The organism is Tannerella forsythia 92A2 (assembly GCF_000238215.1).
Classification (GTDB): domain Bacteria; phylum Bacteroidota; class Bacteroidia; order Bacteroidales; family Tannerellaceae; genus Tannerella; species Tannerella forsythia.
Map to the genome: position 1 here is coordinate 346,029 of NC_016610.1, position 57,671 is coordinate 403,699.

At 40.7% G+C, this 57,671-nt stretch carries 53 protein-coding genes and 2 pseudogenes (2 of these 55 cut by a window edge); 46 read left to right on the forward strand and 9 right to left on the reverse strand.

The window, feature by feature from the left end; translation table 11 throughout:
• The 23 genes from BFO_RS01465 to BFO_RS01575 all read left to right on the forward strand — a co-directional run.
• A protein-coding gene (locus tag BFO_RS01465) for a DUF4270 domain-containing protein (protein ID WP_014223783.1) crosses the window boundary here: on the forward strand, positions 1-1,292 show its 3' portion. It extends 127 nt beyond the left edge of the window; only the last 1,292 of its 1,419 coding nucleotides appear in the window; the start codon falls outside the window, past its left edge; it ends in the stop codon at positions 1,290-1,292.
• 707 nt (positions 1,293-1,999) lie between these two features.
• Positions 2,000-2,605, forward strand: coding sequence for a uracil-DNA glycosylase family protein (locus BFO_RS01470; RefSeq protein ID WP_244262934.1), 606 nt, complete (start codon positions 2,000-2,002; stop codon positions 2,603-2,605).
• 23 nt (positions 2,606-2,628) lie between these two features.
• Positions 2,629-2,886 (forward strand): C2H2-type zinc finger protein, encoded by a 258-nt coding sequence (locus tag BFO_RS01475; RefSeq protein ID WP_014223787.1) that lies wholly within the window; start codon positions 2,629-2,631, stop codon positions 2,884-2,886.
• Between the two features lie 36 nt (positions 2,887-2,922).
• A complete protein-coding gene (locus BFO_RS01480; protein ID WP_014223788.1) occupies positions 2,923-4,905 on the forward strand; it encodes a tetratricopeptide repeat protein in 1,983 nt (660 codons plus the stop codon).
• Between the two features lie 13 nt (positions 4,906-4,918).
• Positions 4,919-5,710, forward strand: coding sequence for a hypothetical protein (locus BFO_RS01485; protein WP_014223789.1), 792 nt, complete (start codon positions 4,919-4,921; stop codon positions 5,708-5,710).
• A gap of 92 nt (positions 5,711-5,802) precedes the next feature.
• On the forward strand, positions 5,803-6,357 hold the full coding sequence (locus BFO_RS01490; RefSeq protein ID WP_014223790.1) for a type II toxin-antitoxin system death-on-curing family toxin: 555 nt from the start codon (positions 5,803-5,805) through the stop codon (positions 6,355-6,357).
• Positions 6,358-6,387: 30 nt separating this feature from the next.
• Entirely contained in the window at positions 6,388-7,308 is a 921-nt protein-coding gene (locus tag BFO_RS01495; protein WP_014223791.1) for a helix-turn-helix transcriptional regulator, read from the forward strand.
• A 208-nt stretch (positions 7,309-7,516) separates the two neighbouring features.
• Positions 7,517-8,722 carry a glycosyltransferase family 87 protein gene (locus BFO_RS01500; RefSeq protein ID WP_014223792.1) on the forward strand — a complete coding sequence of 402 codons (1,206 nt, stop codon included), beginning with the start codon at positions 7,517-7,519 and terminating at the stop codon, positions 8,720-8,722.
• A gap of 32 nt (positions 8,723-8,754) precedes the next feature.
• Positions 8,755-9,534 carry a polysaccharide deacetylase family protein gene (locus BFO_RS01505; protein ID WP_014223793.1) on the forward strand — a complete coding sequence of 260 codons (780 nt, stop codon included), beginning with the start codon at positions 8,755-8,757 and terminating at the stop codon, positions 9,532-9,534.
• Positions 9,535-9,656: 122 nt separating this feature from the next.
• The gene (locus BFO_RS01510; RefSeq protein WP_014223794.1) at positions 9,657-10,016 is read left to right on the forward strand and encodes a BlaI/MecI/CopY family transcriptional regulator; all 360 of its coding nucleotides are present in this window, start codon (positions 9,657-9,659) and stop codon (positions 10,014-10,016) included.
• A 6-nt stretch (positions 10,017-10,022) separates the two neighbouring features.
• A complete protein-coding gene (locus tag BFO_RS01515) occupies positions 10,023-11,888 on the forward strand; it encodes a M56 family metallopeptidase (RefSeq protein ID WP_014223795.1) in 1,866 nt (621 codons plus the stop codon).
• Between the two features lie 441 nt (positions 11,889-12,329).
• Positions 12,330-13,151 carry a serine O-acetyltransferase EpsC gene (epsC, locus tag BFO_RS01520; RefSeq protein ID WP_014223798.1) on the forward strand — a complete coding sequence of 274 codons (822 nt, stop codon included), beginning with the start codon at positions 12,330-12,332 and terminating at the stop codon, positions 13,149-13,151.
• Between the two features lie 66 nt (positions 13,152-13,217).
• The gene (cysK, locus tag BFO_RS01525) at positions 13,218-14,126 is read left to right on the forward strand and encodes a cysteine synthase A (protein ID WP_014223799.1); all 909 of its coding nucleotides are present in this window, start codon (positions 13,218-13,220) and stop codon (positions 14,124-14,126) included.
• Between the two features lie 288 nt (positions 14,127-14,414).
• Positions 14,415-15,551 (forward strand): DUF4221 family protein, encoded by a 1,137-nt coding sequence (locus BFO_RS01530; protein WP_014223801.1) that lies wholly within the window; start codon positions 14,415-14,417, stop codon positions 15,549-15,551.
• A gap of 174 nt (positions 15,552-15,725) precedes the next feature.
• Positions 15,726-16,775, forward strand: a complete 1,050-nt coding sequence (locus BFO_RS01535; RefSeq protein WP_014223802.1) for a 6-bladed beta-propeller — start codon at positions 15,726-15,728, stop codon at positions 16,773-16,775.
• A gap of 125 nt (positions 16,776-16,900) precedes the next feature.
• Positions 16,901-17,914, forward strand: coding sequence for a BF3164 family lipoprotein (locus tag BFO_RS01540; RefSeq protein WP_041590557.1), 1,014 nt, complete (start codon positions 16,901-16,903; stop codon positions 17,912-17,914).
• Between the two features lie 282 nt (positions 17,915-18,196).
• Positions 18,197-20,167, forward strand: coding sequence for a hypothetical protein (locus BFO_RS01545; protein WP_014223804.1), 1,971 nt, complete (start codon positions 18,197-18,199; stop codon positions 20,165-20,167).
• A gap of 240 nt (positions 20,168-20,407) precedes the next feature.
• On the forward strand, positions 20,408-20,731 hold the full coding sequence (locus tag BFO_RS01550) for an NVEALA domain-containing protein (protein ID WP_014223806.1): 324 nt from the start codon (positions 20,408-20,410) through the stop codon (positions 20,729-20,731).
• Between the two features lie 103 nt (positions 20,732-20,834).
• Positions 20,835-21,869 (forward strand): 6-bladed beta-propeller, encoded by a 1,035-nt coding sequence (locus BFO_RS01555; protein WP_141728729.1) that lies wholly within the window; start codon positions 20,835-20,837, stop codon positions 21,867-21,869.
• A 142-nt stretch (positions 21,870-22,011) separates the two neighbouring features.
• Positions 22,012-22,827 carry a DUF1573 domain-containing protein gene (locus tag BFO_RS01560; protein WP_014223808.1) on the forward strand — a complete coding sequence of 272 codons (816 nt, stop codon included), beginning with the start codon at positions 22,012-22,014 and terminating at the stop codon, positions 22,825-22,827.
• Positions 22,824-23,711, forward strand: coding sequence for a signal peptidase I (gene lepB / locus BFO_RS01565; RefSeq protein WP_014223809.1), 888 nt, complete (start codon positions 22,824-22,826; stop codon positions 23,709-23,711). The genes BFO_RS01560 and lepB (BFO_RS01565) overlap by 4 nt, the downstream gene beginning before the upstream one ends.
• A 232-nt stretch (positions 23,712-23,943) precedes the next feature.
• Entirely contained in the window at positions 23,944-24,258 is a 315-nt protein-coding gene (locus BFO_RS01570; RefSeq protein WP_080561836.1) for an NVEALA domain-containing protein, read from the forward strand.
• Between the two features lie 342 nt (positions 24,259-24,600).
• A complete protein-coding gene (locus BFO_RS01575) occupies positions 24,601-25,734 on the forward strand; it encodes a 6-bladed beta-propeller (RefSeq protein WP_014223811.1) in 1,134 nt (377 codons plus the stop codon).
• A 339-nt stretch (positions 25,735-26,073) separates the two neighbouring features.
• Here BFO_RS01575 and BFO_RS16745 read toward each other — a convergent pair.
• The 3 genes and pseudogenes from BFO_RS16745 to BFO_RS14730 all read right to left on the reverse strand — a co-directional run.
• Positions 26,074-26,629: pseudogene (locus BFO_RS16745) on the reverse strand (IS4 family transposase); the annotation flags it as partial.
• A gap of 14 nt (positions 26,630-26,643) precedes the next feature.
• Positions 26,644-27,036 (reverse strand): DUF4372 domain-containing protein, encoded by a 393-nt coding sequence (locus BFO_RS16750; protein ID WP_244262936.1) that lies wholly within the window; start codon positions 27,034-27,036, stop codon positions 26,644-26,646.
• 154 nt (positions 27,037-27,190) lie between these two features.
• Positions 27,191-27,873, reverse strand: a protein-coding gene (locus BFO_RS14730; protein WP_394329993.1) for an IS1 family transposase whose coding sequence is annotated in 2 segments (ribosomal slippage) — positions 27,191-27,513 and positions 27,513-27,873 — 684 coding nt in all. Because the reading frame shifts where the segments join, the coding sequence is not laid out codon by codon here.
• 58 nt (positions 27,874-27,931) lie between these two features.
• On the opposite strand from BFO_RS14730, the gene BFO_RS01595 reads away from it, so the two are divergent.
• From BFO_RS01595 to BFO_RS01645, 13 genes and pseudogenes are all read left to right on the forward strand, one after another.
• Positions 27,932-29,338, forward strand: a complete 1,407-nt coding sequence (locus BFO_RS01595) for a hypothetical protein (RefSeq protein WP_014223814.1) — start codon at positions 27,932-27,934, stop codon at positions 29,336-29,338.
• A gap of 267 nt (positions 29,339-29,605) precedes the next feature.
• Positions 29,606-30,541: an IS1595-like element ISTfo1 family transposase gene (locus tag BFO_RS01600; protein WP_041590537.1), complete on the forward strand. Its 936-nt coding sequence runs from the start codon at positions 29,606-29,608 to the stop codon at positions 30,539-30,541.
• The gene (locus BFO_RS01605; RefSeq protein ID WP_014223816.1) at positions 30,516-31,661 is read left to right on the forward strand and encodes a 6-bladed beta-propeller; all 1,146 of its coding nucleotides are present in this window, start codon (positions 30,516-30,518) and stop codon (positions 31,659-31,661) included. Before BFO_RS01600 ends, BFO_RS01605 begins: the two co-directional genes overlap by 26 nt.
• An 85-nt stretch (positions 31,662-31,746) precedes the next feature.
• Positions 31,747-33,342 (forward strand): O-antigen ligase family protein, encoded by a 1,596-nt coding sequence (locus tag BFO_RS01610; RefSeq protein ID WP_157755268.1) that lies wholly within the window; start codon positions 31,747-31,749, stop codon positions 33,340-33,342.
• On the forward strand, positions 33,326-33,451 hold the full coding sequence (locus BFO_RS16350) for a hypothetical protein (RefSeq protein WP_262508938.1): 126 nt from the start codon (positions 33,326-33,328) through the stop codon (positions 33,449-33,451). Before BFO_RS01610 ends, BFO_RS16350 begins: the two co-directional genes overlap by 17 nt.
• Positions 33,452-33,469: 18 nt before the next feature.
• Positions 33,470-34,219: a S26 family signal peptidase gene (locus BFO_RS13950; RefSeq protein WP_244262937.1), complete on the forward strand. Its 750-nt coding sequence runs from the start codon at positions 33,470-33,472 to the stop codon at positions 34,217-34,219.
• Between the two features lie 271 nt (positions 34,220-34,490).
• Entirely contained in the window at positions 34,491-34,736 is a 246-nt protein-coding gene (locus BFO_RS01620; protein WP_244262952.1) for an NVEALA domain-containing protein, read from the forward strand.
• Between the two features lie 307 nt (positions 34,737-35,043).
• Positions 35,044-36,156, forward strand: a complete 1,113-nt coding sequence (locus tag BFO_RS01625; RefSeq protein WP_014223822.1) for a 6-bladed beta-propeller — start codon at positions 35,044-35,046, stop codon at positions 36,154-36,156.
• A gap of 255 nt (positions 36,157-36,411) precedes the next feature.
• Positions 36,412-36,519 (forward strand): annotated as a pseudogene (locus tag BFO_RS16000) (signal peptidase I); the annotation flags it as partial.
• 332 nt (positions 36,520-36,851) lie between these two features.
• Positions 36,852-37,160: an NVEALA domain-containing protein gene (locus BFO_RS01630; protein ID WP_041590564.1), complete on the forward strand. Its 309-nt coding sequence runs from the start codon at positions 36,852-36,854 to the stop codon at positions 37,158-37,160.
• A 15-nt stretch (positions 37,161-37,175) separates the two neighbouring features.
• Positions 37,176-38,261 (forward strand): BF3164 family lipoprotein, encoded by a 1,086-nt coding sequence (locus BFO_RS01635; RefSeq protein WP_014223824.1) that lies wholly within the window; start codon positions 37,176-37,178, stop codon positions 38,259-38,261.
• Positions 38,262-38,533: 272 nt separating this feature from the next.
• Positions 38,534-38,782 carry an NVEALA domain-containing protein gene (locus BFO_RS01640; RefSeq protein ID WP_014223826.1) on the forward strand — a complete coding sequence of 83 codons (249 nt, stop codon included), beginning with the start codon at positions 38,534-38,536 and terminating at the stop codon, positions 38,780-38,782.
• Between the two features lie 116 nt (positions 38,783-38,898).
• On the forward strand, positions 38,899-39,639 hold the full coding sequence (locus BFO_RS01645) for a hypothetical protein (RefSeq protein WP_157755269.1): 741 nt from the start codon (positions 38,899-38,901) through the stop codon (positions 39,637-39,639).
• Here the strand turns inward: BFO_RS01645 and BFO_RS01650 are convergent, their stop codons facing one another.
• A complete protein-coding gene (locus tag BFO_RS01650) occupies positions 39,640-40,575 on the reverse strand; it encodes an IS1595 family transposase (protein ID WP_014223827.1) in 936 nt (311 codons plus the stop codon).
• 66 nt (positions 40,576-40,641) lie between these two features.
• On the opposite strand from BFO_RS01650, the gene BFO_RS16525 reads away from it, so the two are divergent.
• From BFO_RS16525 to BFO_RS01680, 7 genes are all read left to right on the forward strand, one after another.
• Positions 40,642-40,914, forward strand: a complete 273-nt coding sequence (locus BFO_RS16525) for a BF3164 family lipoprotein (RefSeq protein WP_394329998.1) — start codon at positions 40,642-40,644, stop codon at positions 40,912-40,914.
• 169 nt (positions 40,915-41,083) lie between these two features.
• On the forward strand, positions 41,084-41,317 hold the full coding sequence (locus tag BFO_RS01655) for an NVEALA domain-containing protein (protein ID WP_041590566.1): 234 nt from the start codon (positions 41,084-41,086) through the stop codon (positions 41,315-41,317).
• Between the two features lie 123 nt (positions 41,318-41,440).
• Positions 41,441-42,466 (forward strand): 6-bladed beta-propeller, encoded by a 1,026-nt coding sequence (locus BFO_RS01660; protein WP_014223829.1) that lies wholly within the window; start codon positions 41,441-41,443, stop codon positions 42,464-42,466.
• Between the two features lie 112 nt (positions 42,467-42,578).
• Entirely contained in the window at positions 42,579-43,382 is an 804-nt protein-coding gene (locus tag BFO_RS01665) for a DUF1573 domain-containing protein (RefSeq protein WP_014223830.1), read from the forward strand.
• Positions 43,383-43,388: 6 nt separating this feature from the next.
• Positions 43,389-45,011 (forward strand): O-antigen ligase family protein, encoded by a 1,623-nt coding sequence (locus BFO_RS01670; protein WP_014223831.1) that lies wholly within the window; start codon positions 43,389-43,391, stop codon positions 45,009-45,011.
• Positions 45,012-45,014: 3 nt separating this feature from the next.
• A complete protein-coding gene (gene lepB, locus BFO_RS01675; protein WP_014223832.1) occupies positions 45,015-45,908 on the forward strand; it encodes a signal peptidase I in 894 nt (297 codons plus the stop codon).
• A 78-nt stretch (positions 45,909-45,986) separates the two neighbouring features.
• Positions 45,987-47,072 (forward strand): BF3164 family lipoprotein, encoded by a 1,086-nt coding sequence (locus BFO_RS01680; protein WP_014223833.1) that lies wholly within the window; start codon positions 45,987-45,989, stop codon positions 47,070-47,072.
• Between the two features lie 138 nt (positions 47,073-47,210).
• Here the strand turns inward: BFO_RS01680 and BFO_RS01685 are convergent, their stop codons facing one another.
• From BFO_RS01685 to ruvB, 5 genes are read right to left on the reverse strand one after another with little or no spacing between them, the layout of a single operon-like run.
• Complete coding sequence (locus tag BFO_RS01685; protein WP_014223834.1) at positions 47,211-48,203, reverse strand: glycosyltransferase; 993 nt, start codon at positions 48,201-48,203, stop codon at positions 47,211-47,213.
• 16 nt (positions 48,204-48,219) lie between these two features.
• Positions 48,220-50,370 carry a S46 family peptidase gene (locus BFO_RS01690; protein WP_014223835.1) on the reverse strand — a complete coding sequence of 717 codons (2,151 nt, stop codon included), beginning with the start codon at positions 50,368-50,370 and terminating at the stop codon, positions 48,220-48,222.
• Entirely contained in the window at positions 50,367-51,731 is a 1,365-nt protein-coding gene (locus BFO_RS01695; protein WP_041590567.1) for a TIGR00341 family protein, read from the reverse strand. Before BFO_RS01695 ends, BFO_RS01690 begins: the two co-directional genes overlap by 4 nt.
• Positions 51,728-53,242 carry an oligosaccharide flippase family protein gene (locus BFO_RS01700; protein WP_014223837.1) on the reverse strand — a complete coding sequence of 505 codons (1,515 nt, stop codon included), beginning with the start codon at positions 53,240-53,242 and terminating at the stop codon, positions 51,728-51,730. The genes BFO_RS01695 and BFO_RS01700 overlap by 4 nt, the downstream gene beginning before the upstream one ends.
• 5 nt (positions 53,243-53,247) lie before the next feature.
• The gene (gene ruvB / locus BFO_RS01705; RefSeq protein WP_014223838.1) at positions 53,248-54,279 is read right to left on the reverse strand and encodes a Holliday junction branch migration DNA helicase RuvB; all 1,032 of its coding nucleotides are present in this window, start codon (positions 54,277-54,279) and stop codon (positions 53,248-53,250) included.
• Between the two features lie 400 nt (positions 54,280-54,679).
• On the opposite strand from ruvB, the gene BFO_RS01710 reads away from it, so the two are divergent.
• The 3 genes in view from BFO_RS01710 to BFO_RS15440 are tightly spaced (at most 45 nt apart) and all read left to right on the forward strand, a layout consistent with a single transcriptional unit that may run on beyond the window.
• Entirely contained in the window at positions 54,680-55,777 is a 1,098-nt protein-coding gene (locus tag BFO_RS01710) for an efflux RND transporter periplasmic adaptor subunit (RefSeq protein ID WP_046472613.1), read from the forward strand.
• A gap of 45 nt (positions 55,778-55,822) precedes the next feature.
• Positions 55,823-56,989, forward strand: a complete 1,167-nt coding sequence (locus tag BFO_RS01715; protein ID WP_014223841.1) for a 6-bladed beta-propeller — start codon at positions 55,823-55,825, stop codon at positions 56,987-56,989.
• A gap of 44 nt (positions 56,990-57,033) precedes the next feature.
• Positions 57,034-57,671: the start of a hypothetical protein gene (locus BFO_RS15440; RefSeq protein WP_157755270.1), read on the forward strand. 820 nt of this gene lie beyond the right edge of the window; 638 of the gene's 1,458 nt are visible here — the first part of the coding sequence; the start codon lies at positions 57,034-57,036; its stop codon lies beyond the right edge, outside the window.

Here is a 57,671-nt window from a genome sequence, read left to right on the forward strand (position 1 = left end):
CCGATACGTTTCGGATGACGGCCTCCACCGTGAAGCGGGACTCGCTCTATGCCAAAACCACAAGAGGCTTGCTGGGGGAAATCTATGACCCGTTATACGGACATTTGAAGTCAGACTATCTGTGTCAGTTTTATTGCGCTGAAAATTACCGGTTCCCTCATAAACCTCACCAGGGAGAGGTGGATTCGGTGAAGTTGAATATCCGCTTCTATTTCTGGAATGGAGACGGGCAGGCTCTGATGCGAGCCAGAGCGTATGCGGTCAACAAACCTATCGAAAAGAACTATTATACCAACCTTAATCCCGCAGATTACTGCGATATGCAAAATGTGTTTGGAACACAAGTATATACAACATCCGGTTGCTTTAGCGATTCTGTTTCAACGGGACGGAAAGACCAGAAAACGAACAGGGAGATTAAACAGGCAAGGTACGCACTAAAGATCGCGTTGCCGCGAGAATGGGGCACCCGATTTTATAACGAAACGGTCAACAACCCGTCATCGTTTGCTACCCAAGAAGCTTTCAACCGTTTTTTCCCGGGATTATATATCACGACCGATTACGGAAGTGGAAATATTTTGAATGTAAGCGATACGCAATTGTATTTTTATTATCGGCGCCCGAAGAGCAGTAAGAACGACACGCTGGTACGTGACTCCGTCATGTTTCAGGTTACGAAGGAAGTGATACAGCACAGCCGATTCCTGCATACCGACGAGGAGAAATTGCTGACGCCGAACGATCAATATGCGTATGTTAAAACACCTGCCGGCATTTATCCCCGCTTAGTGATTCCGAGCCGGGAAATTGCCAAGACCATAAAAGGTCGTTTCACAAACAATTTGATGCTCAGCTTGAAATATGATCCCCAAGAGAACTGGAAGTACGCGATGTCTCCGCCTCCCTATCTGATGCTTATGCCCGAAGATTCGCTACGGACATTCTTTGAGAACCGGAGCATCGAAAATAATGCAACCACCTTCCTCTCAAGGGACAATACACGCGTAAGCACGCAGTATGGCTATGACCCGGCAACCCGGACGTATTATTTTTCGAACATCATCAACTTACTGAATATACACATTAAAGAAAAACCGGATGAAGACCTTCGCCTTCTGATCGTGCCTGTAGAAAGAGACTTTGCAACTACAACGGATCGATTCGGAAATGTAACGGGCTACTACACAAGAGCAATCCATAATTACCTGATGCTTTCGGGGGTAAAATTCCCGATTGATCAGGAACATATGAAGATCGTTGTCGTTTCCAACAAATATACAGGCAAGTGATTGATCCCCCCCGCCCCTCACGGGATGGGGGACGGTTCTTGTCCAAGCCTCACGACGGGCTTGGAAGAATAACATAGGCTCTCTCAGCTTATTTTCATTTCAGATTGTCCAAATTCTAAAAGACTTAAACACGGACAGACCTCCGAATCCGGATAGGACATTTTACCCTGTGATTTTTTTGCGTGGCTACGCAAAAAATCTCTTTTTTTATCAACCTCTGCGGTATTCCTGCGCACCTCACGCCTACCTTTGCATCGTTTTAATAAAAAGAATAACGAATTTATTATGTAAACAAAGATGAATGAACTGTGACTGAAAACCCGGAGAAAAGTCGGGAAGACGGAGCTAAGATAAAGAAAAACAGTCCATGCAAAAAAAAACAGCCGATTTATTTGTTGCGTCAGAATAAAATCATTTACTTTGCACGAGTGTAAAAAAATGATAAAGATGCGACCATAAGACGCTGAAAATATTTTGCAAAACTTGCAGACCGATTATTAGACCCGGTTAAATCTGGAAAATTCAACAAGGGAGTCTGAGAATAATTTGTCGAAGCATGTGATGCACCCTGCATAAGGGGCATGGACTGTGCTTTTACTTATTCAGACTCCAAGGTTTTCCAGAACCGAACCGGGTGAATAGCAGAAGTTGGGACGTGTCCCTCTCTTTTTTGCCTTTCGGTCACAGTTCAAAACAAAACAAACAATATGATGAAGAACGTACGATTCGCCCCGTGGGTAGGCAGCGCATACACGATGGGCATAGAAGGAAAAAGAATGATGGCGCTGGGCGAAAGTCATTACTGCGCCAATCCGTGTGATGCCGACTCCGGCATGACCAACCGTATCATCCGCCTGTTGTTCGAGCCTGACCGCGAGCACGAAGGGTTTATGAATACGTATACGAAGTTCGAGCGGGCACTGGCCGGAAAGCCGCTCTCGCTGGCCGAAAAAGAACAATGGTGGAACCGGATCCTCTTTTATAACTACGTGCAAAGTCCGATCTCCGGGCCGCGTAAAGAACCGACACGACAGGAATTTGCCGATTCCGAAGCGGCTTTTTTCGAAGTACTCGAGACTTATCGACCCGATGGCGTATTGGTATGGGGTAAACGGCTGTATGATAACCTTCCTAAACGCGGCAGACAGCTCGACGACTTGATCTTGCCCGACGGGAACAGCATCGAGACATGGGCGTACGATCTCCGCAACGGTCATACCGTGCGACTGTTACCCATCACCCATCCTTCGGCCGCATTTACAACCGGATATTGGCATATAGCCATCTCCACGTTTATCCGCGACATGAAATAACAAACGATTAATCTATATAATGTATGGGAACACAGAATTTTTATTGCGAATACTGCGGAAAGCGGTATCCAAGCGTACAACAACTGACGAACGGACTCTGTCCGCGTCATCCGGACGGGTCTAACCGGGGGAAGCACAAACTTTACGAAGGAGGTGAAAAGAAAAAATACACCTGCAAGCATTGCGGAAAGGAGTATCCCACCATCACTGCGATGGTAATCGGTCCCTGCCCCCGCCATCCTAAAGGGAGCAATCACGGCAAACACGCCCCGGCGTTGTGAGAAAGAGAAGAAAAAAATAGATTTAATTTTAATGTGATGGACATAAAAAAACAAATCAGACAGACATTTGTCAGTAAAGCAAAAGGTTTAAAAAACGCATATCATAATGGCTCTGATATATTTTATATCGATATCCCTGAAGAAACAAAAGGAGCTATCCGGAAGAACTTTCAATTATCTTTTGACGAAGATATTCTTTTCTTTAGAGACACTTCTTTTTGGTCTTCATCTGATCAAGGAATGGTGATCACAACATCGGGTATACACTTGCTTCCTGAAAATAATTCGCCGGAAGAAATTTATGCTATCGGTTGGAGTGATATACTAAAGGTCGAATATAAAGACTTGAATATTTATATCTCTTATTATGATGGTGATCTTTTACCCTTGGAGATAAACTTTTTTTTCAAGAAAAACAATGTAGATCCCGAATATGCACAATATTTTGCAGATGTTCTGACTGAAATTGCATGTTTGTGTGAACCACAAGATCCAAGTGATGATATGCTCTCCAATATTTTTATGCTTATAGAAGAAGAAAAATTTTCGGAAGCATACGCTGCTATAAATGAATATCAAGCATTGTATGGATATCAGCCTTACTTCGGATGGGAAAAGGTGCAAATGGCTATGAAACAAAAAGATTTTTCCAAAGCGCAATATGAGTCAGAACGCTTGTTACAAGCGATTGAAGAAGAGGTTGATAATCCAGAAGCGTTTAATGAAGAAAAAAGTGGCGCCTTAAATGCCATCGGCTATATCTATCTACAGCAGGAAAATTATGCTGAAGCAAGGAGATACTATTTTAACTCCATTCAGTTTTCTCCTTATGAAGAAAGTAAAAATTTTAGGCATCAGAAATTTCAGGATATAGACAAAAAGTATAGTGAACATTTTGCAGAATTAGATTTTAATCAGAGAAAACTCTTACTACCGGTTAATAAAATCAACAGCTTGGATTCTAAACAAATTGCTGTTATGAGGATGGATTTTTCAGGAGCGTTACAGTTTCCTATAGGACATCCCATTGCGGATCAATTGTATGTTGCGCATCCGTATATTTCAGGTCGCTATATCCCTTTTGAAGATTATGATCTGACTTTTCTCGAAGACCGATTAAGGGAGTTTTGTTGGCTTGCCCAATGTTTAGGAGCAACAGAGGTTACTATTGAAAGCGAAAAAGATAAATCTTTTGATAATAAAACAAACACCAGCTCGTCTTATTCTGGAAAAGCTAGCCCCAGCCATATTAAAGTATCTGTAGAAGGCTCTTATGAAAAGAACAGAGAAGATTCAAGATTTGAACAGCTTAGAAATAAGCTTTCTCTTAACCAGAAATTTAGTCCGAGCCAAAAACCGTTTGTGCCGGACGGATTAGTTTGGTACGAACATGAAGCGTCATGGAAACGATTAGCTACGCAGCGTTTACAGGGCGGCCTGCTCGAACATGTGGAAAGGATGGCCTCGAACAATCACGAAAGTGCGATGGTAAAAGCTTCCGATCTGGTCAGTCTGAAAGCGGAATTTATGGAATTGATACAAATAGAAGGTCAATATAAGAAAGAAAAAGAAGTAGAAAGCTCTTTCAAGAAAAAAGAAAATATTTCTCTTCGAATCCATGTGACATTTGCTCCGATTAATCAATTGAACGGTATGAACCATAGCGAACCCGCACAACTGCCGGATCATCTAACGGAGAAAGAGAAAGAATATATAGAGGAGTATAAAGAGTGCTATACAAGCAATAACGGAGATTTTTCCGCAAAGGAAGTGAGACTTTTGGAAAGAATCCGAAAGAGTTTCGGGATATCTGATGATCGAGCAGCGGAATTAGAGAAAAAGGTTTGTTCAGATACTACGCTTACAGAAGATGAACTTGAATATTTAGAAGAATATAAGCAGTGTATGGCTGAGGGAGAGATTACAGACAGCGAGCGGAGGCTGTTAAACAAGATAAGAAATACATTGGGTATTTCTGAACAAAGAGCATTGGAAATAGAATCAAGAATTAGAAACTGAAATAAAAAATTTAATGATGGAAAATGTTGATGTGTACCTCCAAAAAGAGGAAGAGCTTTTTCAGAGATGGAAAAAGAACATGAAAATAAAAGAAGAGAACTTTTGTTGTGATGGACTACTGTATAAAGGGGAAATCAAGCGTGATGAGAGTAATAAATGGTATCGAGAGCCGGGAAATGAAAGTGAATTATGGGATAACTCTCCCTTAAAAATATTGCTCTTTTCTAAGTATCCTAATGATAATTATGATATTAGATCGGCAACAGGTTATAATCATAAGTCAAATAATAAAACTGTCACGAATCAGTTTTTTAAGAATTTGGTGATTTGGGTGTATGGTATATACAAAAGAATCATAGAAGAATCGAATATCTCTTTCGGTGATTTGGATGAAGATGAATATATAAATTATTGGGAAAATAAAATTTCAATTGTCCGTGTAAACTGTAGTAAAATATTGCAAGATAATGATATAATTCGATTTTTTGATAATAATAAATATAAAAAATATATCAAAGAACAATTAGATCTCTATAATGCTAATTTTATCTATTGTTGTGGAAGAGATAAGAGTCTGAGATATATTATTAAGAAGCTTTTTCTGTCTGATTTTGAATCTGTTGTGGGAGATTGGACATATTATTCATCCTCAAAAAAAGCACTTCTCATAAATGGATATAGTCCATCAGCTAGATTTAGTTTCGAGAGAATGTATGAAGAATTAATGGAGAAACTGAATTTATCTTTAGAAAAAAGGCCAATTTATCAGAGCCAATTCAAGCATCAGGAGGATATAAAAGATTAAGTAATAAAAAATATCTTCAAACCATCCTGCGTAGCTTATACGTAATTTTGCAGTGTCGATAAGGACAAAATATAATAGATAAAAGAATATAGATGACTGAAAAAGAACAAATAGTTACTGCGGAGAGCCGTATGCTGCATGAGGTAGTGGCGGATTACAGTTATGCGTTGGATTTGCTGGATCAGTACGACTACCGTACAATCGAGGTGGAGGCCGTGAGCGGTCCTCCTCGGTTTCGCGCCACGTATGAGGGGGCGATGGAAGCCATCCGTAGCCTGAAGGAGCGGTTTGGGGGTAGCCCGCTGTTCGGTAACGAGAAAGATGGGTCGTTCCGAAGCTCTATCGGGCAGATTTATCAGACGTTCGACGGCCGGGAGCTTTACCCCTCAGCCGAAGAGAAGGCGGCCATGCTGCTCTATTTAGTGGTGAAGAACCATTCGTTCAGCGATGGCAACAAGCGTATTGCCGCGATGCTGTTTCTGTGGTTTATGCATCACAACGGCCTGCTCTACCGAACTGATGGCAGCAAGCGCATCGCGGACAATACATTAGTGGCGCTTACGCTGATGATTGCATGCAGTCCCGCCGAGGAGAAAGACCTGATGGTGCGGCTGGCGGTCTGCCTGATCAACACAAACAATCAATAACAAGCAATTTATCGATATAACGATCGTTCTATGGCAAAGCATCAATTCCGGAAATACATCTGGATCATCGACCGGCTCTACCGCACGGGAGGTATCACGTACAAAGAGCTGGCGGAAGCGTGGGAAAACTCTTCGCTGAACGACGACGGCCGGCCGTTGCCCAAGCGCACGTTCGACGATTACAAGCGGGCTATCGAAGAGACGTTCGACCTCAATATCATCTGCAACGCGAGCAGCGGCTATACCTATCGTATCGAAAATACGGACGACATCAGCAAAGATCATATCAAGAGCTGGCTGTTGAGTTCGTTTGCGGTCAACAACATCATTCAGGAGAGTCGCAAGCTCAAAGCGCGCATCCTGTTCGAGCGCATCCCTTCGGGTAACGAATTGCTGATGACCATCATCGAGGCAATGCAGACGGACAGGCGTCTGCAAATGACGTATCAAAGTTTTCATTGTGAGCGTCCCCGAACCTTTCTGGCCGATCCGTACTGTGTAAAAGTGAGCCGGCAACGCTGGTATGTGGTGGTCTTCGAGCCGGAGTGCCGGAAGATACGGACATACGCCTTAGACCGGATGAAACGGATAGAACCGACGGACGAATCGTTCGTCTTCCCCGATACGTTTGATGCGGAAACGTATTTTGCCGATGCTTTCGGGGTGATTGTCGTCCCCGAAGAGTTGGATGTGGAAACGATCCGTCTGAAAGTCTCCGAGGCGGGGAATAAACGCAAGTATTTCCGTTCGTTGCCGTTGCACCCTTCGCAGAATGAGGTGGAACGCTATACAGACTATTCCGTCTTCGAATACCGGCTCTATCCGACGTACGACTTCTTTCAGGAAGTCCTCTCGCACGGTGCCGAAGTCGAACTTCTCTCGCCCGAATGGGTACGAGGCGAGCTTCGTTACATGGTCGAAGAAATGCACGCATTGTACCGGGAAGGATAGAGTCCTATGCCGAATTCTGCATAGGACCTGATGAAAATCAAGACGGAGGCGTTCATGCCCCCCTTCCTCTTTACCGACAAAACAAACAAAATATAATTTATGTAAAAACAACGGACATCCATACAAAAACAGCTATATTTGCCGCATCAGTCAACGGATACTCAAAAAGAACTATTTTCTGTCAAAATTAAGAAGAGGGCAAGTACTCATGAATTGGAGAGAAAACATCAAGAACGTCTTTCGCCATCCTGTTTTCAACCGCTACACGACTGTTGGCGTTGTATGGGGCATGGCTACGCTGGCAGCATGGCTGCTCAAACATCCCAACAATAATTTTATCATCTTCCGAAACGTATTTTGGCATGTCTTACACCAAATGCCACTCTATGCCGAATATCCGGAAATTTATCACGACATCAACCATTACGGTCCGTCGTTCAGTTTCATTGTTGCACCGTTTGCCCTCTTTCCGGTAAAGTTCGGATACCTGCTGTGGCTTGCAGCCATGAGCGCTTTGCTGTTCATAGCCATACGCACACTCCCTTTCGAGCGCAAAAAGCTTCTGTTCATCATGTGGTTTTGCGCCAACGAACTGTACACGGCACTCTGTTTGGCACAGTTCAATATTGTTATTGGCGCGATGCTCATACTTATCTTCGTCTGTATCGAAAAAGAGAAGGAGGTATGGGCGGCTTTATTGATTGTCATCGGCCTGTTTGTTAAGATTTACGGCATTGTGGGACTGGCCTTTTTCTTTTTCTCGCACCGCAAAACAAAATTGATCCTCTCCCTGATCGGATGGAGCCTCGTGTTTTTCGCGCTGCCCATGCTGTATTCTTCTCCCGAATACATCCTCCGTCAATACGGCGAATGGTTACCGGACTTAATCGCCAAGAATGCTGCCAACCATTTTTCTCTTTTCCAAAATATCTCGTTGTTGGGCATCGTACGGAAAATATCAGGCAACCCTGACTATTCCGACATGTGGCTGATCATCCCCGGACTGATTCTTTTCGCCCTGCCCTATCTGCGCACCGGGCAATATGCCTCTCCGACGTTCCGACGGATGTTTTTAGTCTCCGTCATGCTGTTCGTTGTCCTGTTCAGTACCGGTAGCGAGTCGAGCAGTTACATTATCGCCCTGACAGGTGTAGCTGTTTGGTTCCGGGGCGTTCCGTGGAAGCGTTCGAAGGGAGACATCGCGTTGCTTATCTTTGCCTTTGTCCTGACCAGCATGTCACCGTCCGACCTCTTTCCTGCATTCCTCTACCGGCCTTACGTTCAACCTTATGCGCTGAAAGCTTTGCCGTGTGTGCTGATCTGGTTCAAGCTGATCTATGAGATGATGACCCGCGATTATGCCGCGGCAGACAACCGGACGCCCGAGCTCAGCCCTTCCTCCCACAAAGAATAACCAAAGAGAGAGAACATGCCATCTAATTGCCTATGATACTGCTTAGTTTTGACATCGAAGAATTTGACTTGCCGTTTGAATACGGCCTGTCACTGTCATGGGAAGAACAGATCCGCATCTCGTCCGAAGGTTGCCGAAAGATTTTGAGCGGCCTTTCCCGCCATGAGGTAAAAGCGACGTTTTTCTGCACCGCCCGCTTTGCGGAGAACGCTCCCGAGCTGATCCGTGAGATCAGTGAGAGCGGGCACGAAGTCGCCTCGCATGGCTATGAGCACAGCGTCTTTGAAGAAGCGGACCTGAAACGTTCGAAAGACATTTTGGAAGTGCTCACCGGCCAACGTATCGAAGGCTTCCGCATGCCCCGCATGGCCAACGTCTCGGACGCTGCGCTTGTCGAGGCCGGATACACCTACAACTCTTCCCTCAACCCCACCTTCCTGCCCGGACGATACAATCATTGGCACGAACCGCGCACCTGGTTCCGGCAGAACGGACTGCTTCAACTGCCCGCCTCAACAACTCCGAACATACGTTTCCCGCTCTTCTGGCTGTCTTTTCATCACCTGCCCGGAGCCCTCTACCGACGACTGGCACTCCGAACATACAAGCACGACGGCTACCTGCTCACCTACTTTCATCCGTGGGAGTTCATGCCCATACAGCAAATCAAAGGACTACCATATACGGTCACGCACAATGCCGGAAATAATGCCGAAGTACGTTTGGATAAGTTGATCGGTTTCTTCCGAAAACGAAACATACCGTTCGGAACATTCCGCGAATTTATCGAAACATTACCCCCCATATCATAACTTCTTCACGGGCGATACGAAAAAAACATCAACCAACAACATTTTTTAACATCATTTTCGTGCCAATACTACGAAATATTCGTATATTTGCGTTCGATTAGTAACATAAAACAATTGTAATCATGGAAAAATTAACACAGCAGGAAGAAGAAGCCATGTTGATTGTATGGCAACAGGGAGAGGGAACGATTCGTAGCTATCACGAACAAAGCGGGAAGCCGCTCATGCCTTACACGACCTTTGCGTCCATCATTAAAAATCTGGATCGCAAGAAATATTTGAAGATGCGGCGTGTAGGAACGACGAACTTGTGTAAACCGCTGATTTCGGAGAAAGAATACAAACGTAAATTCATGTCGGGATTTATTCGCGATTATTTTCAGAACTCATACAAAGAAATGGTCTCGTTCTTCGCCCGCGAAGAGAAGATTTCGGCCGATGATTTGAAAGAGATTATCCGTATTATCGAAAAACAAAAATAGAAAACGATGGAAACATGGACTTATTTACTGAAGGTGAACGCGGCTATCGCTGTGTTTTATATGGTATACAGATGGTGTTATCGGAATGACACGTTTTTTACCTTGCGACGGTATTTGCTTCAAGGCATCTTATTCTTGTCGGTCGTATATCCGTTTACCGACTTTTCGAAATGGTTTGTGCGTAGCCACACACTGACCGAAGCGGCGTTTACATATACGCAATATATGCCGGAACTGACGGTGACGCCGTCGGTCGAAGCTCCCGCGACCTACTCATTGGGAGATTACGCGCTATGGCTGTATCTTGCGGTGACAGGATTTCTGTTGTTGCGGTTGATGGGTCGTCTGACGCAACTCGTATGGTTACGGTGGCGCAGTCCACAAGTAGAGATAGAGGGCGCACGCGTCAGCCGATTGCAGCGGCCGGCTACTCCTTTCTCGTTTTTCAACTGGATTTTTATACATCCCGAGATGCACCGGAAAGAAGAGCTGAAAGAGATTCTGGCACACGAACAGATACATGTCCGTCAGCATCATTCGTTCGACATCTTGCTGGCCGAGCTGTCCTGTGCCGTCTGCTGGTTTAATCCGATGGCATGGATGCTCAAGAAAGAAATTCACAGCAACCTCGAATTTCTCGTCGACCATCGCGTGGTGAAGGACGGCGCCGACGCCCGCAGCTACCAATATCATTTATTGCGCATGGCGCATCAGCCCGTGCAGACTGCGCTCGCCAATCAATTCAACACCTCTCCGCTGAAAAAGCGCATCCGGATGCTTAACGCCAAGCAATCGCCCAAAGTGAAACTGGTGGCCTACACCTTAATGCTACCCTTGGCGTTGTTGCTGCTCGTAGCCAATAACGCGGGCGCGATGACCGAGCAGATGTCCGGGTTGCTCGACGCTTCTCTGCCCATGTTGCAGGGACATACGGGAAACCTGTCCGACACGAAGAAAGGCGACTCCCTCGTCGTATCGGGTACCGTAGTAGACGGGCAGGGAGCGCTGCAAGGCGTAAGCATCATTATTCGTGGAACATACAGCGGAACGATCAGCGACGAGAACGGACGATTTCAGATTCGCATGCAGGCCGGAGACACGTTGAACTTCTCATATATCGGAATGGCGCCGGTACATCTTGTACCGAAGGCTTCGGGCGATGTCGGGAAAATCGAGATGAAACGTAAGAAAGAAAACCTCGATGAGATCGTCGTTGTAGGATATACCTCCTCCGAGAAAACCACGCGAAACGACCGCAAGCCATCGACCGGATCCGAAGGTGAACCGATCTTTACCGTTGTGGAAGAGATGCCTCAGTTTCCCGGCGAACAAGCCGCTTTGATGCAATATATCGCCCGGAATATCAAATATCCGGTGATCGCGCAGGAAAATGGCATTCAAGGGCGTGTAGTTTGTCAGTTCATCATCGATGAACGCGGAAACACGGCCGACGTACAGGTGGTTCAGGGCGTCGATCCGTTGTTAGACAAAGAAGCAGTTCGCCTCATCGAGGAGATGCCCCGATGGAAGCCCGGAAAACAGCGCGGCAAACCCGTATCGGTCGAATATACTGTACCGGTTAACTTCCGCTTAACCAAAGGAGCCGTATGCTCCATACAGAAAGACACGGCGCGGCAGACACAAAGCAGGCAGGCTCCTATCAAGTACTATCTGAACGGCAAAGAAATCTCTTCCGAACGGATGAAAAGCATCCCTCCCGCAGAGATTGAAAACATACACGTACTGAACACGGAGAACCGGCAGATGGAACATAAGGATAAAACCGCTTCGAAAATTATTATCATCACTACCTTGGACGCGACAGCCGACGAACGCGCCCGAAACGAAGAAATTAAGAAGAAGTTTAATTAGTTCTCAGATTACTAAGCGATCGATTTCAGAAGGGTGTGCCGAAAAAACGTTTCGGGCACACCCTTTCGATATGTAGAAGAAATATAGAAAAACAACGCGCTAAAGATAAAAGCGAGAGAGCACAAAAAAACAGTCCTTCCGTATAGCGGCGTCGAGCAAGGAGTCGGATATACATACGGATGGATGCAACATCCCGACGTCACCGACAATTTTCCTTATAGAATCGAATGTATATACGATAAAGTACGATGTTTTTTCTTTTTTATTAAGAGATTTGCCTTATCTTTGCAACCCATAAACGTTCAAAATGAATAAAGCACGTATTTATTGTTGTTGTTGCTGTTGTTGATTCAATCTTTTTCTCAAAATTGATAACGGTGCTCTTATGCACTTTTCACACAAGCAATAACAAGTTTCTATTCATTCTTCAATATCTTTTTTATGACATCCGATACTTTTAAACTTATCGATAAGTTTGAACCTTTGCCTATCCGCATTCCGGCAGATAAATGCCAACTCGAAGAGGCAATCCGCACACTTGTTTCTCTACTGTTTCCCGTTTGCGAAACAGTCGATATAACAGTTTTTCGTAGCCGGCTGAAGACATGTGCTATAACACTCGACAATAATATTGGTAAACTGACGAATCCGTCGTTCGCTGATGATGTAGTATACCGTTTCTTTGAACGATTACCCGAAATACGGATTCGTCTCTATAAAGACGCCCATTGCTATCTTCGTAATGACCCTGCTGCCAAAAGCATAGAAGAAGTTATATTAACCTATCCCGGATTTTTCGCGCTTTGCGTACACCGCATCGCTCATGAGCTCCATAGATTAGGTGTGCCTGTTATTCCTCGTTTGTTTGCCGAATATGCCCATGCGCAAGTCGGCATCGACATACATCCCTCCGCACAAATCGGTAAGAATCTGTTCCTTGATCACGGTACAGGGATCGTGATCGGAGAAACATGTCAAATCGGAGATAACGTAAAAATATATCAGGGAGTTACGTTGGGTGCGCTCTATGTGGAGAAACAACTCTCGGAAACGAAGCGACATCCCACCGTACAAAATGATGTGGTTATTTACGCCAATGCCACCATATTGGGAGGAGAAACCGTTATCGGACACGATTCCGTCATCGGTGGTGGAACATGGCTTACCCGGAGCGTTGCGCCCTATTCACTCGTTTACAATTCGGTAGACATAAAAATACGAACGGTAAAAACGTTTCCGCAACCCTCCGATTATGTGATATAAAACTTTTCTTTCTGTACGAAAAATGCATTCTTACGATGATATAAGTCTTATCAAAAAAACAATATAATGAAGTATAACAACATTTTAGAAACAATCGGGAGAACCCCGCATGTACGACTGAGTAAACTCTTCCCTAAACAGGAAGTATGGATTAAGCTTGAGAAACAAAATCCCGGTGGCAGCATTAAAGACCGTGTCGCGCTAAATATGATCGAGAAAGCCGAAAAAGAAGGACTCTTGGAACCGGGTTCTACCATTATTGAGCCCACTTCAGGCAATACCGGAGTAGGCCTCTCACTGGTAGCAGCCTATAAAGGCTATCGAACCATTATCGTGATGCCCGAATCGATGTCGGTAGAACGCCGCCGGTTAACGGCCGCCTACGGTGCCCGGTTGGTACTCACTTCGCGCGAAAAAGGGATGAAAGGAGCCATCGAAAAGGCGCAGGAGATTCAAGCCGAAACACCCCGTTCATGGATACCACAACAATTCAGCAATGAAGCTAATCCCGACATTCATGCCCGTACCACGGCACAAGAACTTATCGACGACTTCCCCGAAGGGATCGACTATCTCATTAGCGGCATCGGCTCAGGAGGGCATATCTCAGGTGTGGGCCGAGAATTAAAGAAAGTGTTTCCGTCCATTTTGGTCATAGGGGTGGAACCCGAAGACTCGCCGGTTATTTCCGGAGGCCATTCAGGTGCGCATGCCATTCAGGGTATCGGCGCCGGATTTATCCCCGAGACGCTCGATCTTACGGTACTCGACAGCATTTTCCGCATTACCCGAGAAGATGCGTTCAATTACGCTCGCAGGCTGGTTAAAGAAGAAGGCATTCTGGGAGGCATTTCCACCGGAGCATCCTTGGCCGCCGTAGCCCAAAAAACCGCCGAACTGAGGCGCACCAAACGCATCGTGACTTTCAATTACGATACAGGAGAACGCTATCTCTCGGTGGAAGGATTGTACTGAGTAGCGCCGCATAACCATTCAAAGTATGACAACGGGACTTGGTTCGACTATTCTATGAGGAAGGGCGACAATAATCCGATTGAATGATGAGGTCTAAAAAAAACATGGATTGCCCAAGATGCGGAAGCATAAATCTTCGTGAAGATGGCATTGTTGGAGGTCGTCAGTTCCGTTATTATAAATATAGCGATACGCAAAACGTTTTTGATACGTATCTTTGACGCGCCGAAAGTAAGCGGTACAGGGCACAACCCCTACAACAAAACATATACGCGTAAATAAAACGAAATGAAACAGTTCTGTTTAATCCTTGCCGGCGTGTTGATGGTACTCGCGTGTTCGCACGAGAAAAAAGTGATCGAGAAAAAGAAAAGCCCGGAAACCATCATCGGAATGGAAAAAGATACATTGTCTATCGACCTCGACGATACGTCATTGCCCCACTATCCTACCCTAGCGGCATTCAGTTTGAATACGAACGATTATTTAATCGGTTATAACGATCAAACGCATGCTTTAGACGTTTTTGATTTTACAAACGGGGTTGTCCGCGATATAAAGCTCTACCGCGAAGGAAGACAAGCGGTTGCCGGCGAAATAAACGAATTATACGCTACTTCGTTGGATTCGATCTGGATTTTGGCGGACAAAACCGTTTACTTGTTCGACACGGCCGGCATCATACACGAAAAACACGAATTGACTGTCGACGAAGAAGAATACATCATCAATACATCGAATTATTCGAATGCTTCGATCAGATTATATTTCAACGCACACAGCCAATCGATGTATTATGTCACCCTTAAAATGGGAGACGAACCTATATTTTACATCAACGAAGCCAATTTACGGCAGGGGAAACACAAAAAAATAGTCCTTCCGTATACCGGCGCCGAGCAAGGCGTCGGACATCTGTACGGATGGATGCAACATCCCAACGTCACCTACCATTTTCCGCTGGTGATCTACAATTTTCCTTTTAACTCGAATGTGTACACCATCGACCTGCACAGCGGAATCGTGAAAACTTACGGAGCAGACAGCCGCTATACGCGTAATACGGCGTCGGAAACGCATTCGGCAACGATGGAAGACTGGTATCGGCATTTGATCGAAAACGTGCACTTCTACGAAGTCAATTACGACCTGTACAGGAAGCGTTATTACAGGCTTCATGTAAACGGAATCGATTTCACCACCGGAATGCCGATAGACAAGCAGTTTTTTAAGAAGCAACTATTTCTGACAGTCTTCGATCAGGACTTTAACGTAATAGATGAATTTCCGCTATCGAACGATACCTATAATCTGAATGGAGGATGGGGCATTTTTGAAAAAGGCTTTTTTATTATCAAAGACCATCCCAACGCGGAATCTCCCGATGATGACAAGATGAGATATGACGTTTTCCGTTTCGGATAAAAAAGAAAAAGCTGGAGAAAGAAGCGAATATATACCCTTATCGTCCAAGCGATGTTTGCGATAAATGAAGTCATTTCAAGGTATTAAAAAAACAAAAATCTGCCGTCGGCTATTTGGTGCTTTTCGTTATAACTTGTACGTTTGTAGAAAAATCAGATAAAAAAACAAAATACTATGAAAATGAAAGTTATATCCGACACATTGGTTGTTATTGTAAGTATAATAATATCCTTTACATTTTCTTGCTGTACACAGAGTGAAACAACTGAAAAACATTACAACGCAGGCGATCATGTTGTCAATGTACATGAACGGATCAAAGAAATTCATATCCCTGAAGAAGATGTTTTGATAAATACTCATTCATGGCCTTATATTATCGATAATTATTTGACTATTTGTGATTATCAATCGTACGAAAAACAACTTCTTTTTTTCGATAAGAACACGTATCGTTACATAACCGGTACGGCAGACAGGGGAATCGGACCCGGTGAAATTACACGAATCGGACATATCGTGTTTAATAAGGATAAGCGTTTGCTGTATGTTTCCGATCATGGGAAGAAGAAAATTTTCAGTTATCATCTCGACAGTATTATTCAAAACAAAAAATATAAACCTGAAACATGGCTAAGTATAAATGACTCCATTACTCCTGGCAATTATGTTTATATTAATGATACACTTTCTATAACAGATATAATGACAGCTATTGGTAATTTTGACTTTAAGCCTTCGGTAGCTCGATGGAACATGAAAACAAATGAAATCAAATTTATGCCCTATGAACATCCTGACATCAAGAAGAAACGATTTGATTTTGATGCATCTGAAGAACATAATCTTTATGTGGAAAGTTATACCAATCATGATTTAATGATCATTGCCGATCTCGACGGTAATTTGATTTGTAATACATACGGACCGGAATGGGGCAAAGACTATCCGAGGCCCAGAGGCTACCACACGAATGTATGGTTCTGTAGAGATAAAATTATAACCCTTTATACAGGAGATGATCGATTCGTCATAAACAAAAGAGAGATCAATCTTCCAACTAAATTTTTGATTTTCGATCTGAATGGGAACCACCTCAAAACATTGGAAACAGATTATCATATTGTCAGGTTTTGTTACGATAAAGACCATAACCGGATCATTATGTCGTTAGACGATGAGATTCAATTCGCATACCTCGATTTAGATGGACTGTTGGATTAAATAACATAATATTCACTTAAATCCTGAAACAGATGAGACAAAACGTATTTTTATGGTTCGTAATCATGGGTTTTTCCATGTTATCAAGTTGTCAAATTTCGCATGAGACCCCTCCCACTTCTTTTATGGGATTCAAAGATCAGATCGTTTATGTAAAAGAATTTCCTCAGACTTTTACCCTTTCGGACGAGACGGTTCCCGATATCGACATCATCGGTATACAGGATATTCAGATTTGCGATACGATGATTATTTTTTCCGGAAAAGGACAAAAGAATCTTTGGGCTTGTTATTCCTTACCCCGATACAATTATTTGGGTAGCCTGCTAACGAAAGGAAACGGTCCGAACGAATTTATTCAGGCTCCTTGGGTAAGTTCGGCTACTTTTTTCAACGAGCAGGAAGAATTGCATGCCGGCATCTACGACTTTCAAAGAGGGAGAGTGTTCAATGCCAATATAACACAAACGCTTAAGACCGGAAAACTCGACATGCGTCTTATGCGGGATTCATTGCCGCCTTTTCTGTTTAACTTCTTTATCATCGACTCCGCGCGCTATTTTTGCAAAGAAGCCAACCATCAGCAGACTCAGCAGACCAGATATCTTATCGAAGGAGATAAACAACTGCATCCGGCTGTTTTTGATTCATTGAATTGCATTAAACTTGAAGAAATGCAAGATATCAACATCTTGTCGACCATCACCAAATTCAATCCGGATCGCAACATCGTCATAGAAATGCCTGTCATACTAAATTATATCAACATGTATTCGCTCGACGGAACGTTTACCCGAACCCTCTGTATCGGCGATAAAGTGGATGATATTGAAGATATTCAGAACAAAAAGCTATGGGAACGAATCTATACGTTTAACGACATAGCCACTTTCCCTGATTTTTGGGGAGTTGTGTACATCAATGAAGATGCAAAGACCTATCAAACCGGCAGAAAAAAATTGCCCTGCATTTATTTGTTCGATTGGGAGGGTAAGCCTTTAGCCGAGCTAAAATTACAACATTTTATCACGACATTCGATATTGATCTCCGCAACCGTACGCTTTACACGTTCGATCTTGAGGATGAAGTCCTTCACAAATACGATATCAACGAGATACTGACAAAAATCGGGCAGTAAGCAGTTTGTAGACATATAGAGAAACAAAAAAATCATTTCATCTACGGAGTTGCCTGTAATCCCGAAGGAATATGGGTAGAGTATAAACTATAATTGTTTCTCTATATCTCTTTTTCGGAAATCGAATAAGAACATTTTATTCAACCCATTCAGCAATACGGCAAAAATGAGCGAGATATTTTTGTTTATATTAGGAAGGAAATGTAAGTTTGCAGTACTAAATATAAATAGGGTTTATTGAATAATACATTTCTCTGACCCAACCTTTGATTATTAAAATTTATGGCTAAATACATTAAAATAATTGCATTTTCATTTTTAATTGCCTTAATAGGCTCATATTGGATCGTATGTGATGTATCTAATAACACTGTCAATATTCCTTCAGATATTAAACTTATTATTGACAAATCCAAGAATAAAAATGAATTCTATAAAGTTATTCAGCACTATAAAAATGATTCTCTAAAATTGGCTGCTACATATTTTTTAATCAGAAATATGGATGATAAATACAGCATACTTCCATCGAATAAAGCAACCATATACAAAACTGCATTAGAAAATATTCCCCTTTTAAAAGAAGAAAACAATTGGGATCCAACGAAAAAATCAACCTTGGGAATATTAATGGATTCATTATCAAATATAGAGCCAGTCGGCTATAAAAAAGTCTATGATATGAATGTTATTACAGCTGAATTTCTTATTGAGAATATCGACCTCTCTTTTGAAGTTTGGGAAAATCCACCGATTTCTAAGTATTATGACTTTAATATTTTTTGTGAGTATGTGCTACCTTATAGATTTGCAAATGAACCCTTAAGTAATTGGAGAAAAAATGCTTATATAAAATTTAAACCAATACTATTAGACACATCACATATAACTAAAGATATAGCAATACAAGTGATAAAAAAATCTCATATTAATTATAATATAGGTATGGCTAAATATCCTTATCCTTTGACATTCGAAGAGATTGATCTGATAAAATGGGGGACATGTGAACATTTATCACAATATCAAACTTTAGCTTTCAGAAGTATTGGAATTCCTTCTACAACAGATTTTATTCCGGTATGGGCGAATAGAAGTCTTGGACATGAATGGTGCGTTTTCCTCAATAACGATCATTGCTTTGAAGACATTGGTATTGCTCATTCCGGAAAGAATGATCTGCTTTATAAATTCTCCAAAATATATAGAAAAGCTTTTTTCCACCATTGTACTCCCTCAGATTCAATTTTTTCTGATAATTATAAGAAAATAAACTATCTTCTTTATCAAGATGTCACAGATAAATACGGAAGGACAAGTGACCTTACATTTAATAATTTAGACACTAACAGTACTTACGCATTGTGCACTTTTAACAATCGCCAATGGATTCCTGTGTCTTATGGAAAAAAGAAGAACGGTAATATTTGTTTTCATAACATGGGACAAGGAAAATCTTATAAAGACTATCAGCTTTCATATACAAATGAAGGGAAGGGGGTTATATATATAATTGCCAAACTAAACAACAATGGGATGGAATTTATAGAAGTCCCTTTTATCCTCTATGAAGAAGGAAGGATGAAAAAATTAAAACCGGATTGTAACCAAAGACAAGCAGTGATATTAAATCGAAAATATCCTGAATACGAACACTTTTATGAGTACAAAAAGAACATGCTTGGAGCAACCATTGAAATCGCGAACGACTCTTTGTTTAAAGACAAGAAGACGATTTACAGATTTACAGGAAGAGTCCCTTCAGGGTCTCGTATAATAATCGATTTACCAGCTTTTTCGTCGCAATACATTAGATATAAAAATGCAGAAAACATATCGATTAACCTTAGTGGTATTCATTTATTCTATAATAAGAAAAAGCTAAAAAGTAAATTATACTCCCCTTCAGTAAGCATAGAATATTTAAATAATTTATCCGATGATGATATTTTAACTTATTGCACAATAAACAGCCCCCAAAATTACATTGACATAGATATGGGCGAGAAAACTTTTATCAATCAAATAGAGATTACATGTAGAACAGACGATAATGAAATTAATCACAATCAAATATATGAACTATATTATTTTGATCAGGCATGGATTTCATTAGGCGTCCAAAAAGCAAAACATTGCTTTCTCTTATATGAGCAAGTTCCATCAAATGCCTTATTCTTATTGAAAAATAAGACAAAAGGAGTTGAACAACGGATTTTTACAATTGAAAACGGTGAACAAATATGGTGGTAATAAAAAATCATTTAAACACAAAACCGACACAATAAATAAAAAATAAAACAACAATCAAGCCTTATTAGATTAAAGTATATATGCCTTCTATCCATATAAGCTATAGCTTTTTACTTCTACAAAAGACAAGAAAAAAGGAATTGCAAATGATAAAGCAAAAATATGATATTTCTTTTACATTCAACAAATAGCTTAAACAAAGGAGTGTGTTAAAAAAAGAAAAAAAAACAAACAAAAGACTTGGATGTATCAAAAATAGGCTATATGTTTGCAGAACAGATTATAAAAAAAATAATATTTATGAAGAAAAAAATTTTAGGAGGCCTATTTGCCTTCGCAGTGATGGTAGCTACAAGCTACGGAGTGAACCGGAGTATGGAGAATGATGCCGATCTTTCAGATATGGCATTGAGTAATGTAGAGGCTCTGGCACTAGGAGAACAAGGAGAAAATGACCCATTTCCTCCTATAAATCCTATGTGTCCTAATGGATGCTTAGCAAATGGAAGTGGATGCTTGTGCCATATTTGGCATAAAGACTTAAAAGAAGCAGGAAAAAATTGATTGATGACCAACCGCTGCCTTGATCAGGCAACGGTTGGCTTTTTTGGGGAAGGGGGGGAATTATTTTATTTATTACAAAAGTAATACAAATTAAAATGACATGATGAAAAGAAAGAGAAAAAAAATTGATCGTTTAATTTTTACTGTTATCATTTTTGTTTTCTTTATTAGATGTACTTATAACAGTACAACTGAAAAACACTACAACTACCGTGATCATATCGTAAATGTACATGATCGGGTCAAAGAAATTTACATCCCTGAAGAAGATATACTCATCGGTTCTGTGACTCGATTGTATTCCTCTGACAAATACCTGATCATAGTAGATCATAAGTCTGACATGGAACAGGTTTTACTGTTCGACAAGCAAACATACAAATACTTGACGAGTACGGCCTTTCGTGGACAGGGACCGGGAGAAATTGCAAACATCGGACATATCGGTATCAATGAAAAGAATCGGAAGATTTATGTTTCCGATCACGGCAAACAAAAAATCTTCGGATACGATCTCGACAGCATCTTCCAAAATCCGGACTATATGCCGTTTGTTAAATTAAATATGAATAAAACACAATTCCCAGACAGCTATCAATATATCAATGATACGCTTTGCTATGCAAGGATTATCGTCCCTACGGGAGATTACAGCTTCAATGAGTTTGCTGCAAAATGGAACATGCTGACAGGAGAAATGAAACCGATGAACTATTCCCATCCCAAAGTGGAGAAAAGACGCATTACATTAGACGTATCGATTGAGGATAATCTCTATGCAGAAGCTTTTCATAATCGCGACTTGATAACGGTCTTAGATTTGGACGGCAATTTGAAGTTCAATATCTATGGGAATAATTGGAGAAGCCGGGAGGAAAACGAACTTCAACATTATGGAAATGTCATTTTATGCAAAAATAGAATTATCGCCTCATATTCAGGTGGAGACAGACTTACCGACGAATATTTCCCAACAAAACTTATCGTATTCGACAGGGAGGGCAACCACCTCAAAACATTGGAAACAAATTATCGCATATCCGACATGTGTTACGATAAAGACCATAACCGGATCATCATGTCGTTAGACGATGAGATTCAGTTTGCATACCTCGATTTAGATGGATTATTAGATTAAGCAATTCAACAAAAAGATAATTAATTTGAATACCATGATCCGAATAAGAACCTACATCTTTCAAATAACTCAACTTTTTATCTTTTCCTTCTTTATTTTGAATCTCCCCTCCTGCCAAGAAAACACTCAGAAAAAAGAGATTATGGAGATGGTTAAATCATGGCAAGAAAAAGAAATTATTTTTCCAGAAGAACTTATTTTTACGAAATATGGAAAAGACACAGTCAAGTATAACATACCGGTTTCGGATTATAAAATTATCATGTATGTCGATTCTGTTGGTTGTACGGAATGTAAACTTCAATTACATAAATGGAAAGAATTTATTACTGAAGTTGATTCTTTAACAAATGGTGCAGTTCCAGTATTATTCTTTTTTTATCCTAAAGATCTGCGTGAAATCTCATTCTTGTTGAGACGAGATAGCATCCATATCCCGGTCTGCATCGATAAGCAGAATAGAATGAACCGGATCAATCACTTCCCTTCTCATCAGATGTATCAATGCTTTCTGGTAGACAAAGAAAATAAAGTAATCTGTATCGGCAACCCGGTCCATAACCGGAAGATCAGAGATATCTATCTGTCTACCATTTCAAACGGTAAGTATAATCCCTCTGTTCAACCGTCGGGAATAACCCGAATAGAAGCCGACAAAACGGAGTTCGATCTGGGTTCTTTAAAAGAAGGTGACAGCCGTAAAATCTGCGTTACGATACGTAATATCGGGAAATTACCGCTTATTATACATGACGCAAGAACATCATGCGGATGCGTACATATTGACTATATTAAGCGACCTGTTGTTTCCGGTAACACCACCGAAATTAATCTTACCTATCATGCCAATAAGAAGGGGCCTATTCATAAAACAGTCTCTATCTACGGCAATATGGACACTTCGCCATTAACAATAAACTTAAAAGGGGAGGTTGTTATTGCAGAAAAGAATAAATGAGAAATAAACGACAACAGTTTCGTAAAGCAGCAAATATAGTTCTAAATGTATTTAATAGTATATCAGTCATTATCATTGGCTTTCTGCTCATGCGTGTGTTTGTCTTCGGGTCGTATCACATACCGACCGACTCGATGACCCCCTCCATTATCCCCGGAGACTATGTCATAGTCAATAAACCGGCTTACGGAGCGCGCCTCTTCGATCTTTTCGATGCCCTCGAAGGGAAAAAAGTAAAAATCAGACGCACTCCCGGATACACTCATGTCAAACATAACGATGTAGTTGTTTTTCATATCCCCCACCCTCACGGATGGGACAAAATCGAGATGGATATGTTTAAATGTTACATCAAACGCTGCATCGGATTGCCGGGCGATACGTTGCGTATCGTGAACGGTTTCTACCGCATGAACTCCGATACGGTCCGACATTACGGTAATCTCGCCGCAGAACAAAAACTAAGTCGGACGACACGGCAGGAAATACCCAAAGGCATTTATGATACTTTTCCGGGAGATTCCGTATTGGGATGGAATATCAAAAATTTCGGTCCTCTATACATTCCCCGCAAAGGCGACCGTATCCGATTAGGCAGAACAGAAGCGCTTGTCTATCGGAAAATCATCGAATGGGAGACCGATCGCACGCTACGTATCGAAAAGGATACATTGCGCGACGGAAACACCCCGATTACATCCTACACATTTACACACAATTATTATTTTATGGGTGGTGACAAGGTTGAAAACTCACAAGATTCACGTTACTGGGGACTGCTCCCCGACGAGCTGATCATCGGCAAAGCATCGTTTATCTGGAAATCCGTCGATCCTTATTCTCATCAAATCAGATGGAAACGTTTTATGAAAATCATAAATTGATGTCGCCCATTTTGAAATAATCTACCATGTGACGATCCCATAAATTTATCTTCGTGATTTTTTCATTCAAGTACGATGCCCTTAACGGTAAATTTAAGAGAAGGATACGGTCTTTGAATAATGATACAACAGTGTTAAAACTGTTAATAATACAAAAAAAAAACAACCCGTTGTTTGGATATATCAAAAAGACACTGTATGTTTGTAAAACACATTTTAAAATCAAAATATGATGAAAACAAAAATTCTAAGAGGGGTCTTTGCCCTCGCAGTGACGGTAGCTGCAGGCTACGGAGTGAACCAGAGCATGCAGAAAGACACCGATCTTTCGGAGATGGCGCTAAGTAATGTGGAGGCCTTGGGGCAATATCTGGAAGACGGGTGTGATGGATGTCACATACCCAACTATGGACGAGTCCCCCGAACAGAATCCTGCAAGTTGGAATTAGGTGGAGGATATTTTACTGCAAGTGTTCGTAGAGTATGTGATATAACACCTAATAGTGCTTCTACATGTACCCCTGTTGAATGTGGAGGATATTTTTAAATGAATATCCACATGTACATAGGGCTAATAGCATCTTATTACTTTGTCACAACAATTTACATCTGATTGTCGATTGATTATCAATGGATATAGGGGCTAATCCCCCCCCGGGGAGAAACAAAGAAAGGATAATGTAAACCGATTAGGGGAATGTATGAATATGGATTTCATTTAACTTTTTTATGAATGTCCGTATATATGCCTAAAATTAATTATATATTGCTAATCTACAGAAATTTATTTCTTACTCCAATCCATGCATCCAAATTATTGTTATTAAATAGTTTAATGGAGTTTTTAGGTACAAACACGGATATTCATTAACTTTTTTATTATAGTACCATGCGCACAGTCCGCCATTTATTGATATTCTCAATAATTTTTCTTTCATATAGTTGCAGTCAAAATAATCAAACAAAACAGAAGGAAGGTATTTCATCAATAAAAGAAATTGAAATTAATGAAGTTACAAAGGAAGAAATACCGGATATCATGATATTGAATTCATTTATCCCGCTATCAAACAAAATCCCTTTAGCTCCGATTAAAAGAGTTCTTATCTATAAAGAACGAATCTATATTTTGGATGATCAACCTAAGATTGTTTGTTTTAATATGAAAGGAGATATCTTATTTAAAATTGACTGTAAAGGTGCAGGTCCAACCGAATATCTAAGTATAAAAGATTTTGCAATAGATGATAAATCAGAGAGAATTGTTACATTGGATCATGAAAAAAGAAAGCTTTTTTTTTATGATTTAAATACAGGGAAACATCTATCAAATATCTCTACCATGCATATGGCCCCAACCGAAATGGGAGTCATTCATGGTTGCTTCTTTTTCAAAAATATAGATAGACGGTTCGACATACAAAAAAAGCAGATGTTTTACTTGCTATATTCTAAAAATGGTAAGCAAATTGATAAAATGTTCTTACCTCATGACGCTGTTGCAGACTTTAATTTCGATCTCAATTCTTTTTTTTATAACGATAATAGCTTGTTGTTTATAAAACCTTTTGATAACATTGTATACCTTTTGGCTAAGGAGCGAATTACTCCTATATTTAAAATATCCCTTCCCAATCCCTTACCTATAGAAAAAATTGAAGAGAAAATAAAACATACAGAAATGCCAACTTCCGGCTATGCCTATGGAATAGACAACATTTATACCACGGAAAGCATGCTTCATTTTACGTTTACGAAAGACGGTTATATTGTCAGTGTCTTTTTCGATCTAATAACAGAAAGGCTTTTATACAGCGGTATTCGGGTCTTGGGAAACAGCAGGAAACAACTTCCTTTTTATTCTTTGATAGATGGTGTTTACAAAGGAAAATTTTATGCTCTTGTATCTGCATCTTCCATTGTTGAGAGAAAAACAGTGCAGGCAGAACCATTTATTAATAATGAGTTATTGAAAACCAAAGAAGATGATAATCCCATATTGGCATTTTTTACTTTTAAGTAAATCAAATTGCAACTTGTATTAATTGATAATTCGGGTTTGCCGAATAATACATTTTACCAACCAAACTGTTGATTATTAAAATTTATGACCAAACACCACTAGTGTCCACTAAAAATTATCGGACAGGTTAAAAATTAAAATTATCAAACAAACTAAGTCCATCAAGACCACTTTGATCTTTGACATTATTGAATTTAGATTGACTGAAGAGATCAACCCAATGAGACTTGTCGGTAAGTGAAATGCTAAGGATCTGAAGTACCTCATATATGCTTCTTTCAAGTTGCATGTCGTGCTGAAGGACAGCAACAAGACAGTACGATATGATGGCGCAATAGACCTGGATTCGTACTGCATTTTCTGACGTTCCCCAAAACTTTTTTATCTTCAGATGTTGCTTGAGCCATTTGAAAAATAACTCGACCTGCCATCTGTTTTTATAAAGTAGGGCAACTTGAAGAGCGGTCAAATCAAAAGCATTTGTAAGGAAAACGAATTGGCGATTCTGTTCTTCATCCCAATACTCAACCTTACGGATTTTGATTGGATAGTCCTTTGAGGATTTATAAACAGTCAATATCCCTTCTGAGTCGGAAAGGACATTCTTAGGCATTCGCCTTTTCCATTTGATAGACTTGAATTGAAGACTTTTCTTCGCTCTCACAACAAAGGAAGCATCAGCCATATCAATCTTATACAAATCCTTGAAGCTGTTATAGCCTCTATCGAAAATGTAATAAGAACCTGATTCATAAGGAATCTCACACATCGCCCTGCTGTCATGTACCGAGGCATTGGTGATATGGAAAAATGTCGGCACCTGAGTTTCTATATCGTATAGGGGGTGTATCTTGATACCACCTTTATGCTTACGGAATTTAGCCCACCAGAACACATCTAGACATAAATCTATCGTTGTAGAATCAAACGCATAGACGTGTTGCCACCAAGATTGAATATATTCGTCTTTCGTTTTGTTCTAGCTTGCTCGACCATGTAGTATGCGAAGTCTTCAAAGATATGGTAATCTCTGTTTTCATTAGCTTTCGAAAGATTGCTACGAGTAACGGATTTACCCAATCCAAGATGGTACCACTTCTCTTGATGTGCTTGCAATGCAACTATGAGGTCTCGAAGACCTTCACGATTACAAAGCTGGCCAAACATCATAGCGAGGAGTTGATTCCAACAGGTGAAGGACTTGACGTATTTGTCGACTTGATACTTGGCAACAATACGATTAAACTTACTTCTATCCAAGAAGGATGTAAGTTGAGTGAATACATACTTATCTTTAAACATATCATAAGATATGAAAAAAGATTGTGCTCCTTGCCAATTCAAGTCCGTTCTCTCGGATTTTCTCTACAATTATCTAAATATCAATAATCTAAAAGAACGCTTAGCGATTTTTAGTGGACAATAATGACTTTACCTGTTTAAATAAAGGGTATTGTTAAACACATATAGCCGGCTCGTTGTTTAGTTTTAGAAAAAGTAATTTTAGGGATTTTTCTATCATATGTTTTGCCTTACTATAACACTTCTCTTTTCGTTTGAACCTTGCTAAATAATGCCTTATTCTGCTATTATAACCTTCGACCGTATAAGTTTCTGCCTTCGTTTGAATGTGTTTTACATTAGGAAGAAATTCCTTATAGCTCTTCCAATAGTCAGAATAATACACAGATGCAGGAATGTTTTTTATCTTCTTCCAAAGCTTCATCCCTGTATCTGTGCTTCTGTCCCCACAGACAAAAGAGATAAATCGTTTTCCAAATCGATCAACAGCAATCCATACCCAACAGTAGTTTTTTTTGAACCTATATATGTGTGCATCTCATCTAATTCAACAACTGAAACAGGTCCCTCTTTTTGTGGTAAAGCCACCCTTTCACCCCATTCTTTTACCCAATAGTAAACAATTGTATGACTTATTTTCAATATGCGTCCGATTGCTCTAAAACCTAAGCCCTCCAAGTACATCTCCAAAGCTAATCTACGAGTAGCAGCTGATTTTGTATTAGATTTCTGTTGAACAGTATAACGATAATGACAATCTTTACAATAATGGCGCTGACGACCACCGACAATGCCATCTTTACGATGATTTATGCTTCCACATCTTGGACAATCCATAATTTTTTTTCAGCAAAGATAATAGTACTATATAAATTTAACAATACCAAATAAAGATATGTTCGAAGAAGTGGATTCATTGCTTTATGAATATCGTCATCTTACGCATTCTCAGTTTTGGGGCACTAAAATTCCTATTTTAACAGCATCAACACTGGAGTATCTTCGTCATAGCTTGTGCGAACATCGATGCTGGTACAATTCATTGTTGTTCTCTTCCTTAGGCATGGCTGTTACGATCGATTTTGTTCCAGCTTGGGGAAATCGAAATAATAATCATTCATGGAATGTGCTTATCAAAGACGGAAAATCGTACGCATTTGAAGCATTCTGGGATCAGGATAGATGGAAATACAAGCGTATTTATAATAATCAAACATTCGATCATCTATGGGGAGAATTCAGATTACCCAAAGTTTACCGTCATACCTTTAAGAATAACATAGAAGGCCCCATAGCTGATAAACGAATTAATCCGGATAACATCCCCCCATTGTTTAAAAATATCAAAATAAAAGATGTCTCATCAGAATATTTTGAAACATCTGATGTAACACTATCCTTAAAATCGACACCTTCTAAAACATACTATGCATATCTCTGCGTATTCGGATACCAACAATGGCATCCCGTACAGTGGGGTAAGATAAAAAACAACAAAGTTTCTTTTAAAGGAATGGGGAAAGATATTATTTATCTTCCTGCATATTATGAAAATGGAAAGCTGATACCCGCAGGAGAACCTTTTCTTTTAGATTCAAAAGGAGTAGTGACTTGTTTGAAAGGAAACAAACAACAAATTTCAATCTTTATTAATCATGTGGAAGGTGCTCCGGTTTATAATTGGGATTTAAAGAATATTCAATTGTTGGCAGGATTAAAAATTCACGGTTATTCTTCTAAAACTCATCGAATCGATAACCTTCTTACTCTATCAGACATAATACCATTAAAATCTGTTATATATCCTATATATTCCAATATATTGTATGACCGGATAACGGCAACATTTCGTTCAGATACAATAGCCGTTTCGGAAATAACATTCTACGATAACCAAAATAGGATTGTGATTCCAGATTCTATCGAATCGAATATAATCCTATTCAATCAAGAAGACAGTCTTCTCTTCGTTTCAGACAGAATAATAGCATCTGGCATAAAAGGAATAAATAAAGATAGATATATTAAGTTTTATTTTAATCAACCTATAGATATTTCATCAATAAAAATTGCTCCCTATATTCAGAGTAGAGTAAAGAATAACGGTTATTTTAAACTATATTATTGGGATAATGGATGGAAAGAAATAGGAAATCAAGATACAAAATACAATTTCCTAACATTCAAACACGTTCCAGATAACCATTTATATATGTTAAGAAATCAGCGATGGGCTAAACAAAAAATCAATACTGCTGAAAGAATATTCTTATACAAAGACGGAGAAATAATTTGGTACTAAAAGAAAGCATCCTAATCCATACATTTATAATGTAAGTTCGTTTTTTTAAGCACCACAAATGTTTTAAGCTGCCTTTCAGACGAAAATAAATCAAACAAATAGACAATACGATTTCCGTTTACAGCAACAGCAGCATTGTTCCACCAAGAGCAAACCCAAAAGAAGTGCAAAAGTATCAACAAACAAAAATACAAGAAACAAATTATTAATAATGAATATCCGTATATTTGCCCAGAAATAATTATCTTTGCAAAAAAAAATAAGGCAATGACACTGATCGATTTTTTATCTCACTTTCCAGACGAAGAAAGCTGCAAGCAAAAGTTTAAGGCATATCGCGACCAAGTAGGAGTTGTTTGTTCCAAATGCGGAGGCACGGATCATTATTGGAAAAAAGACAAGGAGCAATATGAATGCAAACACTGCAAAACGCGCACCACGCTAAAAAGTGGAACGGTAATGCATAAATCGAAACTTCCTTTTCGTTATTGGTTTATAGCCATGCATCTGCTCACGTCAACGAAAAAGACATTTTCGGCCAAAGAAATCCAACGTCAATTGGGACATAATCGTTATCATCCTATTTGGCATATGGTTCACAAACTTCGCGAGGCCATGGGTAAAAGAGATGATGAATATGTCCTTGCAGGTTGTATAGAATTGGATGAGGGTTATTTTTCCACAGAGATGAGTCAAGAGGAAAAAGATAAACCCTTGAAGCGTGGACGTGGCAGTCAAAAGAAAAGCAAAGTTTTAGTAATGGCAGAAAGTGAAATGGTTGAATTTCCGAAAACCGGTCAAAAACCACGAAGAGTCGGCTATTTGAAAATGAAAGTAATCGATGACTTGAAAAAAGAGACCATTAATGCAGCGGTTCAGCAGTTAGCTTCCGGAGCTAATCAAATCGACACGGATCATTCTACCTCTTATGTGGAATTGAAAGACTTTGTACCTAGACACAACTCTCAGGTGATTCCCAAAGAGAAGGTGGGGGAAGCCTTGCCTTGGGTTCATATCGCCATCAGCAATGCCAAGAGACAGTTGATAAATACGTTCCATGACATCAAGCCCGAATTCTTACAAAATTATCTCGATGAATTCTGTTATAAGTTTAATCGAAGATACTGGGGAGAAGCCCTCTTTGGAAGATTGCTCGTAGCTTGCGTAACCTATAAAAATGAGTTTAGGTATAAATACGGATAATCATATTTTATTTTCATGTAGGAGATATTCAGTCAGTACCACAAACGAAATAGGCAGCATTGCCATATCAGAGACAGATGATATATCGTTAATTGACTTTAATTCTCTTTTTAGCCTTTCTCATATCATTACATTAGAGACAAAAGAAAACTCTCTGATTAAAGATTTAACAAAAATCGGTCTGTATAAGGAATATATTTATATTTTAGACAAAGATCAAAAAAAAATATTTGTCTTTGACAACAAAGGTCATTTTATCAGAGAATACTTTCATTTCGGACAATCGAAAGGAGAATATATAAGTATTGATGATTTTGAAATAAAAGATGAGAATCTGTTTATTTATGATGGTTTAAAAGGTTATATTTATATTTATGATTTAATATCTGACATTTTTATTCGAAAGATTGAGGTTTTAAAAGGATCAGGTATTAAAATATGGGATAACAATAGGTTTGCAATCAATTCAGGCTTTGGCTCTGCCAATCCAAAAGAAAATAAACAAAACTTCAGCTATACATTCTACGACTCTGAAAGACCTGTTCTTTTTGATATTCCTTATAATGAAAACCTAATGGGTTATTCTCAAAGATTCGATTATGGAGCAAATTATTTCTATTGTTACCAAGATACCACATTTGCTCTTTTTCTATTAAATGATACAATTTATTATCTGAATGATAATGGCTCATTATCGCCCTATCTTCATCTTAATTTTGGAGTTGACAGACCTTCGGTAAAAGATAGCAGAGAGACTATAAATACTTATTTCAAAGAAAAATCACCTTCGTCTGTCTTCTCATTTTATAAATTTTATAATCAAATATTATTTTCATATTTTTTTGATCATAAAAGAAAATATATCATCATAGATTTGTCTTCTAACAATAAAGTCCTTTTTAATGGAATCTTAAGAGACAAAGAAAATAAACTTCCTCTTAGAATTACTCCATATTCTCAATTTAATTATAATTTGGAAGCTGAAAATCAACTACTCAGTATTATCTGGCCTTTCGAATTCAAGAAAAGCAAAGAAAATGAACATTTATTCAAGGAAGAGATAAACAAAGAAGGAAATCCATATCTTATATATTATAATTATCTGAGAAAAACAAAGTGAGTCTATTATAATTTTGGATTTAAAAAAAACAACAGTAAATAATATATTTTCCATAGTAGATACGTTAGCTTTTATCTTTATACTGATGATAATGCTGACATACGACTATCGTTCGTCTCTTGCCCCCGAATCGCTTTTGACGATGATTCAGATGGGAATCTTATGGGGCTTATGCAGGCTTTGCTTTTTCTTTTTCCCTGCTTTATCAAAAGGGGCTATCTATGGTATTTTAATCGTCGGTTTTGTCGAGGCAATCATCGGGTTAGGTCAGCTATACGGATTCTTCCCTTCCGGGCATCAGTTGTTTAAGACTACCGGAACATTTCTCAATCCCGGCCCGTATGGTGGATTTATTGCATTGATGTTTCCTTTGACTTTCCACTACTGGCTTTATTTCAGGAAAAGAAAGAAGATTCTCCGATATGTGTTTCTCTTCGTCGGCATGGTTTGTCTGTTGGTTTTTCCGGCTACCTTAAGTCGTACCGCATGGGGTGCGGCCGCTATCGGCTGTATGCTCGTTGTGATATATGAGACCGGAATAACAGACAAGTTGAAAGACTTATATCAAAAATACCGGAGAAGAGCCGTCTTATGCATCGCATTGTTTTGCTTGTTATCCGGCGGAGTCATCTATGGCATCTATCAATTTAAAAAAGATTCTGCCAACGGACGATTATTTATATGGAAAATAACGGCCTTAGCTATCCAAAATACCTCATTGAAAGGTGTTGGTCTCGGTGGATTTCCTGCAGCGTATGCCCAATCGCAGATGAATTATTTTAAAGAAAGAGAAGCTTCCGCAATAGAAAAACATGTTGCCGGAAGCCCTGAATATGCGTTTAATGAATACCTGCGTATTTTTCTTGAGCAAGGAATAGCAGGCGGTATTTTGTTTCTTTTCCTCACAGGGCTGATTATTTATCATGGAATAAAAAACAAACATACAGGAGCTGCCGGAAGTTTTCTAAGCCTGTCTGTTTTTGCAATCGCATCATATCCCTATTATTTGTGGGAGTTTTTGGTGGTATGGGTACTGCTTGCAACAATTTGTATCTCTCAAACAGAGTTTTCTTTATCGAAGTTTTCTAAAAACCGCCAAATTTTTATTTTTACTTCCTTTGCTGTATTTATTCTGGTCGCCGGCTTATCGATTTGTATAATACAATGGCTTTCTTATCATCGGGCAAGTAAGGAATGGGAAAAGATACGTCCCTTTTATACGATGAAGGCATACAAGAACATAATAGACCAATATGCCCGTCTGTATCCGCAGTTGAATCATGATCCGAAATTCGTTTTCGAGTATGCAATGATGCTTAATGCTGAAAAACGGTATGAACAGGCCGACAGTATTTTGTTACGCGGGCTCCGGATAAACTGTGACCCGATGTTTTACAATGTCAAAGGACGTAATTATCACGAAATGGGAGCCTATCGCAAGGCGGAAGCATGCTATATGAATGCGATCTGTCTACTGCCCGAAAGGATTTATCCGTACTATTTGCTCACAAAGTTGTATGCCGATTCTGCTGCCGGTTATCCGGCTGAAAAAATGCAATGGGCTGCATCGATTGTTTTAAAGAAAGAAGCCAAAGTACACTCAACGGCCATTGACGAGATGCGTGACGAAGTCGAAAAAATACTAAAAGAGAAAAATGCGACCGATGATAAAAAAAACTAAACGACAACAGCTCGGAAGAGTGCTAAATATCGCCCTGAACGTATTCAACGGCATCTCGATGATCATCATCGGATTCCTCCTCATGCGTGTGTTTGTCTTCGGGTCGTAGCACATACCGACCGACTCGATGACCCCCTCCATTATCCCCGGAGACTATGTCATAGTCAATAAACCGGCTTACGGAGCGCGCCTCTTCGATCTTTTCGATGCCCTCGAAGGGAAAAAAGTAAAAATCAGACGCACTCCCGGATACACCCATGTCAAACATAACGATGTAGTGGTTTTTCATATTCCTCACCCTCACGGATGGGACAAAATTGAGATGGATATGTTTAAATGTTACATCAAACGCTGCATCGGATTGCCGGGCGATACGTTGCGTATCGTGAACGGTATCTATCGCATTAATTCCGATACAATCAGACATTACGGTAATTTTTCTGCCGAGCAAAAACTAAGTCGGATAGCACAAGAGGAAATACCTAAAGGCATTTATGATACTTTCCCGGGAGATTCCGTATTGGGATGGAATATCAAAAATTTCGGTCCCGTGTATATTCCCAGCAAAGGCGACTGCCTCCGATTGGGCAGAACGGAAACGCTTATCTACAAAAAAATCATCGAATGGGAAACCGGACATACGCTACATATCGAACGCGATACACTGTATAATGGCGACACGCCCATTACATCCTACACATTTACGCACAATTATTACTTTATGGGTGGCGACAAGGTTGAAAACTCACAAGATTCACGTTACTGGGGACTGCTCCCCGACGAGCTGATCATCGGCAAAGCATCGTTTATCTGGAAATCCGTCGATCCTTATTCTCATCAAATCAGATGGAAACGTTTTATGAAAATCATAAATTGATGTCGCCCATTTTGAAATAATCTACCATGTGACGATCCCATAAATTTATCTTCGTGATTTTTTCATTCAAGTACGATGCCCTTAACGGTAAATTTAAGAGAAGGATACGGTCTTTGAATAATGATACAACAGTGTTAAAACTGTTAATAATACAAAAAAACAACCCGTTGTTTGGATATATCAAAAAGACACTGTATGTTTGTAAAACACATTTTAAAATCAAAATATGATGAAAACAAAAATTCTAAGAGGGGTCTTTGCCCTCGCAGTGATGGTGGCTGCAGGCTACGGAGTGAACCGGAGCATGCAGAAAGACACCGATCTTTCGGAGATGGCGCTAAGTAATGTGGAGGCCTTGGCTTGGTTTGAAGGAGGCGATGGCAATGGCAATACAATAGGTTGCCCAGGAGGAACTTGCTCTATGACTGACTCTTTTGGCAGATCGTGTACGGCATGTTGCCCTTCAGGATTAAAGCCTAAATGTGATTTGTCATTTGGTACTTGCAGTTGTGAATGAGCATTTGAGAGTCGGGGCATCAAAAATCATAAAAATAGTTTTTTAGACTGAAATTTGATGCCCTCATTAATACACCAATCATGTAAAAACAAAAACAGAAAATTATCAAATTTAAAAAGAAAAGTTCGGACAGATAACTTTTATAAATAATCTCAGCACACATTCCAAAATAAATAAATTCAACATCCACATTGATATGAGATTAAAAAAAACAATCACATTATTCATTTTAATGTATGCGTTTTACGGATGCAATATAAGAAATAGCCAGACTTCTTCTGAGATAGAAATAATCAATATCCATCCCATGGAAGCAGATGAATTTATTCCATTATCAGAAATTGCAGATTCTATCAAATGCATCAAGCTGCAAATAGACTCAGGAGATGTAATGGGACGGATACGAGAAATCATCATCAAAAAAAAATACATCTATGCTGTAGATATAAGCCAACAAGTTATATTTGTTTTTAATAAAGAAGGTCTATTAGTGACAAAACTGAATAAAAAAGGGCGAGGCCCAGGTGAATACTCTCGTATAGGACCTGTTTTTATTGATGATGATGAGTCTTATATTGAGATTGTAAATTATACAGGCGGAAAACAATCCATCTTACGATATAAGAATTTGTCTTTTGATTATATAAACACAACCTTGTCCTATCCAGACATCAGTGCAAATTCAGTAAAGAGACATAAAGGATTATTCTACTTCGCAATCCAACAAATAGACAATCATATAAACGACAAAGATACAAATGGCGACTTGGTCATCTGTGATAGCGAGAATAATTTTAAGGTTTTGTTTGATAAAAAGATTATAACAGAGCGCCATTACTTCTCTATGACGAATGAGTGTTTTTCAATTAATAACAAAGAAGAACTTTTCTTCTCGCCCATGTATGGAAATAGATTTTATCAATTAAAAGATTGGGAAGCAATTCCTTTATTCCAAATTGATTTTGGGACATATAATATGAGTGAGTTTGTAGGACTTCAATCGACGAGAGAACAGATGGAATATATTCGGAATATGAATCATGTGGCTTCTTTTCCAGTACTGAACATCTATGATGACAGAATCTTTGCATTTTCATACTACTTCAAAGAGAGTGATACAGAACGATGGATCAAAGAAAGTGATTTTCGTCAATATGTAAAATTCAAAAAAAGCAAAAAAGTTTATCACGCCAAGATGATAAAAAACGATCTTTCTGTCTTTCCCGATCGGCTTTATATTAGTTCCTATTTTTTCGGATGTGTACACCAAGTTTTGCATGAAGATTATTTAGTCGATATTATTCTCCCCGATCTTTATTTTAATGATATGGATGAAAAAGTTTATGTTGAGGGCCTAGGCGAAATATCAGCCGATAGTGATCCGATAATAGTCATGGCAAAGCTTAAAAACGACTTATAATGTTTCTTGGACACATAGGAATATACGCCAGTAATAAAGACGTTATTAGGAGAAAATCAACTCTGTTTTTTTTGAAATTTCAACAAATATAAAGACCGTGTTTTTCAGAATTATTGCATTCAATTTCGTATAAAATAACCGAGCGGTCTTTATTAATATACGAATAATGCGAATCCAGCGTTAAAAAATAAGATTCACTCTGGCAGAAAAGGCTTTGCCGCCGAGCAAAAACTGAATCGGATAACACAACAGGAGTTGCTTCCCGACGAGCTGATCATTGGCAAAGCATCATTTATCTGGAAATCCATCGACCCTTATTCCCATCAAATCAGATGGGAACGTTTTATGAAATCCATTCAGTAATATAGAAAAGATTCCCCAAATATCCTTATCTGCAACATCCTATCTCTTTCCCTTTATAAGCATTGTCCTGATTAAAAATATCAGTACGATAAATGGCGGAATATACAATTTTGTAGAGTTATTTATTTCTTTTCTCAAAAAAACATCTTCTTTTTTGCCGAGTACAAAAAAATCATCTTTAATATTGGACAATAGTTCTAAAAGAAAAAATCACACTTAGATGATAAAATAATACCCCTTTAAATGGTTAAAAAAAACAAAAAGAACAACTCATTATTTGGATACATCAAAAAGACGCTATATGTTTGCAAAACAAATTTTAAAACCAAAATATGATGAAGACAAAAATTTTAGGAGGGATATTTGCCCTCGCAGTGATGGTAGCTACAGGCTACGGAGTGAACAGGAGCATGCAGAAAGATACCGATCTTTCGGAGATGGCAATAAAAAATATTGAAGCATTAGCAGCAGGTAATGTTAGTGGGGATTGTCGTACTACGAAAGAAGGTACGAAGACTTATTGTCTTTATAGATGTTGTGCATGTGCGGCATTACATCAAAGTACCGGTCATGGAGATATTTTAGTATCTGTTTCAGGAGTATGTAGTGTTTGTGGTACTCCGGTTAGTAGTTGCAAATAAGAAACTCTTGTACATATGAAAAACAAGCATATCGTATTTCTATTTTCCATATTCCTGTTTTTTCTTCAGTGCAAGAAATCTGCAGAATCGGTAGATGAAGGTTATGCTGCTCCCGTATTTCCCGAAACAAAGGAGATAACTGTCGAATGCCTGAACGATTCGTTTATTTTCGATATCGGGAGCATCGATCAACTCGACACATTGCTTATCTGCTCCGGAAAGACAGATATAAATGACTATGTCTTTCATTTGTTTTCGAAAAACAGCGGGGCCTATATAAAAAGTTTCGGAACCATCGGACAAGGGCCCGGCGAAATCTCATGGCCTGTTACGGGATACTCGACCGATCGGAAAGAAGACAAAGTCTATTGTTACGACGCGATGCAAACCAAGATGGTGGAATATGCTATTCGTAACCACAACGGCGAGATTGTCGTCGAAGCTAATGAATGTATGTTGCCTCCCGAAGTAAAGAACACCACAGGCAATATGTGTTTTTCGATCGGAAACGGTCAGTTTATCATAGCCTATAGCAGTTTCTTCGGGAATTCTTACCGGTTTATCAAAACAGCCTCTGTCGATACGGTCAGTACGTGTAACGAATATCCCCGTTTAAACGAACCGGACGAATTTATAGCGGTCGAACATGCCTATTTCTCCTACATGGGGCGATTAGCCGTAAAGCCCGACGGCAAAAAATTCGTCCATGCCACATGGAGCGGATGTATCCTCGAAATTTTCGACTGTAAGGAAACAATCCGGCCTTTGGTTACGAAACGTTTCTTTGAGCCTGAATACAAAGTAACGAAAAAGAACGTGAAATATCCTTTCGTTCAATGTGCCGAAAACGTCGTAAACGGAATTTGGGGAATGGCATGTACCGACGCTTGTATCTATGCCCAATATAGGGACGATAGTCGCTATAAAAAATCCGGTCCCCTAATTGCCGTCTTCGATTGGGAAGGAAATCCGGCCGGGATGCTGCATTTTGACGACGTTCTGTATGATGTTGTTATTGAAAATAACGATAAGTACGGCTACGCAATCATGGGAGATAAAAAAGACGAGGGAATCAAACTAGTCAAATTCAAAATCGATTAATATCCTTTCCTTACAGACTTTGCCGCAACGATTTAAATCCGATTATCAAAGACATACGGAGTCAAATACGATCCAATAAATTTATCTTCGTGATTTTTTTCATTCAAGTACGATGCCTTTTAACGGTAAATTTAAGATAAGAGAAGAATACGGTCTTTGAATAATGATACAACAGTATTAAAACTGTTAATAATGCAAAAAACAACTCATTGTTTTGGATACATCAAAAAGATACTATATGTTTGCAAAACAAATTTTAAAACCAAAATACGATGAAGACAAAAATTCTAAGAGGGATCTTTGCCCTCGCAGTGATGGTAGCTGCAGGCTACGGAGTGAACCGGAGTATGCAGAAAGATACCGATTTTTCGGAGATGGCATTGAAAAATGTAGAAGCTTTGGCTGGAGAAATTGATGTATTTCTTCCTTGTATGGAAACGTGCTCTTTTTGCTGGTGCTATTATCCTCCAACAGAAAACGATCCGAATGATCTATTTGTAGAAAGTGAATTTTACTTATAGTAATTTCAACCAATGAGGATGTGTGAAAAAATTACATATTCTCATTGGCTGTTTGATTAATACAACTAACTGGAAAAATGAGACAATCAATGTGGGTTAAATACATCTTAAGTCTAATGTTGATATACATTTATACATCTTGCTCTGATAAAATCAATGACCCAATTGTCCACTTCAACAAAAGAGAAGAGCAAAAAATTAAACCATCTCGAATCATCCAATTAGAAGATTACGAAATATTAAAACCGGCCGATGCAATCCAAGTCGGCAGCAATTATTTTATCTATGACACTCAAGTAAAAAATATGTTTAACCTCGTTGATCCTTTATCGCGCAGCATGATAAAAGGAGGAGAAAGAGGTTCTGGTCCTCATGACGTCGGGATGCCCGGCAGTTTTCAATACAAAAACGATAAAATCGTATTTTTCGACATATCGCAAAAGAAAATCAATGAAATTCAATTTTCATCAGACATGTCTACACGGTTAATAATAAAAGAAATAGAGAAAATTAAGTCGCCGAATCGCTTGTTTATGGTGAACTGCATAGATACGAACTATATAGCGACAGGTATTTTCAACGATTATTGGTTAGCGCATATAGACAAACAGGGAGAAACCATTTCAACCGTGGACTTTCCGATATTTGAAGAAACAAAAGACATTCCTAAGACCCAACTTTCCATATTATACATCAGCACTTTGATGGCTAATTCGCCTGACAATCATAAAATGATTGCAGCTACACAAAAGCATGGTGTTCTTTCTTTTTGTCATATTAATAATAATGGAATAATAGAATATAAACAAATACTTTATTATGCTCCTATATTTGAGATTCAAGAAAAAGGAAAATGATTATCCGTATTTATACCTAAACTCATTTTTATAGGTTACGCAAGCTACGAGCAATCTTCCAAAGAGGGCTTCTCCCCAGTATCTTCGATTAAACTTATAACAGAATTCATCGAGATAATTTTGTAAGAATTCGGGCTTGATGTCATGGAACGTATTTATCAACTGTCTCTTGGCATTGCTGATGGCGATATGAACCCAAGGCAAGGCTTCCCCCACCTTCTCTTTGGGAATCACCTGAGAGTTGTGTCTAGGTACAAAGTCTTTCAATTCCACATAAGAGGTAGAATGATCCGTGTCAACTTCCTGTACACCTGAGGCTAACTCCTTAACCGCCTTATTGATCGTTTCTTTCTTCAAGTCATCGATTACTTTCATTTTCAAATAGCCAACACTGCGGGGTTTTTGACCTCTTGCGGGCGATGCAACCATTTCACTTTCCGCCATAACCAGCACTTTGCTTTTTCTTTGGCTGCCACGTCCCCGTTTCAAGGGCTTATCTTTTTCCGCTTCGGGGGACTCTGTGGAAAAATAACCTTCGTCCAGTTCAATGCGTCCTGCCAGTACATACTCATCGTCTCTTCTACCCATGACCTGACGAAGTTTGTGAACCATGTGCCAAATGGGATGGTAGCGATTATGACCCAATTGACGCTGAATCTCTTTGGCCGAAAAGGTCTTTTTCGTTGACGTGAGCAAATGCATGGCTATAAACCAGTAACGAAATGGAAGTTTCGATTTGTGCATAACGGTGCCACTCTTAAGCGTGATGCGTGTTTTACAGTGTTTACACTCGTATTGTTCCTTATCCTTTTTCCAATAATGAGAACTCCCGCCACATTTGGGACAAACCACGCCAACCTGGTCGCGATAGGCCTTAAACTTTTGCTTGCAACTTTCCTCGTCCGGAAAGTGAGTTAGAAAATCGATCAGTGTCATTGCCTTATTTTTTTTTGCAAAGATAATTGTTTTAGGTAAATATACGGAGATTCATTAAAAGGAAATATTGCTTTCTCAAAAAATAACAAAGTAGGCTTCTGCGCTGTAGACTGTGATGACAAGTATGTTTATGCATTGTATTCGGGCAAGACATTTAATAAATTCGGAGCATTAAATCATCATTGTGAAAATTTGCTCATATATGATTGGAATGGTAATCCTGTCAAGCGATATATACTAGATATTCCTCTTTATTCTATGAGATATAATAGAGAGACTCATTCTATTTATGGAATTGCTTATAACCCCGAAGGAATATTAATAGAATACGAACTATAATTGTTCCTCTATATGTCTTTTTCGGAAATCGAATAAGAACATTTTATCTATTCCATTCAGTAATACGGCAAGGGTTTAAAAGTTAAAAAAGTAAAAAAACAAGACAAACATTTGGATGTATCAAAAACATGCTATACGTTTGCAGAACAAATTTTAAAGACTAAATACAATGAAGACAAAAATTTTAGGAGGGATATTTACCCTCGTAGTGATGGTAGCGGTAAGCTACGGAGTGGACAAAAGTAAAAGTATGCGAAATGATGTCAACCTCTCGGATATGACATTAAGCAATGTAGAGGCATTAGCAAGCGGAGAATTAGCGGATTGTGAGTATGGATGCTTTGCTAATGGGGATGGATGTTGGTGCTATGATTGGTATCCTTGTTACAGAGAAGCAAAATAGATTGCTCATAACGCTCACTCTCTTTGGAAAAAGATTGAGCAAAGTTTTTTAAATTAAATGAATATGGAGAGGACAAAACCCTCTCCATATATTATATAAAATCGTCAAAAAAGAAGTATTTTTATGGAAAAGAACAGAATAGTTTTATTACTTTTGCATTTTGCTATAATACTTACAAGCTGCACAAGCAACTCTAAAACCGAGAAATATCAGGATAGAAAGAACAATATTGTAGATGTACATGACCAAGTTAAAGAAATACTAATCCCAGAAGACAAAACTATGATTGGTGCGATTAATCGGCTATTTCTCTTAGATAAATACTTAATTATAGCAGATTATCGCTCTCAGGATATGTTAATTTGCATTTTGAATAAAGATAATAATTTTGAACATGTGATGAATGCAGTGCCTAGAGGGCAAGGGCCTGGTGAAATTACTAACATGGGGTACATTGCAACTAATGAGGACAAAAGAGAATTTTATCTATCTGATCATGGAAAGCTGAAAATATTCAGTTATAAAATAGACAGCATTTTTAGCAATCCTTTGTATACACCTGATATTAAAAAAGAAATAAATAAGATTCAATTTCCAAGTGAATATGAATTTGTTAATGACACGCTTTCCTTTGCAAGAATTATCGTTCCTACAGGCAATTCTGGCTATAACGAATTTATTGCAAAATGGAATATGCAAACAGATAATATAACTCCTATTAAATATACTCATCCTAAAATTAAAAAGAAGCGTATAGCATTGGCTGTATCTATTGAAAACGATAAATATATCGAATGCTATCACAATCATGATTTGATCACTATTTTGGATTTGAACGGTAATTTAATGTGTAATATATATGGAAATTCTTGGAAGAATGGAGAGCAAGATCAACTTTATCATTTTGGGGGAGTGGTCTTTTGTGAAAATAAAATAGTAGCTTCATATTCTGGTGGTGATCGCTTATCCAAAGATTATCTGCCGACTAAATTTATTATTTTTGATTTAGAAGGCTACTATTTGAAAACAATAGAAACAGGCTATCATATATCTGATTTTTGTTACGACAAAGAGAATAAGCGACTTATCATGTCTTTAGACGACGACATTCAGTTCGCTTATCTTGATTTAAAGGAATTATTAGACTAATGTATATTATTCCATAATGAAAACACATGTCTTTGTAATCTTGAAGATATTTATCGTCTTGATCACTATAATTCTATCTTCCTGTCATAGGAACAATAAGAATAAAGAGATTATGGAGATGGTTAAATCATGGCAAGAAAAAGAAATCATCTTTCCCGAAGGACTTATTTTCACGAAATATGGAAAAGACACAGTTCAGTATAACATTCCGGTTTCGAATTATAAAATCATCATGTATGTCGATTCGGTTGGCTGTACAAGCTGTAAGCTACAATTACATAAATGGAAAGATTTTATAACCGAAGTTCATTCTTTGACAAATGATGCAGTTCCGATATTATTCTTTTTTTATCCTAAAGATCGACGTGAGATTCCTTTGTTATTAAAACAAGATAGTATTAATATTCCAGTCTGTATTGATGAGCTAAATAGACTAAATCAGATAAATCATTTCCCTTCTCATCAGATGTATCAATGCTTCCTGTTGGACAAAGAGAATAAAGTAATCTGCATTGGCAATCCCATCCATAACCGGAAGATCAGAGATATCTATCTGTCTACCATTTCAAACGGTAAATATAATCCATCTGTTCAACCGTCGGGAATAACCCGAATAGAAGCCGACAAAACGGAGTTCGATCTGGGTTCTTTAAAAGAAGGCGACAGCCGTAAAATCTGCGTTACGATACGTAATATCGGGAAATTGCCGCTTATTATACATGACGCAAGAACATCATGTGGCTGCGTACAGATCGATTATATTAAGCGACCTGTTGCTTCCGGTAACACCACCGAAATTAATCTCACCTATCATACCGATAAAACAGGGCTTATCAACAAAACGGTTTCTATTTACGGTAATATGGACACTTCGCCATTAACGATAAACTTAAAAGGAGAAGTAAAGGCAAATTAAAAGATCGTGATTAAGCATAATCGAATAGATATAATTGCATTTGTATTTATTGTCATCATTTTTTTAACATACGACTATCGTTCGTCTCTTGCCCCCGAATCGCTTTTGACGATGATTCAGATGGGAATCTTATGGGGCTTATGCAGGCTTTGTTTTTTCTTTTTCCCTGCTTTATCAAAAGGGGCTGTCTATGGTATTTTAATCGTCGGTTTTGTCGAGGCAATCATCGGGTTAGGTCAGCTATACGGATTCTTCCCTTCCGGGCATCATTTGTTTAGAACCACCGGAACATTTCTCAATCCCGGCCCGTATGGTGGATTTATTGCATTGATGTTTCCATTGACCCTCCACTACTGGCTTTATTTCAGGAAAAGAAAGAAGATTCTCCGATATGTGTTTCTCTCCATCGGTATGGTTTGTCTGTTGGTTTTTCCGGCTACCTTAAGTCGTACCGCATGGGGTGCGGCCGCTATCGGCTGTATGCTCGTTGCGATATATGAGACCGGAATAACAGACAAGTTGAAAGACTTATATCAAAAATATCGGAAAAGAGCCGTCTTATGTATCGTATTGTTCTGCTTGTTATCCGGCGGAGTCATCTATGGCATCTATCAATTTAAAAAAGATTCTGCCAACGGACGATTATTTATATGGAAAATAACGGCCTTGGCTATCCAGGACGCCTCATTGAAAGGTGTTGGTCTCGGTGGATTTCCTGCAGCGTATGCCCAATCGCAGATAAATTATTTTAAAGAAAAAGAAGCTTCCGCAATAGAAAAACATGTTGCCGGAAGCCCTGAATATGCGTTTAATGAATACCTGCGTATTTTTCTCGAGCAAGGAATAGCAGGCGGTATTTTGTTCCTTTTCCTCACAAGTCTGATTATTCGTCGTGGGATAAAAAACGAACAAACAGGTGCTGCCGGAAGTTTTCTAAGCCTGTCTGTTTTTGCAATCGCATCATATCCCTATTATTTGTGGGAGTTTTTGGTGGTATGGGTACTGCTTGCAACAATTTGTGCCTCCCAAACAAAACCTCCTTCATCCGAATCGTCTAAAAACCTCCGATTTTCTATTTTTGCCCTTTTTGCTGTATTTATTCTGATCGCGAGTTTATCGATTTGTGTAGCACAATGGTATTTTTATCATCGAGCAAGTAAAGAATGGGAAAAGATACGTCCCTTTTATACGATGAAGGCATACTCCAAGATAATCGATGATTATATTCGTCTTTATCCGCAGTTGAAACATGATCCGAAATTCGTTTTCGAGTATGCAATGACGCTTAATGCTGAAAAACGGCACGAACAGGCTGACAGCATTTTATCACGTGGGCTTCAGATAAGCTGCGATCCGATGTTCTACAATGTCAAAGGACGTAATTATCACGAAATGGGAGCCTATCGCAAGGCGGAAGCATGCTATATGAATGCAACCTATCTGATACCCGAAAGGATTTATCCGTACTATTTGCTCACAAAGTTGTATGCCGATTCTGCGGCCGGTTATCCGCCCGAAAGAATGCAATGGGCTGCATCGATTGTTTTAAAGAAAGAAGCCAAAGTACACTCAACGGCCATTGACGAGATGCGTAACGAAGTCAGAAAAATACTGAAAGAAAAAATATAGCCGATGATTAAAAAAACTAAACGATCACAGCTTTGTAAAATCGTGAATATTGCTCTTAACGTATTCAACGGCATATCAATTATCATCATTGCCTTTCTGTTGCTGCGCGTGTTTGTCTTCGGATCATACCGCATACCCACAGATTCGATGACACCTGCCATTATTCCCGGCGATTATGTCTTAGTCAATAAATTGGCTTACGGAGCGCGCCTCTTCGATCTTTTCGATGCCCTCGAAAGAAAAAAAGTAAAAATCAGACGCACTCCCGGATACACCCATGTCAAACATAACGATGTAGTAGTTTTTCATATCCCTCACCCTCACGGATGGGACAAAATCGAGATGGATATGTTTAAATGCTACATCAAACGCTGCATCGGATTGCCGGGCGATACCTTACGTATTGTAAACGGAATCTACCGCATGAACTCCGATACAATCAGGCATTATGGTAACTTTGCCGCCGAGCAAAAACTGAGTCGGATAGCACAAGAGGAAATATCTAAAGGCATTTATAATACTTTTCCGGGAGATTCCGTATTAGGATGGAATATCAAAAATTTCGGACCCATGTATATTCCCAGCAAAGGCGACTGCATTCGATTGGGCAGAACGGAAACGCTTATCTATAAAAAAATCATCGAATGGGAGACCGGATATACGCTACATATCGAACGCGATACACTGTATAATGGCGATACGCCCATTACATCCTACACATTTACACACAATTATTACTTTATGGGTGGCGACAAGGTCGAAAACTCGCAAGATTCACGTTACTGGGGACTGCTCCCCGACAAGCTGATCATCGGAAAAGCATCGTTTATCTGGAAATCCGTCGATCCTTATTCTCATCAAATCAGATGGAAACGTTTTATGAAATCCATTCAATAATACGGCAAAAATTAATACGATATTCTTGTTTATATTACGAAAAAATCGTAAGTTTGCCGCACTAAATATAAATAAGATATGAAAAAGAAACATGTATTTTTTCTGTTTTTTGCCTGCTTTGCCTTCGTTCAGTGCAAGAAATCTGCAGAATCGGTAGATGAAGGTTATGCTGCTCCCGTATTTCCCGAAACAAAGGAGATAACTGTCGAATGCCTGAACGATTCGTTTATTTTCGATATCGGGAGCATCGATCAACTCGACACATTGCTTATCTGCTCCGGCAAGACAGATATAAATGACTATGTCTTTCATTTGTTTTCGAAAAACAGCGGGGCCTATATAAAGAGTTTCGGAACCATCGGACAGGGGCCCTGCGAAATCTCATGGCCTGTTATGGGATACTCGACCGATCGGAAAGAAGACAAAGTCTATTGTTACGATGCGATGCAAACCAAGATGGTGGAATACGCTATCCGTAACCACAACGGCGAGATTGTCGTCGAAGCGGTTGAATGTATGTTACCTCCCGAAGCAAAGAACACCAGAGGCAATACGTGCTTCTCGATCGGAAACGGTCAGTTTATCACGGCCTATAGCAGTTTCTTCGGGAATTCTTACCGGTTTATCAAAACAGCCTCTGTCGATACGGTCAGTACGTGTAACGAATATCCCCGTTTAAACGAACCGGACGAATTTATAGCGGTCGAACATGCCTATTTCTCCTACATGGGGCGATTAGCCGTAAAGCCCGACGGCAAAAAATTCGTCCATGCCACATGGAGCGGATGTATCCTCGAAATTTTCGACTGTAAGGAAACAATCCGGCCTTCGGTTACGAAACGTTTCTTTGAGCCTGAATACAAAGTAACGAAAAAGAACGTAAAATATCCTTTCGTTCGATGTGCCGAAAACGTCGTAAACGGAATTTGGGGAATGGCATGTACCGACGCCCGTATCTATGCCAAATATAGAGACGATAGCCGCTATAAAAATTCCGGTACCCTGATTGCCGTCTTCGACTGGGAAGGAAATCCGGCCGGGATGCTGCATTTTGACGACGGTCTGTATGATGTTGTTATTGAAAATAACGATAAGTACGGCTATGCAATCATGAGAGATAAAAAAGACGAGGGAATCAAACTAGTCAAATTCAAAATCGATTAAGATTCTTTTCTTACAGACTTTGCCGCAACGATTTAAATCCGATTATCAAAGACATACGGAGCCGAATAGAAACATTGCTGCCCGATAAAAGCCATTCTCGAAACAAAAAAGAGAGTCTTTTTTATCGGGCAGCGAGAATTATTTGTATACCCTTTTCAACGTTTCCAAATCTTCGAGTCCATGCCTGAAAATGATTTTGTCGACAAAAGAACGGATAAATCCGAGCCCGTAGCCGAAAATCTGAATCAACGAAGCGGCAACCGACAGTCCTGCGATAGGAAAACTTCTCGTTTTCAGCAATGCATCGGCAAATAGCAGCAAGAGGTAAACGGCCGGAAACAGCAGGAACCAGGGTGAAACAAAGACGGCCGACAGCAGAACAACGATACTCCCGATAACGCACAGCGCCGGCAACGCATGCACCGGCTTGAGCGAATCGGGATACAGTTTATAGAGATTGATGCGTGCCTGTCCGAAGATATGCACCTGCTTGTAGAACTTTTTCAGATTGCCGCGACGTTTGTGATACACAAACGCATTCCGGTACAGTTTGGTTACGAAGCCAGCCTGCTGTATCCGTATGCTGAGGTCGATATCTTCTCCATACATATCTTTGAATCCGCCGACCTTTTCATAAACCTCCCTCGAAAATCCCATGTTGAACGTACGCGGTTTGAATTTCTCCATATGGGTTTTTCCGCCCCGTATGCCACCGGTGGTCCAAAACGAAGTCATGGCATAGCTGATTGCTTTCTGAGTTGTCGTGAACGAGGGATGTTCCCTGTCCGGTCCACCGAAACAGTCGGCATAATCGTCGTGAAGATTTTTCCGAACCGTCTCGAAGTAATCGGGCGGGATGATGCAGTCCGAGTCGAAGAAGATCAAGTAACGTCCTTGGGCATGTTTCATCCCTACGTTACGGGTATCGCTTCGTCCGGTATTTTCTTTGACGATGTAATGAATATTGAGTTTCGGGCGAAAAGCTTCGACTTCGGCCGTACATGGAAGAGAAGAACCGTCTTCGACCAAGACGAGTTCGAAGTCGTTATACGTCTGTGACGCAAGGCTTTCCAGCAGTTCCCGGGCTTCGTCCGGGCGGTTGTATATGGGAACGATGATTGAAAAAAACATGTCTTCTGCCCGTCCGTTATTTAACCCGTTTCAGTTCCTCGATCAACCGGGTGCATTTGCCCCATTTCTCAATCATCCAAAGCACATAACGGATATCGACGCTGATGGTGCGCTGTAGGTCGGGTTCGAAAGCGATGTCACCGCTCATGGCTTCCCAGTTGCCGTCGAAAGCCAGGCCGATGACACGTCCGTGCTTATCGAAAACGGGACTTCCCGAGTTGCCCCCCGTGATGTCGTTGTTCGAGAGGAAGCACAATTGCAACTCGCCTTGTTCGTTGGCGTACGGACCGAAGTCACGCGCTTTGACCAGATTCAGGATTTCCGGCTGTACCCGGAATTCACTGCTCATCGGGTCTTCTTTTTCGAGAATTCCCCTGTCGGTCGTATGGAAATTATACCACGCGGCGTCGTAAGGGCGATATCCTCCGATTGTGCCGTAGCTCATACGCATGGTGAAGTTGGCATCCGAATAGAAACTTCGGTCGGGATACATCTCCTTCAATCCGGCCCAATAGAGGCGTTCGCCTTTATCGATATCGTTGTCCCATGCTGCCACTTGCTGTTGTATGTCATATACGGCAAGCGTTGCTGACAAGGACAATACGGCTGCCGGGTCTTTCTTCATCACCTTTTCATACTGTTTCGGGTTCTTTAACAGGGCTGACACTTTCTCGAACGAGGTAAGCACAGTGTTCCCGAAAACATCGGCGGCATATTTCTCGTAATCCCCCTTGTATTTCTTGTCTACCTTGCCGTAAATGTCGGGCAGGAACGATGCGGGTACGCGTTCTTTTACGATTTTCATCATGGCCGCCAGCACGTGTCGGTCGAGTGCCGGTTCGTAATCTTTGTAGAAGGCTCGGAGATCGCCATCGATCCGTTCGTCGATTTCTTCGGGCGTACTGTTTTTCACATCCACACTGCGGATAATCCGTGCCAGACGAATAATCTCGGTTCCCCCGGCAAAGGCCTCCATGAGATACGTTGCATATTTCCGATATTCCGCCGAGGAGGTATAGCCTTTTTCCAAAAGATGAAGCACATCTCCGTATTGTGTTTTGCGTGCAGGCATTTGATTGACCCATGCCGTAAAAGCTGCTTCTTCGGTTTTCTTACGGTCGATGACATTGAGCCGGGCCAGGCCGCGGTTCATTCCGATCGAATTTTTCCAGTAGTTCGAGCTTCCGGCATATTTCGAAGCGTATTTGATGCGCACGGCATCGCTCGCCAGCATGGCTTTCTTCCAGAGGTCCTGCTTGATTCCCCGTACTTCGATACGCGGTTTGTTACTGTCTTCGATGCGTTGCTGCACTCCCCATGAGCAGAGGTAACGGTTCGTACGCCCGGGGAAGCCGATCGTCATGGCGTAATCTTTTTCGTCATATCCCCGCAACGATATTTCGGCAACGTATTCCGGTTGGTAAGGGCGGTTGCTTGCGCTGTATTCGGCAGGTCGGTTGTTGGCATCGGCATAGACACGGAAAGCGGAAAAATCGCAGGTGTGACGCGGCCACATCCAGTTATCCGTATCTCCTCCGAACTTCCCGAGCGAAGACGGGGGCGCAAAGACCAAACGCACATCGCGGAAGACGTTATAAACGACTAAGTAATATTTATTCCGGCTATAAAACGGAATCACTCTGGCGCTCAACGAAGAATTGTCTTTTCCGATCGAGTCGCAGATCGCCTGACCGATCGAATCGGCCTTGGTAATGCGTTTGAACTCATCATCCACCCCTTCGATCTGTGACAAAATGCGTTCACTGACATCGACGGTTTCTTTGAGGTACTGTATCCGTAAACCTTCGACGGGCAGCTCTTCACTCATGTTTTGCGAGACAAATCCGTTTTTCAGATAATCGTGCTCTACGCTACTCAACCTTTGGATTGCTCCGTATCCGCAATGATGATTGGTCAAAACCAGCCCCTGATCGGAAACGGTAATGCCCGTACAGCCGCCTCCGAAAATAACGACTGCGTTAGCTATGCATGGATTGGTTTCACTGTATAACATTTCGACGGGGATCGTAAGTCCCAGTTCCTGCATACGCGCTAAATTCTGCCTGTTCAACTCTTTTAACACCCACATACCCTCGTCGGCAAATGTTTGTCCAACTGTTGTCAGTAGCAGTGCGACTGCTACCCAAATTTTGTTTGTCCGTTTCATTTATTATCGATTATAAGTTTGATATTTTTCTCTTTGGTACGAGCCGACAACCATTGTACCAGCTTCTTCCGATCATCCGTCCCGATGTTCTGCCGAGCTTTCAAGTAAACGAGCATGACGGTATCCTGTTTCGACTTGTTTGTTTCCATGAGGTAAGTCTGCGTACACGAAAGCTGTTCGATAGACGGATAAAGCACCCGCATCTCGGGAAGCAGCGTACGTGTCATATCCGAGGCATGTCTGTAACGATCAAGGCTTTGCTTCAGCGAGTCTATTTGAATGGCTTGCGCCTCAAGCAGGTCTTCGCTGTTTTTATAGAGGTCTTTCATCAGCATCGTCTTCAGTTCATTGATATCGACTTCCTCGTTCCCGAAACCCTGTTGCACAATCAGATCGATGTCTTTCAGCCCGTAGTTGGACATCTTCAACCGTGCGGTCGAGATCATGATGTCGGGGATCGTCTGGCCAATCAGTACCACTTTGATTTCCTTCTTATCGCCCGTATTGGTAACCGAACGGCTTAGTATCTGCGTATTCGGAAAGTGTAACTCTTCATTGATAAACTTGCGAACCTGCTGATCGAAAAGTGTCGCTTCAAATACGCGGTAACTGAGGTAAATGCTTGGAACGATCGTGCAAATGACAATGATGGTCATATAGCGACGCACCGTCTTTTCCCGCTTTTTATCGATGAATGATTTGCGAGGATATTTTAAGATGCGCACAACTATATAGGTGGCGACACTGATAAAAACAGTGTTGATGAAATAGAGGTAGAAAGCGCCGAAGAAATAACTTAAATTTCCGCTGGCCAGTCCGAAGCCGGCTGTACACAATGGAGGCATCAATGCCGTAGCAATGGCCACCCCGGGAATCACGTTTCCTTTCGATTTTGTGGAGCTGGCCACGATGCCGGCAAGCCCTCCGAAAAATGCAATCAGTACATCGTAGATGCTAGGAGATGTACGCGCCAGCAACTCACTTTGCGCCTCGCTGATGGGCGAGATAAGAAAAAAAGCGGTTGACGTAGCCACACTGAAGGCTGTTGCTGTCAAATAGTGACGAAGTGAACGCTTGACCAGATCAAAGTCGGTAATCCCCAGACCTAATCCGAAGCCCATAATCGGCCCCATCAGGGGGGAGATAAGCATGGCTCCGATGATGACAGCCGTAGAGTTGGTGTTTAGCCCCAAAGAGGCAAGGAACACGGCAAAAATCAACACCCATAGATTTGTGCCTCGGAACTCGACTCCTTTTTTCAGCGACTCGATCGTTTCTATTTCATCTTCTTTTTCCTGTCGTACATCGAAATGACGAGTCAGATAAGTTTTGATTTGTCGGTACAAGGTATTTTCCATCATTTGATTTTTTTTATGTGACCAAAATATCGACTAAGATAAGGGATTTCCGTTATGGGCAAATCTTTCCTCACGACGATTCCCGTAAAAAACAACAACCACACCGTCCGATATAACAGACGTAATACGACCGAATCGATGGGTGGCAGCATGGCTGCCATATAGCACACGGCTGCAACAGCGCCATACGTAAATGCCGAACGCAGGTCGTAAGCGACGGGATAATATTTCTGCCCGACAGCATAAGAAAGCAACATCATCAATAAGTTGCTGGCAAACGAAGCCCATGCGCAGGCCATAAATCCATATGACGGAACGAACAGCACAATGATGGCGATCGTCAGGGTGCAGCCGGCCACGGAGAAGTAAGCTCCCCATTGCGTACGGTCCGTAAGTTTGTACCATATCGAGAGGTTGAAATAGATACCGAAAAAAAGTTCGCCGAGCATCACGAGGGGAATGACGCGAAGACCGTCGTAGTACTTCGCATCCACGAAATGTTTCAGCAAATCAAGGTAGAACATCACTCCGAGAAAAATAAAGAGTGCAAAGATGATAAAATATTTCATTGCCTCAACATACGATTTTTTGTTATCGGCGTCTTTGTGTTTCGCGAAAATAAACGGTTCGTAGGCATAACGAAACGCTTGAATAAACATAACCATCACCACCGCTATTCGGAAACATGCCCCGTAAATACCGAGCTGTGAATCGGCGTATGCTTTGTCGTCGAACAGAAATGGAAACAGAATTTTATCTGCGGTCTGGTTAAATATTCCTGCGATGCCGAGGATAAGTATCGGAAACGAATAGCCGATCATCTTCCTTAGGCGTTGCATGTCCGGTCTGACACGCAAGCCGGGCATCATATCGGGCAACAGCATCAAAAAGGTAAAAACCGTTGTGAAAACGTTGGCGATGATGACGTATCCTACCCCATAGCCGGGACGGTAGAACCACCCGATCCATTCGGGATACGAGGCGTCGATAAGAGGACAGAGGAGGAGGAAGAAGAGGTTCAGAAAAATGTTCAGGAAGATGCTCAGGAGCTTGATCATTGCAAACCGGATCGCTTTATTTCGGTAGCGAAGGTAGGCAAACGGGATACAACAAAAAGCATCGACGGCTACAATCCCAGCCATCATACCGATATATTCCGGGTGATCGGAATATCCGAGCGCTTCACTGACGGGAAAAAGAAACACCCACATGCTGAGGGCGAACAAGAATGACGTGACTCCTACGAAGCCAAGCGTCGACGCATAGACGCGCATGGGCTCGCGTTCGTCGGTTTTGTGGATGAAACGGAAAAATCCTGTTTCCATCCCCCCCGTAAGAAGAATGAGAAGCAGGGCAGTCCATCCGTAAAGATTCGTGATGATCCCGTATTCGCCGGTGTCAGTCAATACTCGCGTATACATGGGCACAAGCATCCAGTTCAGAAATCTTCCGATCATGCTGCTCAGCCCGTAGATGGCGGTTTCCTTCGCCAAACGCTTCATCCCTTCCGCCATACCGCTTATTGAAATAAATCACCGGGACGCCCCGCTATCGCTTTTCCCAGATGTTCGTAGGCGAGCGCCGTCACTTCGCGCCCCCGAGGTGTACGTTTGAGGAATCCCTCCTGAATGAGGAATGGTTCATAAACCTCTTCGAGTGTACCCGGGTCTTCGCTCAGTGCCGTAGCGATAGTAGTCAAGCCGACCGGGCCGCCATGAAACTTCTCAATCAGGAGCGTAAGTATCTTATTGTCGATCTGATCAAGTCCGTAACGGTCGATATGCAAAGCTTCCAAGGCATAACACGCGATGGCTTTGTCAATCTTACCGGAACCTTTTACCTGAGCAAAGTCCCGTACACGTCGCAGCAAAGCGTTGGCAATACGGGGCGTACCGCGACTTCGGCTTGCGATCTCTCGGGCAGCATCCACAGCACAACCGATGTTCAGGATGTTGGCGCTGCGAAGGATAATCTTTGTCAGAGTCTCCGTGTCGTAATATTCGAGGTGCAGATTGATCCCAAAGCGGGCCCGAAGCGGGCCGGTCAGCAGGCCGCTGCGTGTCGTTGCTCCGATAAGCGTGAACGGAGCAAGGTCGATCTGAATCGAACGGGCACTTGGCCCTTTGTCGATCAATATATCAATTCGATAGTCTTCCATCGCCGAATAAAGATATTCCTCTACGATAGGGCTGAGCCGGTGTATTTCGTCAATGAAAAGCACATCGTTCTTTTCGAGCGAGGTGAGCAGACCGGCCAGGTCGCCGGGCTTATCGAGTACCGGGCCGGACGTCACCTTAAAACCGACATCCAACTCGTTCGAGATAATATTCGATAGCGTCGTTTTGCCTAACCCGGGGGGACCGTGCAACAGTACATGATCCAAAGCCTCCTGACGCATGCGAGCCGCCGCCACGAAAACCTTCAGGTTCTCTACCGCTTCAGGCTGACCGCTGAAGCTTTCGAACGACAGCGGACGCAGAGCGTTTTCGTATTCACGCTCCGTTTCCGGCATCGTATTCCCGGCCTTATGTATGTCAAACTCTTCTTTCATCGTCGGACGCCTTCAATAGGCCTGCAAACTTACATAAAAAATGCGACTTTTACACTACCCATAGAGAGAACGCATTAGAACAAAACAACGTTCCTTTTTAGTTTCCTGCAAATACATCAGCGACAGCATGGGACATCGTGGAAACGGGGATAATACAAAACAAAGTCAAACACATGCTACAAATTATTATACAGCGTGAATAGAGGATTGCTGGATAATACAAAACAAAGTCAAACACATGCTAAGAAATTATAAACCCTGCGAAAATATCGTAGTTTATTGATATTAAAACTATATTTGCAAAATAATTTATATAAAACAGGCAGACATAATATATGAATACAATGCAGGTTCTATATAACTTTCGGACAAAAGAATTAAACATTACCGTATGAAAAATATGAGGTACATACAATATCTTGCCGTTGTTTGCATGACAGCATGGGGAATCACCGCGCTTTTCGCCGCGTGCAACGCCGACAAGCAGGCTAAAACAGAAGAAAACGTCCGTCAGCTTCTCCCCGACGCCCCCGCCGAAGTAACCGTAATCCCACTGAAAACAGTCGACTTCGAGCATGAGCTTGTCAGCAACGGTAAAATATCGGCGCACACCGTTGCCGAAGTAAAATTTCAAACCTCCGAGATTATTGCCGATGTCTTCGTAGCCAATGGCGACCGTGTAACCAAAGGACAACGCATTGCCGCGCTCGAAACCTATGCCTTGAACAATAAACTGGAGCAGGCCAAAGACGCGCTCGAGCGCAGTAAGCTTGAAATGCACGACGTGCTGATCGGACAAGGCTATAAATTAGATAATCTCTCGGCCGTTCCCGACGAGGTGATGCGGTTAGCCAAAATCAAAAGCGGCTTCAACAATGCGCAAACGAACTATTCCATGGCCGACTACGACCTGAAACAAGCTACTCTCGTAGCTCCCGTCAACGGCATCGTGGCTAACCTTTTTGCCAAGCCCAAAACGCTTTCGAAGCCCTCCGAAGTATTTTGTAACATCATCGACACGCAAAGTCTCGAGGTTGTGTTTACCGTACTCGAAAATGAATTAGGTTTTGTCCGGAAAGGCGACAATGTAAAGGTCGTCCCCTACTCCATGCCCGACGTTGAAATCAAAGGACGCGTCTCCGAGATCAATCCGTGGGTCAACGAAAACGGTATGGTACAGATCAAAGCTACCGTTAGCTATCACCCGCAACTTGTCGAAGGTATGAACGTTCGTGTCAGCGCCTTCCGCTCCGTAGGAAAGCAGTGGGTCGTACCCAAGACGGCCGTCGTATTACGTACCGGTAAACAAGTTGTTTTTACCGTAGTCGATGGCAAAGCGGTCTGGAACTACGTTCAAACAGGACTGGAAAACGCGACGGAATATACCGTTACCGGCGAAACCCTGAAAGAGGGTGATCCCGTTATCGTGACCGGCAACATCAATCTCGCCCACGAATCGCCCGTAAAAGTCATTCAAGACGAAAAAAATAAAGAGTAAAACAACGAAATAAACCGGTATATAAACAAATAAAACACCAAAGTCATGAAAAGAATAAACGTTATTTCCGCATTCCTCTTCTCAATTTGTATATCCGCATGCACAGGAGGAAATAAACAAAAAGCGGATGATTATATTATCGTCGATGTAACAGCTAATTACCCCAAAAAAGAATTTACTCTTCAAGATCTTATGGATGTAGAGTACATCCCTCTCGAAACAACCGATACGTTTACAACGCAGGGGATTGTGAAAGCCATCGGAAAAAGTCTTATACTGATAACAAATCGGAACATGGATGGAGATATTTTCGTCTATGAAAGAACTACGGGTAAAGGACAAAGAAAGATAAACCGTCGAGGGCAAGGACCGGAGGAATATTCGCAGGTAAACAGCATTGTTTTAGATGAAGAGCATCATGAAATGTTTATAGTCGATTATCCTGCCAGAAAAATATTAGTTTACGATTTGGAAGGAAATTTTAAACGCGATTTTACATTCGAAGATACAAGTTATTATCATGATATATCTGATTATGATACGAAATATCTCATTGCTTATAAAGGTTATTCGCCCGGAATAGAAAATGAAGAAGCAAATCATATTCTGATTTCCAAACAAGACGGAAAAGTGGTTCGTGAACTTTCCGTCCCGATTAAAACAATTAAAACACCTGTATTTATAGAAGGAGAAATGGTCATTACACCCGGATTCTGTCAAACTCTTCCTTTGTCGGAGTATTGTATACTCATGAGAACCTCGTCAGATACAATATATAATTATTCGGATGATAACATACGTCCGTTTATAATACGAACACCTTCTATTTATACGATGGATCCGGAAGTATTTCTTTTCGTAACAGCCGCAGATGACCGGTATTATTTTATGCAAACAATGAAAAAAGAACTTGATTTAAACACCTTCAAAGGATTTCCGACAACCGATCTCGTATATGACAGACAAGAGAAAGCATTATTTGAATGTACCATATATAATGATGACTTCACCAATAAAAAAGAAGTATCGTTAAAACCGGCACCTGGGCGCACAAACAATCGAGAAATCGCTGCCTGCATAGCTTTAGAAGCGTCCGGTCTTATAGAAGCTTATCAGAAAAATGAACTGAAAGGACATTTAAAAGAAATCGCCTCGACATTAAACGAAGAATCCAATCCCGTCATTATGCTGATGAAATACAAGAAAAATTAAGACGATTTCGACGTTTACGTATATGTTTTTACGCTTTATATAGGATGAATATGATTTATATGATGATTATATCAGGCTTTCAGCCCTCTGTTTTATATGATACCTTTCTACCCAAGGCTTACGCCATTGGGCTGAAATATAACGGACTTTCAGTCCTCCAAAAACAGACATTCATAATATGTAGCGAAGCAGAGCGTTGGGAACAATACCGAGTATATCATCAATACCCAAGGGGCAAAGCCTTGTATTATTTTAGCCCAATGTGCAGCAAAGCGAAGCGTTGGGGGCAATGCCGAGTATATCATCAATACCAAAGGGGCAAAGCCTCGCATTATTTTAGCCCAATGTGCAGCGAAGCAGAGCGTTGGGAGCAATGCCGAGTATATCATCAATACCAAAGGGGCAAAGCCTCGTATTATTTTAGCCCAATGTGCAGCGAAGCGGAGCGTTGGGGACAAGGTCAAGTACAATATCAAAAACAAAGGGGCAAAGCCTCGTATTATTTTAGCCCAATGTGCAGCGAAGCGGAGCGTTGGGGACAAGGTCAAGTACAATATCAAAAACAAAGGGGCAAAGCCTCGCATTATTTTAGCCCAATGTGCAGCGAAGCAGAGCGTTGGGAGCAATGCCGAGTATATCATCAATACCTAAGGGGCAAAGCCCCGCATTATTTTAGCCCAAT

Bases quoted from the DNA above. Each gene is read 5' to 3' on its own strand.
- BFO_RS01470 (WP_244262934.1), top strand. From the start codon at position 2,000: ATGATGAAGAACGTACGATTCGCCCCGTGGGTAGGCAGCGCATACACG.
- BFO_RS01475 (WP_014223787.1), top strand. From the start codon at position 2,629: ATGGGAACACAGAATTTTTATTGCGAATACTGCGGAAAGCGGTATCCA.
- BFO_RS01480 (WP_014223788.1), top strand. From the start codon at position 2,923: ATGGACATAAAAAAACAAATCAGACAGACATTTGTCAGTAAAGCAAAA.
- BFO_RS01485 (WP_014223789.1), top strand. From the start codon at position 4,919: ATGATGGAAAATGTTGATGTGTACCTCCAAAAAGAGGAAGAGCTTTTT.
- BFO_RS01490 (WP_014223790.1), top strand. From the start codon at position 5,803: ATGACTGAAAAAGAACAAATAGTTACTGCGGAGAGCCGTATGCTGCAT.
- BFO_RS01495 (WP_014223791.1), top strand. From the start codon at position 6,388: ATGGCAAAGCATCAATTCCGGAAATACATCTGGATCATCGACCGGCTC.
- BFO_RS01500 (WP_014223792.1), top strand. From the start codon at position 7,517: ATGAATTGGAGAGAAAACATCAAGAACGTCTTTCGCCATCCTGTTTTC.
- BFO_RS01505 (WP_014223793.1), top strand. From the start codon at position 8,755: ATGATACTGCTTAGTTTTGACATCGAAGAATTTGACTTGCCGTTTGAA.
- BFO_RS01510 (WP_014223794.1), top strand. From the start codon at position 9,657: ATGGAAAAATTAACACAGCAGGAAGAAGAAGCCATGTTGATTGTATGG.
- BFO_RS01515 (WP_014223795.1), top strand. From the start codon at position 10,023: ATGGAAACATGGACTTATTTACTGAAGGTGAACGCGGCTATCGCTGTG.
- epsC (WP_014223798.1), top strand. From the start codon at position 12,330: ATGACATCCGATACTTTTAAACTTATCGATAAGTTTGAACCTTTGCCT.
- cysK (WP_014223799.1), top strand. From the start codon at position 13,218: ATGAAGTATAACAACATTTTAGAAACAATCGGGAGAACCCCGCATGTA.
- BFO_RS01530 (WP_014223801.1), top strand. From the start codon at position 14,415: ATGAAACAGTTCTGTTTAATCCTTGCCGGCGTGTTGATGGTACTCGCG.
- BFO_RS01535 (WP_014223802.1), top strand. From the start codon at position 15,726: ATGAAAATGAAAGTTATATCCGACACATTGGTTGTTATTGTAAGTATA.
- BFO_RS01540 (WP_041590557.1), top strand. From the start codon at position 16,901: ATGGGATTCAAAGATCAGATCGTTTATGTAAAAGAATTTCCTCAGACT.
- BFO_RS01545 (WP_014223804.1), top strand. From the start codon at position 18,197: ATGGCTAAATACATTAAAATAATTGCATTTTCATTTTTAATTGCCTTA.
- BFO_RS01555 (WP_141728729.1), top strand. From the start codon at position 20,835: ATGAAAAGAAAGAGAAAAAAAATTGATCGTTTAATTTTTACTGTTATC.
- BFO_RS01560 (WP_014223808.1), top strand. From the start codon at position 22,012: ATGGAGATGGTTAAATCATGGCAAGAAAAAGAAATTATTTTTCCAGAA.
- lepB (WP_014223809.1), top strand. From the start codon at position 22,824: ATGAGAAATAAACGACAACAGTTTCGTAAAGCAGCAAATATAGTTCTA.
- BFO_RS01570 (WP_080561836.1), top strand. From the start codon at position 23,944: ATGAAAACAAAAATTCTAAGAGGGGTCTTTGCCCTCGCAGTGACGGTA.
- BFO_RS01575 (WP_014223811.1), top strand. From the start codon at position 24,601: ATGCGCACAGTCCGCCATTTATTGATATTCTCAATAATTTTTCTTTCA.
- BFO_RS16750 (WP_244262936.1), bottom strand. From the start codon at position 27,036: ATGTTTAAAGATAAGTATGTATTCACTCAACTTACATCCTTCTTGGAT.
- BFO_RS01595 (WP_014223814.1), top strand. From the start codon at position 27,932: ATGTTCGAAGAAGTGGATTCATTGCTTTATGAATATCGTCATCTTACG.
- BFO_RS01600 (WP_041590537.1), top strand. From the start codon at position 29,606: ATGACACTGATCGATTTTTTATCTCACTTTCCAGACGAAGAAAGCTGC.
- BFO_RS01605 (WP_014223816.1), top strand. From the start codon at position 30,516: ATGAGTTTAGGTATAAATACGGATAATCATATTTTATTTTCATGTAGG.
- BFO_RS01610 (WP_157755268.1), top strand. From the start codon at position 31,747: ATGATAATGCTGACATACGACTATCGTTCGTCTCTTGCCCCCGAATCG.
- BFO_RS16350 (WP_262508938.1), top strand. From the start codon at position 33,326: ATGATAAAAAAAACTAAACGACAACAGCTCGGAAGAGTGCTAAATATC.
- BFO_RS13950 (WP_244262937.1), top strand. From the start codon at position 33,470: ATGACCCCCTCCATTATCCCCGGAGACTATGTCATAGTCAATAAACCG.
- BFO_RS01620 (WP_244262952.1), top strand. From the start codon at position 34,491: ATGGTGGCTGCAGGCTACGGAGTGAACCGGAGCATGCAGAAAGACACC.
- BFO_RS01625 (WP_014223822.1), top strand. From the start codon at position 35,044: ATGGAAGCAGATGAATTTATTCCATTATCAGAAATTGCAGATTCTATC.
- BFO_RS01630 (WP_041590564.1), top strand. From the start codon at position 36,852: ATGATGAAGACAAAAATTTTAGGAGGGATATTTGCCCTCGCAGTGATG.
- BFO_RS01635 (WP_014223824.1), top strand. From the start codon at position 37,176: ATGAAAAACAAGCATATCGTATTTCTATTTTCCATATTCCTGTTTTTT.
- BFO_RS01640 (WP_014223826.1), top strand. From the start codon at position 38,534: ATGAAGACAAAAATTCTAAGAGGGATCTTTGCCCTCGCAGTGATGGTA.
- BFO_RS01645 (WP_157755269.1), top strand. From the start codon at position 38,899: ATGTTGATATACATTTATACATCTTGCTCTGATAAAATCAATGACCCA.
- BFO_RS01650 (WP_014223827.1), bottom strand. From the start codon at position 40,575: ATGACACTGATCGATTTTCTAACTCACTTTCCGGACGAGGAAAGTTGC.
- BFO_RS01655 (WP_041590566.1), top strand. From the start codon at position 41,084: ATGAAGACAAAAATTTTAGGAGGGATATTTACCCTCGTAGTGATGGTA.
- BFO_RS01660 (WP_014223829.1), top strand. From the start codon at position 41,441: ATGGAAAAGAACAGAATAGTTTTATTACTTTTGCATTTTGCTATAATA.
- BFO_RS01665 (WP_014223830.1), top strand. From the start codon at position 42,579: ATGGAGATGGTTAAATCATGGCAAGAAAAAGAAATCATCTTTCCCGAA.
- lepB (WP_014223832.1), top strand. From the start codon at position 45,015: ATGATTAAAAAAACTAAACGATCACAGCTTTGTAAAATCGTGAATATT.
- BFO_RS01680 (WP_014223833.1), top strand. From the start codon at position 45,987: ATGAAAAAGAAACATGTATTTTTTCTGTTTTTTGCCTGCTTTGCCTTC.
- BFO_RS01685 (WP_014223834.1), bottom strand. From the start codon at position 48,203: ATGTTTTTTTCAATCATCGTTCCCATATACAACCGCCCGGACGAAGCC.
- BFO_RS01690 (WP_014223835.1), bottom strand. From the start codon at position 50,370: ATGAAACGGACAAACAAAATTTGGGTAGCAGTCGCACTGCTACTGACA.
- BFO_RS01695 (WP_041590567.1), bottom strand. From the start codon at position 51,731: ATGATGGAAAATACCTTGTACCGACAAATCAAAACTTATCTGACTCGT.
- BFO_RS01700 (WP_014223837.1), bottom strand. From the start codon at position 53,242: ATGGCGGAAGGGATGAAGCGTTTGGCGAAGGAAACCGCCATCTACGGG.
- ruvB (WP_014223838.1), bottom strand. From the start codon at position 54,279: ATGAAAGAAGAGTTTGACATACATAAGGCCGGGAATACGATGCCGGAA.
- BFO_RS01710 (WP_046472613.1), top strand. From the start codon at position 54,680: ATGAGGTACATACAATATCTTGCCGTTGTTTGCATGACAGCATGGGGA.
- BFO_RS01715 (WP_014223841.1), top strand. From the start codon at position 55,823: ATGAAAAGAATAAACGTTATTTCCGCATTCCTCTTCTCAATTTGTATA.